Origin of the sequence: Actinomadura sp. NPDC048955 (assembly GCF_040649435.1) — a bacterium.
Lineage (GTDB): Bacteria > Actinomycetota > Actinomycetes > Streptosporangiales > Streptosporangiaceae > Spirillospora > Spirillospora luteofluorescens.
On sequence record NZ_JBEZJI010000019.1, the window covers coordinates 1 to 57,671 of the forward strand.

At 72.8% G+C, this 57,671-nt stretch carries 39 protein-coding genes (1 of these 39 running past the window's edge); 17 read left to right on the plus strand and 22 right to left on the minus strand.

Features of this window, described 5'->3' with window-relative positions:
- From AB0C84_RS19665 to AB0C84_RS19675, 3 genes are all read left to right on the plus strand, one after another.
- Nucleotides 1–465 (plus strand): inositol monophosphatase family protein (locus AB0C84_RS19665; protein WP_361068022.1); only part of this gene is annotated, 465 nt, incomplete at its 5' end.
- Complete coding sequence (locus tag AB0C84_RS19670; RefSeq protein WP_361068025.1) at nt 462–1,280, plus strand: Cof-type HAD-IIB family hydrolase; 819 nt, start codon at nt 462–464, stop codon at nt 1,278–1,280. The genes AB0C84_RS19665 and AB0C84_RS19670, both read left to right, overlap by 4 nt.
- A complete protein-coding gene (locus AB0C84_RS19675) occupies nt 1,277–1,999 on the plus strand; it encodes an MBL fold metallo-hydrolase (RefSeq protein ID WP_361068028.1) in 723 nt (240 codons plus the stop codon). The genes AB0C84_RS19670 and AB0C84_RS19675 overlap by 4 nt, the downstream gene beginning before the upstream one ends.
- Nucleotides 2,000–2,058: 59 nt before the next feature.
- On the opposite strand, the gene AB0C84_RS19680 is transcribed toward AB0C84_RS19675, so the two are convergent.
- Nucleotides 2,059–3,699: a carboxylesterase family protein gene (locus AB0C84_RS19680; protein WP_361068031.1), complete on the minus strand. Its 1,641-nt coding sequence runs from the start codon at nt 3,697–3,699 to the stop codon at nt 2,059–2,061.
- 185 nt (nt 3,700–3,884) lie between these two features.
- On the opposite strand from AB0C84_RS19680, the gene AB0C84_RS19685 reads away from it, so the two are divergent.
- Entirely contained in the window at nt 3,885–5,960 is a 2,076-nt protein-coding gene (locus tag AB0C84_RS19685; RefSeq protein WP_361068034.1) for a histidine kinase, read from the plus strand.
- 46 nt (nt 5,961–6,006) lie between these two features.
- Nucleotides 6,007–6,666, plus strand: a complete 660-nt coding sequence (locus AB0C84_RS19690) for a response regulator transcription factor (protein ID WP_361068037.1) — start codon at nt 6,007–6,009, stop codon at nt 6,664–6,666.
- Between the two features lie 28 nt (nt 6,667–6,694).
- Here AB0C84_RS19690 and AB0C84_RS19695 read toward each other — a convergent pair whose 3' ends face one another.
- On the minus strand, nt 6,695–7,660 hold the full coding sequence (locus AB0C84_RS19695; RefSeq protein ID WP_361068040.1) for a GntR family transcriptional regulator: 966 nt from the start codon (nt 7,658–7,660) through the stop codon (nt 6,695–6,697).
- Between the two features lie 209 nt (nt 7,661–7,869).
- Complete coding sequence (locus AB0C84_RS19700; RefSeq protein ID WP_361068043.1) at nt 7,870–9,354, minus strand: serine/threonine-protein kinase; 1,485 nt, start codon at nt 9,352–9,354, stop codon at nt 7,870–7,872.
- 347 nt (nt 9,355–9,701) lie between these two features.
- Here AB0C84_RS19700 and AB0C84_RS19705 point away from each other — a divergent pair, with 347 nt between their 5' ends.
- The 5 genes from AB0C84_RS19705 to AB0C84_RS19725 all read left to right on the plus strand — a co-directional run bounded on the left by AB0C84_RS19705 (nt 9,702) and on the right by AB0C84_RS19725 (nt 18,123).
- A complete protein-coding gene (locus AB0C84_RS19705; RefSeq protein WP_361068320.1) occupies nt 9,702–10,628 on the plus strand; it encodes a helix-turn-helix domain-containing protein in 927 nt (308 codons plus the stop codon).
- Nucleotides 10,629–10,708: 80 nt separating this feature from the next.
- Nucleotides 10,709–15,130, plus strand: coding sequence for an HAD-IC family P-type ATPase (locus AB0C84_RS19710; protein WP_361068046.1), 4,422 nt, complete (start codon nt 10,709–10,711; stop codon nt 15,128–15,130).
- Nucleotides 15,131–15,309: 179 nt separating this feature from the next.
- Nucleotides 15,310–16,209: an alpha/beta hydrolase gene (locus AB0C84_RS19715; RefSeq protein ID WP_361068049.1), complete on the plus strand. Its 900-nt coding sequence runs from the start codon at nt 15,310–15,312 to the stop codon at nt 16,207–16,209.
- 94 nt (nt 16,210–16,303) lie between these two features.
- The gene (locus tag AB0C84_RS19720; RefSeq protein ID WP_361068324.1) at nt 16,304–17,467 is read left to right on the plus strand and encodes a histidine kinase; all 1,164 of its coding nucleotides are present in this window, start codon (nt 16,304–16,306) and stop codon (nt 17,465–17,467) included.
- Nucleotides 17,464–18,123 carry a response regulator transcription factor gene (locus tag AB0C84_RS19725; RefSeq protein ID WP_361068052.1) on the plus strand — a complete coding sequence of 220 codons (660 nt, stop codon included), beginning with the start codon at nt 17,464–17,466 and terminating at the stop codon, nt 18,121–18,123. The genes AB0C84_RS19720 and AB0C84_RS19725 overlap by 4 nt, the downstream gene beginning before the upstream one ends.
- An 85-nt stretch (nt 18,124–18,208) precedes the next feature.
- On the opposite strand, the gene AB0C84_RS19730 is transcribed toward AB0C84_RS19725, so the two are convergent.
- Entirely contained in the window at nt 18,209–19,300 is a 1,092-nt protein-coding gene (locus AB0C84_RS19730; protein WP_361068055.1) for a hypothetical protein, read from the minus strand.
- 117 nt (nt 19,301–19,417) lie between these two features.
- Entirely contained in the window at nt 19,418–20,113 is a 696-nt protein-coding gene (locus AB0C84_RS19735; RefSeq protein ID WP_361068058.1) for an isochorismatase family cysteine hydrolase, read from the minus strand.
- A gap of 148 nt (nt 20,114–20,261) precedes the next feature.
- On the opposite strand from AB0C84_RS19735, the gene AB0C84_RS19740 reads away from it, so the two are divergent.
- Nucleotides 20,262–20,723, plus strand: a complete 462-nt coding sequence (locus AB0C84_RS19740; protein WP_361068061.1) for a hypothetical protein — start codon at nt 20,262–20,264, stop codon at nt 20,721–20,723.
- On the opposite strand, the gene AB0C84_RS19745 is transcribed toward AB0C84_RS19740, so the two are convergent.
- Complete coding sequence (locus AB0C84_RS19745) at nt 20,720–21,130, minus strand: VOC family protein (RefSeq protein WP_361068064.1); 411 nt, start codon at nt 21,128–21,130, stop codon at nt 20,720–20,722. The two genes, AB0C84_RS19740 and AB0C84_RS19745, sit on opposite strands and share 4 nt — an antisense overlap.
- Nucleotides 21,131–21,450: 320 nt before the next feature.
- On the opposite strand from AB0C84_RS19745, the gene AB0C84_RS19750 reads away from it, so the two are divergent.
- A complete protein-coding gene (locus tag AB0C84_RS19750; protein WP_361068067.1) occupies nt 21,451–22,311 on the plus strand; it encodes a DUF3592 domain-containing protein in 861 nt (286 codons plus the stop codon).
- Between the two features lie 34 nt (nt 22,312–22,345).
- Here AB0C84_RS19750 and AB0C84_RS19755 read toward each other — a convergent pair whose 3' ends face one another.
- The gene (locus tag AB0C84_RS19755) at nt 22,346–23,662 is read right to left on the minus strand and encodes a hypothetical protein (RefSeq protein WP_361068070.1); all 1,317 of its coding nucleotides are present in this window, start codon (nt 23,660–23,662) and stop codon (nt 22,346–22,348) included.
- Between the two features lie 84 nt (nt 23,663–23,746).
- Between AB0C84_RS19755 and AB0C84_RS19760 the strand changes: the two genes are divergently transcribed.
- Nucleotides 23,747–24,787: a DUF4407 domain-containing protein gene (locus AB0C84_RS19760; RefSeq protein WP_361068073.1), complete on the plus strand. Its 1,041-nt coding sequence runs from the start codon at nt 23,747–23,749 to the stop codon at nt 24,785–24,787.
- 2 nt (nt 24,788–24,789) lie between these two features.
- Nucleotides 24,790–27,207, plus strand: coding sequence for a hypothetical protein (locus AB0C84_RS19765; protein ID WP_361068076.1), 2,418 nt, complete (start codon nt 24,790–24,792; stop codon nt 27,205–27,207).
- A 19-nt stretch (nt 27,208–27,226) separates the two neighbouring features.
- Here the strand turns inward: AB0C84_RS19765 and AB0C84_RS19770 are convergent, their stop codons facing one another.
- Complete coding sequence (locus AB0C84_RS19770; RefSeq protein WP_361068079.1) at nt 27,227–27,601, minus strand: hypothetical protein; 375 nt, start codon at nt 27,599–27,601, stop codon at nt 27,227–27,229.
- Between the two features lie 464 nt (nt 27,602–28,065).
- Between AB0C84_RS19770 and AB0C84_RS19775 the strand changes: the two genes are divergently transcribed.
- Nucleotides 28,066–29,940, plus strand: coding sequence for a glycoside hydrolase family 15 protein (locus tag AB0C84_RS19775; RefSeq protein WP_361068082.1), 1,875 nt, complete (start codon nt 28,066–28,068; stop codon nt 29,938–29,940).
- Nucleotides 29,937–30,422 (plus strand): hypothetical protein, encoded by a 486-nt coding sequence (locus AB0C84_RS19780; RefSeq protein WP_179842066.1) that lies wholly within the window; start codon nt 29,937–29,939, stop codon nt 30,420–30,422. Before AB0C84_RS19775 ends, AB0C84_RS19780 begins: the two co-directional genes overlap by 4 nt.
- Before the next feature lie 8 nt (nt 30,423–30,430).
- Here the strand turns inward: AB0C84_RS19780 and AB0C84_RS19785 are convergent, their stop codons facing one another.
- From AB0C84_RS19785 to AB0C84_RS19795, 3 genes are all read right to left on the minus strand, one after another.
- Nucleotides 30,431–30,919, minus strand: a complete 489-nt coding sequence (locus AB0C84_RS19785; protein WP_361068086.1) for a hypothetical protein — start codon at nt 30,917–30,919, stop codon at nt 30,431–30,433.
- Nucleotides 30,900–31,412, minus strand: a complete 513-nt coding sequence (locus AB0C84_RS19790) for a hypothetical protein (RefSeq protein ID WP_361068089.1) — start codon at nt 31,410–31,412, stop codon at nt 30,900–30,902. Before AB0C84_RS19790 ends, AB0C84_RS19785 begins: the two co-directional genes overlap by 20 nt.
- A gap of 81 nt (nt 31,413–31,493) precedes the next feature.
- Nucleotides 31,494–32,702: a CapA family protein gene (locus tag AB0C84_RS19795; protein ID WP_361068092.1), complete on the minus strand. Its 1,209-nt coding sequence runs from the start codon at nt 32,700–32,702 to the stop codon at nt 31,494–31,496.
- A 311-nt stretch (nt 32,703–33,013) separates the two neighbouring features.
- Between AB0C84_RS19795 and AB0C84_RS19800 the strand changes: the two genes are divergently transcribed.
- Nucleotides 33,014–33,403: a YkvA family protein gene (locus tag AB0C84_RS19800; protein ID WP_361068095.1), complete on the plus strand. Its 390-nt coding sequence runs from the start codon at nt 33,014–33,016 to the stop codon at nt 33,401–33,403.
- Between the two features lie 60 nt (nt 33,404–33,463).
- On the opposite strand, the gene AB0C84_RS19805 is transcribed toward AB0C84_RS19800, so the two are convergent.
- The 11 genes from AB0C84_RS19805 to AB0C84_RS19855 form a co-directional block, all read right to left on the minus strand.
- A complete protein-coding gene (locus tag AB0C84_RS19805) occupies nt 33,464–34,090 on the minus strand; it encodes a response regulator transcription factor (RefSeq protein ID WP_179842071.1) in 627 nt (208 codons plus the stop codon).
- A 300-nt stretch (nt 34,091–34,390) separates the two neighbouring features.
- Nucleotides 34,391–35,743: an acyltransferase domain-containing protein gene (locus AB0C84_RS19810; RefSeq protein WP_361068099.1), complete on the minus strand. Its 1,353-nt coding sequence runs from the start codon at nt 35,741–35,743 to the stop codon at nt 34,391–34,393.
- 78 nt (nt 35,744–35,821) lie between these two features.
- Nucleotides 35,822–36,046, minus strand: coding sequence for an MbtH family protein (locus AB0C84_RS19815; RefSeq protein WP_361068102.1), 225 nt, complete (start codon nt 36,044–36,046; stop codon nt 35,822–35,824).
- A gap of 38 nt (nt 36,047–36,084) precedes the next feature.
- Nucleotides 36,085–37,935, minus strand: a complete 1,851-nt coding sequence (locus tag AB0C84_RS19820) for an ABC transporter ATP-binding protein (RefSeq protein WP_361068105.1) — start codon at nt 37,933–37,935, stop codon at nt 36,085–36,087.
- Complete coding sequence (locus tag AB0C84_RS19825) at nt 37,932–39,710, minus strand: ABC transporter ATP-binding protein (protein ID WP_361068108.1); 1,779 nt, start codon at nt 39,708–39,710, stop codon at nt 37,932–37,934. The genes AB0C84_RS19820 and AB0C84_RS19825 overlap by 4 nt, the downstream gene beginning before the upstream one ends.
- A 92-nt stretch (nt 39,711–39,802) precedes the next feature.
- Nucleotides 39,803–44,482 carry an amino acid adenylation domain-containing protein gene (locus tag AB0C84_RS19830; RefSeq protein ID WP_361068111.1) on the minus strand — a complete coding sequence of 1,560 codons (4,680 nt, stop codon included), beginning with the start codon at nt 44,480–44,482 and terminating at the stop codon, nt 39,803–39,805.
- On the minus strand, nt 44,479–50,340 hold the full coding sequence (locus AB0C84_RS19835) for an amino acid adenylation domain-containing protein (RefSeq protein WP_361068114.1): 5,862 nt from the start codon (nt 50,338–50,340) through the stop codon (nt 44,479–44,481). The genes AB0C84_RS19830 and AB0C84_RS19835 overlap by 4 nt, the downstream gene beginning before the upstream one ends.
- A 59-nt stretch (nt 50,341–50,399) precedes the next feature.
- The gene (gene sbnA / locus AB0C84_RS19840) at nt 50,400–51,380 is read right to left on the minus strand and encodes a 2,3-diaminopropionate biosynthesis protein SbnA (RefSeq protein ID WP_361068118.1); all 981 of its coding nucleotides are present in this window, start codon (nt 51,378–51,380) and stop codon (nt 50,400–50,402) included.
- Complete coding sequence (locus AB0C84_RS19845) at nt 51,377–53,998, minus strand: condensation domain-containing protein (RefSeq protein WP_361068121.1); 2,622 nt, start codon at nt 53,996–53,998, stop codon at nt 51,377–51,379. Before AB0C84_RS19845 ends, sbnA begins: the two co-directional genes overlap by 4 nt.
- Entirely contained in the window at nt 53,991–57,323 is a 3,333-nt protein-coding gene (locus AB0C84_RS19850) for an amino acid adenylation domain-containing protein (RefSeq protein WP_361068124.1), read from the minus strand. Before AB0C84_RS19850 ends, AB0C84_RS19845 begins: the two co-directional genes overlap by 8 nt.
- Nucleotides 57,316–57,671 carry the end of an amino acid adenylation domain-containing protein gene (locus tag AB0C84_RS19855; RefSeq protein ID WP_361068127.1) on the minus strand. The gene runs 4,339 nt beyond the window's last position, so 356 of the gene's 4,695 nt are visible here — the last part of the coding sequence; its start codon lies beyond the right edge, outside the window; its stop codon occupies nt 57,316–57,318. The genes AB0C84_RS19850 and AB0C84_RS19855 overlap by 8 nt, the downstream gene beginning before the upstream one ends.

Genomic DNA, 57,671 nt, shown 5'->3' on the forward strand with positions numbered 1-57,671 from the left:
CCGGTGCGCGACGACATGTTCACCGCGTCCCTGGGCGGCGCCACCTGCAACGGCGAGCCGATCCACAGCCGCGGAGCGACCCGCGACGAGAACGCGGTGCTCGTCACCGGCTACCCGAACGCGCGGGAGATGCATCGCCGCGGTGAGGAGTCGCTGCGGAGTTTCGGCTCGCTGGTGGACGCGTTCGCCACCGTGCGACGTCCGGGCAGCGCCGCCCTCACCCTCGCCCACGTCGCCGCCGGATGGGCGGACGTGGCCTACGGAACGTCCGTCAACGCGTGGGACGTCGCGGCGGCCGTGCTGCTGGTCAGGCAGGCCGGCGGCACCTACCTGCCGCTGAACGGGGAGCCCGGCGGCAGCGACTGGGAGGCCCCCGGGTACCTGGCGTGCGTGGGCAGCTTCGACCTCGGCGGCTCCGCCATCGCCGAGGTCGCGGGACTCGTGAACGCCGGGGAGCCGGCATGAGCCCCACCGGGCTGCGGACGGTCGACTGGATCGTCACCGACCTGGACGGAACGCTCGTCGGCCGCGACCTGAAGATCGTCGAGTCGAGCCTGGCCGCGCTGCGCCGCTTCGTCGCCTCCGGCGGCACCGTCGTCATCGCCACCGGGCGCAGCGAGGAGGCCGCGCTGCCGTACTACCGGACACTCGGCCTGACCACTCCCGCCATCCTGTACAACGGGGCCCGCGTGGTCGACCTCGGCACTGGCACCGTCCTGCACCGGCGCTGCCTCGACGTCGCCGCCTGGGCGAAGCTCACGCCGCTGTTCGCCGAGCTGCCCTCGGGCGTCTGGCCGGTCGCGTTCGCCCAGGGCCGCGCGCACACCACGGGTTCCTCAGCGGCGCTGCGGGAGTACGCCCGCCGCGACGGGATCGACCTCGGGCGCATCGCGTCGTGGGACGACCTGCCGTCCGACGACATCGTCAAGGTCATGCTCATCTGCGACCGTCCCGAGCTGATGGATCCCACGGAGGAGGCGGTGGCGGCGGTCGTGTCCGGCGTCACGCTCGTCAGGTCCGAGAGCACCTACCTGGAGGTGCTCCCCGCGGGCGCGACCAAGGGCACGGCGCTGCGCGAGCTGGCCGCGGCCCGGGGCGTGGCCCTGAGCGCCGTCGCGGCGATCGGCGACAACCCGAACGACCTGGACATGATCCAGGCCGCCGGTCTCGGCGCCGCCGTCGGGGACGGCGCCGAGATCGTCCGGGCCGCCGCCGACGTGGTGGTGGGCCCCTGCGACGAGGGCGCCGTCGCCGACCTCGTGGCCCGCGTCCTGCCGTGATCCTGACCGTCGTCGGCTGCGCCGGCTCCGTCCCGGGGCCGGAGGCCGCGTGCTCCTGCTACCTGCTGGAGCACGACGGCTTCCGGCTCCTGCTGGACGCCGGGACGGGGGCGCTCGGCCCCCTGCAGCGCTTCGCCGACCCGTGCGCGATCGACGCCGTCGTCATCAGCCACCGGCACCGCGACCACTGCTCGGACCTGGTGCCGCTCGCCTACCTGCGGGACCGCAGGGGCGCCACCGCCCGGCTGCCCGTGATCGCCCCGGCGGGGACCGGGGCGCACGTCGCGGCCCCGCCCGGCTACGGGCGGATCCTCGACTGGCGGGCCCCGCCCGCGGGGCCGTCCGTGCTCGGACCGCTGACGATCGAGACGGCTCCGGTGCGGCACTCGGTACCGGCGCAGGCCGTCCGGGTCACCGCCGGATCCGCGAGCCTCACCTACTCGGGCGACTCCGGTGAATGCGCCGAACTGCTGGAGCTGGCGCGCGGAACGGACGTCCTCCTGTGCGAGGCGGCGGCGGCCGTCGAGACCCCTGGCTCGGCCGCCGCCCACCTCACCCCGGCGCAGGCGGCGCGCCTGGCCGGGGAAGCCGGCGCCGCCCACCTCGTCCTCACGCACCTGCGCCCCTGGGCCGACCCCATGGCAGCCCTACGGGAGGCCCGCGCGTCCTATCGCGGGCCCGTGACCCTGGCGACTCCCGGCCTGAGACTGATCGCCTGACCGCCGGGCGAGGCGCCCCTCGGTGAGGGGCGCCCCGGCTTCCGGTGAGGGAGCGCGCGTCAGCGGGCGAGGTCCGTCCAGAATCGGAGGTGGTGCTCGGCGGCCAGGTCGACGGGGCGGATGCCGCCGCTGCCGGGCGCGAGGGACTGGACGTGAGGGGTGCGGCCCCCGGTCGCCCTGAACAGAGGCCACCGCGGGCCGCCGGCCGTCGCGGGCCGTCCCGTCGCGGCGAAGCTCGTCCAGTAACCGATCATCTGCCGGGCGAGGATCTGCTGCTCGGCGTCCAGCTTGGGCGGAATGCCGCCCAGGTCGAACAGGTACCACAGCTCGGACGCGTGCTGGGCGCCCATCGGCATCTTCGGGGGCCCCGGGGCCAGCGCCGGCGCGTTCGGGTCGGCGAACTCGTACTCGTACACCGGCACGCGCCGGGCCAGGTCGCGCGCCATGGTGTACTGCGCGTGCACCCACTTGCGGTCGGTGGCGATCGCCGACCAGGCCAGCGCCGCCGAGTCGTAGGACGAGCGTGGGTACTCGGCCCTGACCGCCTTCTCGTCCTCACCGAACGTCTCGGTCATCACCGTGTTGAAGGTCTGCTCGGTCATGGGCCCGCGCTGGCCTCCGCCGGCGTCCTCGTAGACCGCCGTCGACTGGGTGGCCTCGTCGTGGGTGTTCCCCGACAGCACCGGCATGTGGTGGAACCGTCCGGCACGCAGCGCGTCGGCCGGCCGGGTCGGCAGCACGTCGGTGCCGTAGGCCGGGAACATGTACTGCCCCAGCACCGGCATCAGCTTGTCCACGGGAAGCGCGCGCAGGCAGGCGACGACCGCCTGGTCGTCGCCGGTGCAGCCGACCTCGGAGGCGGTCCGCCGGCCGCGCGCCTCGACGGCCGTGCGCGGCTGGAGGATCTCCGCGGCCTTCTGCCCGCGGTAGTCGAAGTTGTCGGGCCAGCCGACCGAGCAGGAGCCGGTCTGCAGGATGACCTTGCTGAACAGGCCCCTCGCGCCCGGCGAGGTGAGGTGGGCGCAGCCGCTGACCGCGCCCGCGGACTGGCCGGCGAAGATGACGTTGCGGGGGTCGCCGCCGAACCCGGCGATGTTGCGGTTCACCCAGGACAGGGCGGCCTGCTGGTCCTTGAGCCCGTACGTTCCGGATCCCTCCAGGGCGGGGTGGCCGAAGAAGCCGAACACGCCGACCCGGTAGTTGACGGAGACGACGACGGCGTCGCCCTGGGCCGCCATGCGGTGGGCGTCGTAGTTGCTGCCGGCGCCCATGTAGTAGCCGCCGCCGTGCACCCACACGATCACCGGCCTGGGCTTGGCCGGGTCGCCTTTCGGCATGGTCACGTTCAGGTAGAGGCAGTCCTCGTTCTTGCTCCCGGTGGGAACCTCGCCGGGCCCCTGCGGGCAGGGCGAGCCCGGCCGGGTGGCGTCCCGCGCGCCCTTCCACCGGGCCGGCGGCCGCGGATCCCGCCAGCGCAGCGCGCCCACCGGCGGCGCGGCATAGGGGATGCCCTGGAAGGTCCGGACCTCCCCGTCGACCCTGCCGCGGACCGCCCCGTACTCGGTGCGCACGATCTGACCGTCGTTCCCGCCCCCGCCGCTGAGCCTCGCGGTCTGGGCGCCGGCACACGACGTCGCGGCGCCCACCGCCCCGATCAGCGCGACCAGCGCCGGTAGCGGGCGCCGCCTCCCGACCTTCATCTGTGATGTCCTTCCATGCTGTCGATCGCCCGGACGATCACCAGTCCAGCGGACGGCGCGGGGGCGCACCAGCGGCGAAGGCGGATGCGCGCTGCCTACGAAAGTGGATCCCGGCCTGCCATCCTTCGGTGATCGCGCGGTCGTGGGCGGACGCCGGGGCCGTGCCGGCCCCTACCGTGTGCGGCATGCGATTCGTCCCGGCACGTGCGACGCGGCCCGTCCGGGCCCGGCTGCTCGACCCGGCGATCCTGGTGTGCGTCGCCGCCCTCACCTGGGCGCCGCCGATCCCGGACGGGCCCGCCGGAGCGGGCCCGTGGGCCGGGGTCGCGGGCATGCTCGCGGTCGGGGCCGTGATCATCGCCGGGCGGCGGGCCGGCGCCGAGGCGCCGGCGGCGGCCGCGGCCGCCGCCGGTGTGACGGTGTGGGCGCTGTCGACGTCCGGCCGCTTCGCCTCTGCAGGCGAGCCCACCAACCTGCTGATGTCGCTGGCCCCCGCCTTCCTGACCTACGCCGGGCACCTCTACGGGCGGGACCGCCGGCGCGCCTGGACCATGGTGGTCCTGCTCGGGCTCGTCGCCGTGCACCCGTGGGCGACCTCGCAGAAGGTCGCCGCCGACGGGCTGCTGTACGTGTGCGCGCCGATGCTGTTCGGGTTCTACCGCGAGGCCAGGCAGATGCTCGTGCGGGCCCTGACCGCCCGCGCCCGCGACGCCGAGCGCGAACGGGACCTGTGCGCCGAGCAGGCCAGGGTCCGGGAGCGCACCCGCATGGCCGTGGAGCTGCACGACGTCGTCACGCACCGGGTGAGCCTGATGGTGCTGCACGCCGGGGCGCTGAGGATGACCGCGGCCGACCGTGCCGTGCGGGAGACGGCCGAGAAACTCCGCGCGACGGGATGCGAGGCGCTGGTCGAGCTCCGCGAGCTGATCGGCGTGCTGCGCGGTTCCGAGGCGCCCGCCCCCGAGCGGAGCATCCCCCCTCCCCCGGCCCCGGTGGCCGCCGGCGCCCTTTCTCCGGAGACGCCGCCGCGGATCGACCGGTCGGACCGGTGGTTCGCGGCCGCCGCGGGCGCCTGGACGCTGCTGATCAGCACCCTCGTGGCCTCGGTGCCTCCGACCGGAGCCGGCGAACCCGTCCTCCCCTGGCTGGAGATCGCCCTCCAGCTGCCCCTGGCGGCGGCTCTCGTCCTGCGCCGCCGCCGTCCCCACGCGGCCGCCGCGCCGACGCTGGCCGGGACGGCGGTCCTGCTCGTCCTCGCCGTGACCGGCGCCATGGACCTGCCGGTGACGGGCGGCTCCACCAGGCTGGTCCTCCCGGCGACCGCGCCCCTGGCGGCCTACTGCGTGGCCGCGTACTCCAGGCGTCCCGGCCTGGCCGCGGCCATGGTGGCGGCACTGCTGCTCGTCGCCGTCCGGCCGTGGGCGCCCCACGCGGCCGTCGTCTCGGTCGGGGCGGTGTTCATCGGGCTGCCCGCGCTGCTGGGGCTGTACGCCGGAGCGTGGCGGCGCCTCGTCGCGGCCCTGACCGAACGCGCCGAACGGGCGAAGCGCGAACGGTGGCTGCTGGAGGGCCGGGCCCGGGCCGAGGAACGGGCCAGGCTCGCCCGGGAGATGCACGCCATCGTGTCCGGCCGGGTGAACGACATGCTCGGCTGCGCCGAGCGGCTGGGCGGCGCCTCCCCCTCCGCGGAGATCGCGCAGGCCCACGCCGATCTGGTCGCGAACGGCCGGCGGGCCCTTGACGAGCTGCATCACCTGGTCGGCGCGTTCCAGTCCGGCGACGCCGCCGCGGAGACCGCGGACGGGCCCGGCGGTCCGGCGGGGCTCGCGGGGCTCGCCGCCGAGTCCGCGTCCGTCGGCGTCCCGGTCGAGCTCGTCGAGGAGGGCGACCCGGCGGCGGCGTCCCCGGCGATCATACGGACGGCGCACCGCATCGTCGGGGAGGCGCTCACCAACGTCCGCAAGCACGCGCACGGCGCGCACGTGCGCGTGGCGGTGCGCTACCTCCCCGACCAGGTGCGGGTCAGGGTGAGCAACGGAAGGCCGCCCGCCGGACCCTACCGCGGGGAGCGGGAACTCGCGGCCGGGGGCTCCGGCACCGGGCTCCTCGGCGTTCGGCAGCGGGTCGACCTGGTCGACGGGACGCTGGTGGCGCGGGCCACCGAGGACGGCGGATTCGTGATCGATGCGATACTGCCCGCATACGTGCCCACGTCATCGCACCCACAGCACCCCACCCCACAGCCCCAGGCGCCGCCGTGACGGCCCGCCGCACGCGACCGCGCCACGAACCGGGAGAGCCGAGCCCGTGAGCCCCGACCCGATCCGCGTCCTGATCGTCGACGACGAGCCGATGGTGTGCGCCCACCTGCGCACCATCCTCGGATCGGCCGACGACATCGAGGTGGTCGAGCCGGCGCATGACGGGGAGGCCGCCCTGCGGGCCGTCGAACGGCACCGGCCCCACGTCGTCCTGATGGACCTCCGGATGCCGGGCATGGACGGGATCACCGCGACCGAACGTCTCACCGCGCGCCCGGCGCACCCGGTGATCGTGGTGCTGACCACCTTCGACGCCGACGAGTTCGTGCTGCGCGCCCTGCGCGCCGGCGCCGCCGGGTTCCTGGTGAAGTCGACACCGCCGGAGGACCTGATCGGCCTCGTCCGGGTCGCCCGCGACGGGCACACCGTGCTGTCGCCGGAGGCGACCAGGCGGCTGCTCGCCGCGTCGTCGGCCGGAGAGCGCGACAGGGAGCGCGCCCGCCGCCTGGTCGCCGGGCTGACCGAACGCGAGACCGAGGTCCTGGCCTGCCTCGGCGAGGGGTTGTCGAACGCCCAGATCGGCAGGCGGCTGTCGCTCACCGAGGCCACGGTGAAGAGCTACGTCTCGCGCATGCTGGTCAAGCTCGGCTGCGAGAACCGCACCCAGGCGGGGCTCGCCGCCCACAACGCGGGCCTGGTCGGCTGAACGGCCGACCGTCCGGCGAGCGACCGCGTCATGACGGCGTTCGGGCACCTGACTCCACGAGGACGGCGAACCCGTCGAGATGGCGTGCGAGACCGTACTCGAACAGCCCCTCCAGGTCCGACGTCGTCTCCTCGTGGACGGCCGCGAGCAGGGGAAAGCGGCCGCTCCGCATGAGCTCGTCGGTCCGCTCGCGCCGGTCCAGCCGCCACCGCGTGAGCGTCACGCCGGTCTCCTGCTCCGCCTCGGCCTCGTTCGCCAGGGGCAGCGCGATGTTGATCACCAGCGCGTGCAGCGTGAGCGCCTCCCTGGTCCGCGTCGTCATCGACAGCCCGAGCCCGTCGAGCGCGCGCATCGTCCACTCGGTGTGCTCCAGCATGTGGGGGACGAGCAGCGGGCGGGTCAGCGAGATGGCGCTCGGCAGCCAGAGATGCCGCCGGCACAGGTCCCACTGGAGCCGCGCGATCAGTTCGAGCTTGGCGCGCCACCCCTCCGGCCCCGGGCTGGGCAGCTCGGTCGAGCCGAAGGCGGCGTCGGCCATCTGCGCCACCAGCTCGTCCTTGTTCGCCACGTACCGGTACAGCGACATCGGGGCGATGTCGAGTTCGGAGGCGAGCCTCCGCATGGACAGGGCGTGGAGCCCCTCGACGTCGGCGATGGCGATCGCGGCGCGAAGGACGTGCTCCAGGCCCGGCGCCTGCCTGCCGGGACGGGGCCGCGGCGCTCCCGCCGCCGCGCCCGGGTCGGCGGGCCGCCGTGGCACACCGCGCGCCCTCACCACCGAGCCGGCGCCGACCTTCGCCTCGACCAGCCCCTCCTCGCGCAAGGTCGCGATCACTCTGGTCGCGGTCGCGATGGCGACGTCCCACCGCTGGGCGATCTGGCGGATGGAGGGCACCCGGTCGCCGGGCCGCAGCCGGCCGTCCTGGATCTGGGCCCGGATGTCCGCGGCGATCCGCCGGTAGGGCGGATCCGGCCGCGGGGCCGATGACGCCATAGGACACCCCACTCCACCGGCGGGGCCGGATCCCCGCGCGATCAGACTAGTGCACTCACCACGACACTAGTGCACTTCCTCGATTCCACCCGCCTGATCGGGCCCTTATGCCACGACTCTCGATACGGTGTCCCCAAAGCGAGTAGACGGTGTACGCCCCGTCCGGCGGGCCGACGTCGGGGACCGAATCGGTGTGAGCCCGCGCCTGGTCAGGCGTTGCCGCCCCATCGCGTGCCCGCGTACCGGGCGAGCGTCATCTCGATCTCCTTGCGGGAGCCCTTGAGCCGGTGGACGGGCACCACCGTGATCCAACCGGTCTGCCTGTCCAGGTAGCACAGCGGATTCCGCGGTCCCCGGACCGCCGGCAGGGGCGCACCCGGCATCGGGGACACGCACACCGCCCACCCGGCCGGCTTGGCGCGGCGCACCGCGACCCGGCCGATCTCGTGCCATCCGTAGTGGACGCGGCGGCCGCTGTACCCGAGTTCGAGCCCATCGGTGCCGACCCGCAGTTCGCACGGTCTCCAGAGCGCGTCCAGATGCGGGATCACCCATTTCACCGGGACGCGCACGAGCCAGAAGGCGGTCACGGCCAGAATCGCGATGATCAGGGCGAGGAACGCCCCGGCCGAGCCCGCCGACCCTATCGCCGTGTCCACCGCCAGCAGGCCGACGGCGATCCCCGTGAGAAGTCGGAGAACGTGGCCGATGAGCCCGAGGACCACGGGCGCGACACTGGCCTCGAACCGCACCGACGGAGGAGGGCCGAGCTGCCGGGTCCGCAGACCCCGGTTCTCGAAGGGGCCTGTCACATCGTGCGCCGACACGTCGGTGGTGGTGGAACCGGTGACGTGATACCGCGTCAGCATGTCCTGCACGGGATGGGGAAGCCAGGCACCGCTGTCACCAACCGAGGACAGCACGTCGACCAGTTCTGCCGGGCTCGGCCGTGCGGCGGGATCCCTGGCGAGGCAGTCCGCGACGACGCCTTTCAACGCGTCGGGCAGCGCGTCCAGGACCGGGGACTTGTGCACCACCCGATAGGTCAGCGCCTCCACCGGCCCCTCCCCGAACGGCCGGACGCCCAGGGCGTAGGCGAGGACGGCTCCGAGGGCGAACACGTCGCACGCCGGCGTGATCGAACCCTCGGAGATCAGCTCTGGCGCCATGAAACCGGGGGTTCCGGCCCGGGACGTGACCCCGGAGGCGTCGACCGCCCGGGCGATGCCGAAATCGATGACGCGCGGTCCGTCCGCGGCGAGCAGGACGTTCGATGGTTTGAGGTCACGGTGGACGACTCCGGCGCGGTGGACGGCCTCCAGCGCCTCCGCCAGCCCGGCCCCCAGTGCCAGAGCCGAGGCCGGCGGGAAGGGTCCGAGCTCGGCGACCGCGGTGGCGAGCGAAGGCCCCGGCACGTACGCCGTGACCAGCCATGGAACGTCGGCCTCGGGATCCGCGTCGACGACGGGGGCGGTGTGGAATCCGCCCACCTGGCGTGCGGCCTCCACCTCGCGTTTGAAACGGCGGCGGAATTCGGCGTCGGCGGCGAACCCGGGGTGGACCAGCTTCACGGCGACCGGCCGGCCGCCGGGGGACGTTCCGAGGAACACCTGCCCCATTCCGCCGGCACCGAGTCGGGCCGACAACGTGTAACGGCCGATCGCGCGAGGGTCGCCGGGCCGTAGAGCGTCCACCGCACTCCTAGGGTCGGGTCCGCGGATCCTAGAGTCGGGAATACCGCGGAGCGGCCGCTCATGATCTCTCCAGGTTGCCCTGATCACGTCCGCATGTCCTTGACCGTGCTTCCACGATCCTTTGACACCTTTTCCATTGACCTCTGACGAGACGGGCGCCTGTTCTAGGTCGTCGCAAGGCCGGTGCCTCTGGAGGGCCTCTCCGCACGGGAGGGAACGGTGTAGCGTTGATCGTCCAAGTGCCCTCATGGCCGTCACGAGTGGACCTGGGGAAGCAAGTGATCGAAACGGTGTACAGAACCGAGGACTTCCCCCCGGCGGAGAGATTCGACCACTGGCGGGAATGGATGGGGCGTACGCACGCTCCCGTGGATCTGAGCAGCGAATATGCCGCGGACTATCACGCTCACCAGCGCACCTTGCAGCTCGGCGCGATGACCGTGTGGCCGTCGACGCTCCAGCCGCTGCTGTCCCGCCGGACGGCGAAACTCGTCAGATTCTCCGATCCCGGAACGTACAACCTCACGCTCGTCCTCGAAGGGACGGCAAGGGCCAGATGGGACGATCGGGAAGCCGAATACCGTCCCTACGACCTGCACGGCCAGAATTCCTGGCGACCCTGCACGGTCCAGGTCGGACGGAATGATCAGATCGTCAGGTGCGTGGGGGTCGAGATCCCCAGGGACCTCGTCGCGCTCCCGCGCGGGAGCGCCGACCGCGCGATCAGCCGGCCCCTGTCGGCACGGGAGGGCGTCGGCGCGCTGCTGGCCGGGTTCCTCACCCGGCTCAGCGCCGACACCTCCGGCTACCGCGCCACCGACGGCCCCCGGCTCGGCGCCGTCCTGAGCGATCTCGTCTCGGCGCTGTTCGCCCACGCCCTCGACTCCGACCGGGAACTCTCCCCCGAGGCCCGCCGGCGGACCCTGATCCTGAGCGTCCGCTCCTTCATCGGCCGGAACCTGCACGACCCCGATCTGACCCCGTCGCTCGTCGCAGCCGCGCACAACATCTCCACCAGCCATCTGTACCGCCTCTTCCAGGACGAGAACGTGACCGTCGGGGCCCTGATCCGCCGGGAACGTCTGGAACGCGCCCGCCGGGATCTGGCCGATCCGGCCCAGCACGGGGTGCCCGTCCACGAGATCGCCGCCCGCTGGGGCTTCACTCACCATTCGGCCTTCACCCGGGCCTTCCGCGCCGCCCACGGCACCTCCCCCAGCGACTACCGGCAGGCGCGGCGGCACCCGGCGCCGAGCACCGCCGCGCTCCGCTGACCAGGTCATGTGAGCGGTCGACTTCCGCAAACAGGGTTTGATGCGCGCTTAGGCCTCGCTTGAGGGGTTAGGGCAGCGTCATGGTCCTTGAACTCCTGCGGCGCGGCCTGACGGCGGCCGGCGGTCTCCCAGGTGGTGGAACCGCCGTCCGCGCCGCGGACTACGCGGGGGCTCTGGGCGTCCGGGCGGCGGCCGTGCCGATCCGGCAGGCGAGACGTGCTCTCGGTGAGGTCGGAAGCATCGCGGGGCGGGCTCTCCGTCCGTCGCGGACCGTCCACCGGTACCCGGACCGGCTGCACATCGAGCTGCGTCATCTGCACAAGGCGGGCCGGCGGTCCGAAGCGCAGGCCTTGGAGCACGCCGTCGAAGGGCTTCCCGCCGTGCACTGGGCGCGCGTCAACGCGGCCTTGGGACGGTTGATCGTCCACGTGTCCGAGGAGGTCTCCCCGGAGGACGTCCTGGAAGTCGTCGAGGCACTGGACGCGGTCCTGGAGGGCGAGGAGCCCGGTGCGGGCCTCTTCGCGGCGCCGCCGACGGCGCTGGCCCTCGGCGCCGACCTGGTCGGGCTCACGATCACCGGGGCGCAGTGGATGCTCGGGCGGGCTCCGCTGCCGTCCGAGGTGGCGGGGCTGGTGGCGTTCGCGGACACGGTGCCCGTCCTTCGCGGCGTTCTGGCCGCCGCGGTGCCGGGCGCGCCGGTGGAGCGGTGGCTGCCGCTGACCCAGGCCGCCGTGCAGGCCCTCGCGCCCGGCGGGACGGGGCTGGTCGTCGACACTGCGCAGCGGCTCTGGCAGCGCCGCGAGGCCGCCGCCACCCACCGGTTGTGGCGGATCGCCGAAGCGGACCTGACCGGCGCGCCCGAGCGGGCCGGATGCACGGGCGTCTCCGGCGGGCGTTCCCACGACCTGCGCGACGGGCCGCCGGAGCGGCACGCGGGCCGGATGCTCGCCGTCGGCCTCGGAGGGCTCGCCCTCGGCGGGCTCCTGACCGGCAGCGCGCGCCGTGCGCTGGACGTCGGGGTCGCCGCGGCGCCGAAGGCGCCCCACGCCGCCCGCGAGGTCTTCGCGGCCGAGCTCGCCGCCCGGCTGGCCGGACGGGGAGTGCTGGCCCTGCACCCGGCGGCGCTGCGCCACCTGGACCGGATCGACACGGTGCTGCTGGACGCCGACGCCCTGAAGGCCGGTGACCTGGTGGTGGACGAGGTCGCCGTGCTCGCGGGCACGTCGGAGGCCGAGGTGGCCGAGCACGTCCACGCGCTGCTGGACCCCGGGGCGCCGGACGAGGTCAGGAAGGAGGGCGGGTGGTCCCTCGGCCCCGTCGAACGCGTGCTGCCCGGCCGGAGGGTCCCGGCCGAGGGCCGGGGCCTGCGCGGTTCGGGCCCGCTGCTGGCCCTGGCCGAGGGCGGGCGGCCGCGCGCCCTGATCCGCATGCGCCGCTCGCTGCGGGAGGAGACGAACGCCCTGGTGACCGCCGCGCGGGAGGCCGGCGCGAAGATCGTGCTGGCCGGCTCCGGCGTCGATCTGCCGCTCCCCCCGGACGCCGCCGCCCCCGGCGGCCCGGACCTGGTCGCCTCCGTCCGCGCGCTGCAGGAGGACGGCGCGGGCGTCCTGCTGATCTCGCGCGATCCGGCGGCGCTCGCCGCGGCCGACGTCGGCGTGGCGGCCTGGGCGGACGGCGCGCCGCCGTGGGGGGCGCACCTGCTGGTCCTGCGGGATCCGGCGGCGGCCGCGCACGTCGTCGAGGCCGTCGCCGCCGCGCGCCGCGTCAGCGAGCGGGGCGTCACGCTCGCGTGGTCGGGCACGGGGGTGGCCGCGCTGCTCGCGCTCACCGCGCCTCCGGGGAAGGCCGCGGACCGCGCCCTGTCCGCCGTCAACGGGGCGGCGGCCCTGGGGATGGCCTACGGCGCCTGGACGGCCCGCGAGGTGATGCGGCACGTTCCCGCGCCGCCGCTGCCGTCCACGCCGTGGCATGCCATGCCCGTGGAGGCGGCGCTGGAGCGGCTCGGCAGCCGTGCCGAGGGCCTGTCCGATGCCGAGGCGCGCGACCGCGGCGGGCGCGGCGCGGACCGCGCCCGCCCCGGCGAGGACCGCCGGCCGCTGCTGCGGGCCGTGGTCCAGGAGCTGGCCAACCCCCTGACGGCGGTGCTCGCCGCCGGCGCGGCCGGTGCGGCGGCGGTCGGCTCGCCGGTCGACGCCGCGCTCGTCGCCGCGACCATCGGCGTGTCCGGGCTGGCCGGCGGCCGGCAGCGGGTCTCCGCCAACGAGATCATCGCGAGGATCTCGGCCAGGTCCGGCGAGCCGGTCGCCGTTCTGCGGGACGGCGAGCAGACCCGGGTGCCGGCGGAGCGGCTCGTCCGCGGCGACGTCGTGGTGCTCGTCGCGGGCGACGCGGTCCCCGCCGACTGCCGGATCGTCACCGCGAACGGCCTGGAGGCCGACGAGTCCTCGCTCACCGGCGAGTCCCTCCCGGTGGCCAAGGACACCGCGCCGACCCTGGCCCGGCACGTCGCCGAACGCTCCTGCATGCTCTACGAGGGCACCTCGATCGCCGCCGGGGAATGCACCGCCGTGGTCGTCGCGGTCGGCGACGCCACCGAGAGCGGCCGGGCCATGGCCGCCGCGGTGGCCTCCGGCTCGGCCTCCAGCGGCGTCGAGGCCCGCCTCAAGCAGATCACCGAGGCCACGACGCCGATGGCGGTCGGCGCGGCCGTCGGCGTCGTCACCTCGGGCCTGCTGCGCGGCGGGCCGCTGCGCCGCGCGCTGTCCGAGGGCGTCAACCTCGCCGTCGCGTCCGTCCCCGAAGGGCTTCCACTGCTGGTCAGCGCCGCCCAGGTGGCCGCGATCCGGCGGCTCGCCGAACGGGGGATCTACGTCCGCGACCCGCGCACGATCGAGACGCTCGGACGGGTCGACGTGCTGTGCTTCGACAAGACCGGCACCCTGACCGAGGGCCGCATCACGCTCGCCCGCATCGCCGATCACCGCCGCGACGCGGAGGCCGCGCGACTCGACGCCGCGCTGCGCGGCGTCCTGGCCGCCGCCCTGCGCGCCACCCCGGTGCCCAGCAACGGGCGGCACAGCCACGTCACCGACGCCGCCGTGGAGGAAGGCGCCGCGCAGGCGGGCGTGGACCGCGACTCCGGCGGGCCGTGGAAGCAGATCGACAGCCTGCCGTTCGAGCCGTCGCGCGCCTTCCACGCGACCCTCGGCTCGTTCGGCGGCGAGCGCACGGTGTTCGTCAAGGGCGCCCCGGAGGTCGTGCTCCCGCTGTGCGCCCGCACCCCGGACGGCGCGCTGGACCGCACCACCCGGCGGCGGCTGCGGGGGCGCGTCGAGCGGCTCGCGTCCAGCGGCCACCGCGTCCTCGCCGTCGCCGAGCACCGCACGCCGGACGGCGGTGACACGATCACCGAGGGCGAGGTGACCGGCATGACCTTCCTCGGGCTGCTGGGCCTCGCCGACCCCGTCCGCGCCACCGCCGCGCGCGCGGTCGCCGACCTCCGCGCCGCCGGCGTCCAGATCATCATGCTCACCGGCGACCATCCGGCGACCGCCGCCGCGATCGCCGGCCAGGTCGCCGGCGGCGGCGCCGAGCACCGCGTCATCACCGCGGACGAGATCGACCGGCTCGACGACGACGCCCTGTCGCAGGCCCTGATCGGCGTGGACGTCGTGGCCCGGTGCACTCCCGTCCACAAGGTCCGCGTCGTGCGCGCCCTGCGCGGACGCGGGCGCGTCGTCGCCATGACGGGCGACGGCGCCAACGACGCCGCCGGCATCCGCCTCGCCGACGTGGGCATCGCGCTCGGCGAGCGCGGCACGGCCGCGGCGCAGGCGTCGGCCGACCTGATCGTCGCCGACGACCGGCTGGAGACGATCGTCTCCGCGCTCGTGGAGGGGCGCGCCATGTGGGCTTCGGTCCGCGAGGCCCTCGCCATCCTGGTCGGCGGCAACCTCGGTGAGATCGCCTTCACCCTGCTCGGCTCGCTGATGACCGGCCGCGCCCCGCTGTCGGCCCGCCAGATGCTGCTGATGAACATGCTCACCGACCTGGCCCCCGCCCTCGCCATCGCCGTCCGCGTCCCCACCCGGGACGCCACCGAGCTGCTGCTGGCGGAAGGCCCGGAGACCTCGCTCGGCTCCGCCCTCACCCACGACATCGCGCACCGCGCGGCGGTGACCACGCTCGGCGCCCTCTCCGGCTGGCTGGCCGGGCGCTTCACCGGCCCGGCCGTCCGCGCCCGCACCATCGGCCTGGTCGCGCTCATCGGCACCCAGCTCGCCCAGACGCTCAAGGCGGGCCGCGACGACCGCGCCGTCCTCCTCAGCACGCTCGGCTCGGCGGCGCTCCTGGCCGTCATCGTCCAGACGCCCGGCGTCAGCGGCTTCTTCGGCTGCGTCCCCCTCGATCCGCTCGCCTGGGCCACCGCCGCGGCGGCCGTCGCCGCGGCGATGGTGGCGGGCCGCTTCCTCCCGGACGGCGACGGACGGTCCGCTCCGTAGCGAGGTCCGCTGTCCCCCATCCGAGCTACCGGCGAATGTCCACCGGATGGTGACGATTCGTGCGGTGCCGGTTCCCTAGCGTTGCGGTGCGGCCGCACCGTTCGGCCGTACCGCTCGGCCGCCCGTTCCGCCACACCGCCGGGTGACCCGCGGCGGTGCCCCCTCCCTGGAGAAGAATCATGATTCGCAAGATCAAGACGGCCGCCGTCGCCGCGGCGTGCTGCACCGTCGTCGGTGCGGGGCTCGCCGGCTGCGAGGGCGACTCACTGGCGGGCGGGAGCCCGTCCTCCTCCGGCACGCCGAAGGCCGAAGCCGACCCGATCAAGGGAACCGAGAAGATCGAGGTCGGCGGCACGTCGGTGAACGTGTCCTGTGCGGGCGACGCGGCGAAGGGCAGGCCGGTCATCGTCCTGATGCACGGAGGAGGTGACGGGCTCGACAAGTTGGCCGCCACCCAGAAGCAGCTGAGCAAGGACGACCGGGTCTGCTCCTACGACAGGCTCGGTGCGGGCAAGAGCGACCCGCCGGACGGTCCGCAGGACTTCTCCAGCAGCGGCAAGGTCCTGACCGGCGTGCTCGACCGGATCGCCGGTGACGGCCCGGTCGTCCTGGCCGGGCACTCGCTGGGCGGGCTGATCGCCGCCCGGTACGCGCCGGACCACCGGGACAGGGTGAAGGGGCTGGTCCTGATGGACGCCACACCGCCGACGATGATCGAGGACATCACCGAGGCGATCCCCGAGTCCGCCAAGGGGCCGGCCGGCCAGGTGCGCGCGCAGAACCTCGCGATCTTCCAGGGCCAGAACCCGGAGAAGCTCGTCATCACCGACGGGAAGGTCGGCTCCGCGGGCAGCATCCCGGTGGAGGTGATCAAGCATGGGAAGCCGTACCTCGCGGCCATTCCCACCTACGGGCCGCGACTGGAGCAGGCCTGGTCCGCCGGGCAGCGCGCGTGGCTCGCCCTGTCCAGCCGCAGCACGCTGACCACCGCCCCCCGGAGCGGGCACTACATCTACCTCGAACAGCCCGAGGTCGCCGTCAAGGCCATCCAGCGCGTCACCTCGCAGGCCGCCGGATAGGCGACGGGCGGTGACCGGCCGGCCGTCCTCGCACCAAGGAGTCGTCATGCGACGGTCGACCCGGCGCCCCCGCCGCGACCGCTACCCTCGCCGAGTGATCGATCTGCGGCGGCTCCCTGCCGCGTGGCGGCGTCAGGACGTGACGGTCCGCGATCTCCCGTTCGCCCTGCTGCTCGCCGTCATGTCGTTCCTGCCGGTCCTGCGCGGCCACGAGACGCACGTCGGCGAACTTCCGCCCCGTCCCTTCGACACGCCGGCCATCGTGGCGCTCGCCCTGCTCTGCCTCCCGCTCGCCGTGCGCCGGCGGTGGCCGGCCGCGTGCCTGGCCCTGGTGTCCCTCGGTTTCGCCGTCGCGCAACTCCGCGGCTACCAGATGGTCGCGGGGACCGCGCTGCCCGCCGCGCTGGTGAGCTCGGGCGCCCATCTGGAACGCCACCGGCGCCTCGCGGTGATCGTCCTGTCCGCCGCGTACGCGGCGCTGGCGATCGCGCTCCACCTGCTCGGCGGGGCCGAGCGGCCGGACGGATACGTGGTGGTCTACCTGGCGCTGGCCGCCGCGTGGGGCATCGGGTCGTGGCTGCGCTCCGGTCGCGCCGCCGAGGCCGAGCGCCGCGTCAGGGTCGCCGAGGCGACCCGCGCCGCCGAACGCACCCGCATCGCCCGCGAGCTCCACGATGTCGTCGCCCACCACGTGACGGCGATGGTCGTGCAGGCCGAGGCGGCGCGCTACCTGACCGCCTCCCCCGACCGCCTCGACGCGACCCTGAACGCGGTCACCGGCACCGGGCGGCGCGCCATCACCGACCTGCGGCACCTGCTCGACCTGCTCAACCCCGAGCACGGCGCCCCGGGGAACGACGTCAGGACGCCGTCCGCCGGCGACCTCGGCACGCTCGTGGAACACACGCGCCAGGCCGGGCAGCCGGTGGAGTTCACCGAGGAGGGCGAACCGTCGGAGTCCGCCGGAAGCGCCGAGTTCGTGGCCTACCGGGTCGTGCAGGAGGCCCTGACCAACGCTCTCAGGTACGCCCACGGCAACCGCACCGTCACCCGGGTCCGGTACGGCGAGAAAGAGATCACCGTGCAGGTCGGCACCGACGGCCCCGAGAGACGGACCGCGTCGCCGGGCGGCGGCGGGCGAGGCCTGGCCGGGCTGCGCGAACGGGTCGACGCCCTCGGCGGCGAGTTCAGCGCGCACCCGCAGGCCGGCGGCGGCTTCGTCGTGCGGGCCCGCATCCCCACCGGGAGCCCGTCGTGAGCGCCCCGGTCCGGGTGCTGGTCTGCGACGACCAGGCGCTGATCCGGACCGGGTTCGCGACGATCATCGACGCGCAGCCCGACCTGGAGGTGGTGGGCGAGTGCGGGGACGGGCGGACCGCGGTCGGCCTCGCCCGCAGCCTGAACCCCGACATGGTGGTGATGGACGTGCGGATGCCGGTGCTCGACGGCATCGAGGCGACCCGCCTCCTGGCCGGCCCCGGGGTCGGGGACCCCGTCAAGGTGCTCGTGGTGACGACGTTCAACCTGGACGAGTACGTGTACGAGGCGCTGCGCGCGGGAGCGAGCGGGTTCCTGCTCAAGGACGCCCCACCGGCGCAGCTGCTGCACGGGATCCGCACCGTCGCGGGCGGTGCCGCACTGCTGGCGCCCGAGGTGACCCGGCAGCTCGTCGGCCGGTACGCCGCGCGGATCCGTCCCGCCCCGGGCACGGCCGACGACGTCGCGCTGGCCCCGCGCGAGATGGAGGTGCTGAACCTCATCGCCAACGGCCTGTCCAACAACGAGATCGCCGCGACGCTGGTTCTCAGCCCGGAGACCGTCAAGACCTACGTGTCGCGCATCCTCACCAAACTCGGCCTGCGCGACCGCGTGCAGGCCGTCGTCTACGCCTACCGCAACGGCCTGGTCACCTGAACTCCGCGGATGAGGAACGCGGTCCCGGGGCCTCAGCCCCGGGACCGGTCGGGTCGGGCAGGGCCCGGCCATGGCCGACCGGGCCTTAATCGCTCGACAGCCGCAGGTAGCGAATCGCCCGCTCAGGAGTGAGAGAGGTGGGCAGGTCCAGTAGCTGCCGCTGCCAGATGCCCACGTTCTCGCGCCAGGTGCGATAGAAGGACAGGCAGCTCATCGGAGAGATCTCCCCATGGCGCTTCTTCGCCTCGTCGAGGAGTCTCAGAATCCGGTCGCGATCGGGAACGGGCTCTCCCTTTCCGCGAGCGGATCCGTGCAGACGGTCCACCACCTCTTCGATGAATCGCGAGCGCTTCTTGATCGCGTCCATCCAGAAGTAGAGCGTGGACACATCCGTCTCGTAGTGGAGCGCCCGGAACAGGCCTTCGGCGATGATCTCACCGAACTCCTCCGGCGCGGCGCTCCGGTCGAACGGTTCGTACGCCAACTGCCACAGCCTGCCCGCGATGCACGCCGAGCGAGCGGCGACCGCGTCGTACATGAAGAACCAGTCCTCATTGTAGATCGCGGGGAAGAACGTGCCCACGCGAGTGGTGTCGACGAGGAGCGCGTTGCCTCCCATAAAGGTCGACTGCACTCCCCCGGAGACCCGGTTGGCATGACATACAATTGAATTATCCGGAAAATCGGTGATCTGAAATCCGACCACCGGATACCGCTCGGTCAGACCGGCGGCCCTCGCGATCAGGGAGGGCTCCATGCCCCGGATGTCGTCGTCGAGGAAGAAGACCGTCCGCCAGCCGCACAGCCGGGCCAGCAGCAGGCCGATGTTCCGCTTCACCGCGATGTCGGAGTGCTTTTCCATCGCTCGCCGCTCGAAGTCGAGCAACGGGTGACCGTACCCTGGCGGGACCACCAGGGTCAGTGTGTCGGCGTGCAGGGCACGGCCGATCTTTTCAATCTCCCGCCGCTGCGAATCCGAGCTGCACAACAGGACGATCTTGCACTCCAGTGCTTTCGCCAGGGCGATCGCCGGACCCACCCGATGCGGGTAGATCGTGGGAACGACAATGGCGTCCACCTTTCCAGGTTTCGCTCTGCTCATCACATTCGACATGTCTGCCAGCAGGTCGATGTGCGAACCTATGTGGGACGCCTGGTCAAATTGATTCTCAGCCATCTTTCCTCCGTTTGTCCTCGTCCGCGACCTGGTCGCGAAACGGTCCAAGATCAAGATTGATCTGGACACTGGGTACTGTCCGCAGAGGAGCCGTCAGGGCAACGCGGGACTACGGCATCAACGCGCCGAGGGCCCCGGCGGCGTTTCGATCATCCCGAGCACCTCGGCCGTCGGACGGACGTCGCCGAAGGACCGGTAGACGGTGTGCAGGGTGGCGTTGTGCTCCCGGTCGTCGCGCGCCGCGTTCGCGTCGGCGACCAGGATGACCCGGAGCCCGAGGGTGCTCGCGTCGCGCGCGGAGGACTCGCAGCACACGTTGGTGACGGTGCCGGTGATCAGGACGGTGTCGACCCCGCGCCGTTCCAACAGGTCCGGAAGGAGGCAGCGCCCTGGGAAGAAGGCGCTGGCCGCCGACTTCTCCACCAGCAGGTCGTCGGCATGGACCATGAAGTCATGCCACAGGCGTTCGGCCATGGGCCCGGTGCCGCCGGAGGTGCGGTACATCTCGGCCGCTTCGGGGCCGAAGAACTCGTCGGCCACCGCCGTACGTTCGCCCACCGCGGGCAGGACCCAGGCGACCGTGCCGCCTGCACCCCGCAGAGCGTCGGCGAGACGGGCGATGTGGGGCACGATCCCCCGGCAGTAGGGATTGCCGGACACGAAGAACGGGACCATGTCGATCACTACCAGCGCCGTGCGGGCGGGAACGAGCCGCGTGAACGCGAAGCGGCGCCCCCGGCGGCGCTCATGACGGGCGTACTCCCGGGCCTCGATCCGCCACCTGTGCCGCTGCGCCTCGGCCTCTGACGGCACGATTCCTCCACGGTCTCCAGCACCCGACCCGTTAGCGGGACGAAAGGACGGCCCCCGGGCCCGGACAGGCTCACGGTACCGATCGTGTGCCAGATGGGCGCGACGAACTCCGCATGCGTCGGCGGAGCAGGCCTCCTAGGCTGCGGGCGTGAACTACAGCGAGCTTGAGACGGACGTCCTCCGACTGATCATCGAAGCCGGCGAGGACGACGTCCGCGCCTTCGGCGAGGAGACGGTCACCCGCCTGGTGCGACCGGAGCTGCTGCGCGGCGCGGCCGAGGACGAACTCAGCCAGGACGCCCGGGCGGCGCTCGCCAACGCCTGCGCCAACGTCCTGACGATCAGCGCCGACGGGCTGCGGGACGAACTCGCGACGATCTATGACGGCATCCTGGTCGATGACGATCTGGACGACGGAGTCCTCACCGCCATCAGGGCGCTGTCGCACTGGCAGAGCTACCTGGAGCAGAACCGGCGCGGCGAACTCTACGAACTCGCCATCCGCTCCATCGAGGACGTCGACCACGAGGTCTCCGCCGATCTCGACGACTTCCTCGCCGCACCGGAGATGGCCGCCGAGTACGAGCGGATCCGCCGGCTACTGGCCTAGCCGGGCGCGGGACGATCGGCGAAGACGCCGTGGAGCATGCCCGTGGCCTGCCCGACCTCGATGAGGTAGCCGTCCGGGTCGCGCATGTAGCAGCGGATCTCCGCCTTGCGGTCCAGAGGCTCGGTCAGGAACTCCGCGCCGTGAGCGGTCGCCGCCGCGTGGAACGCTTCGATGTCGGCCACCCTGACGTTGAGGAACGTCGACACCGGATCGCCGGGCTCGGGCGGTCTGAGGACGACGCCGGGCTTGTCCGGCGTGGGGCCGCCACCGGGGTTCATGATGATCCAGGTGTTGGCCACCTGCACGATGGCCGGGTTCTCCGGGAGGACCACCTCGCCGCCGAGGACGTTCGCGTAGAAGTCCCTGGAGACGGCCACGTCCCGGACCGTCAGGAAGTGCGTGAGCACGAGTCCCTGACTCGGCGCAGGAAGGCTGCCCTGATCCGGCATTTCAGATTCCCCCTCGTCGCGGTGCCCCCGGGCGGGCGTGGCGCTTCTTCCTCCAGGACACCCGGCCCGGTCAACGCCCGTGCGGTAGGGAAATTCTCCATTCCCACGATCACAGTACGCGCCGCCTCGCGCTATCGATTGGTCGCCGAACCCGTCAAGGTCTGGCCAAGCGAACCTCGACGCCCGCCGTCGCGAATGTGGTAGATCATGCAGCGCGGTCGACCGTCGGTCACCGTGGACGCCCGGTGCCGTCCAGAGCCGCTCGCGGAGGAAGCCATATGGGCCTGCACGGATATCTGGCGCTGTGGTGCGCGGTGTGGGGGACGATGGCGCTGCTCGGCTACGGGCGATCGCTGGCCGGGATGACCCGGGCCCAGCGGACGGTCCGGGTCACCGGGCGGATCGAGCGGGTGGGAGAGCCCCGGCACGGCGGCTCCGGGAAGAGCGGAATCCCGGTGGACGTCTCCTACCGTCCCCCGTCCGGCGGGCAGGACGTCGTCGTGGCGAACGACGGTGACCGGGATGAGACGATCACCGCCGCGTGGACGGGCCGGGAGGTCGCCGTCCTCTACCCGCGCGGCAGGCCGGACGCCTTCCGCCTGACCGGCTACTGCCAGGAGGGCGACCGCGGACCGGGCTGGCCGGCCTTCGCGCTCTTCCTCGTCTATGCCGGTGTGGTGGTCGCCGCCGCGATCGACCGGGGCTGGCCCTGGGCGCTGGTCGGCTTCTGCGGGCCGTGGGCCGTCTACGGCGCCTACCACCTGCCCGGGAACGTGCGCGACACGCGCCGCCGCCGCGAGACGCTGGCCTCCATGGTCGCCGTCCGGGGCCGGGTCATCGCGGTGCTCGAGGACGTCACCACCGACGGGGAGGGCAGCACCGTGACCGTCAGCACACCGGTCGTGGCGTTCACGACGCGGGAGGGAACGGACGTCACCGCCTACTGCCCTCCGGGGGTGCCGGACGCGGCCGGCGCCTGCGGCCGGGAGGTCACGGTCCACTACACGCCGGCCGACCCGGCCGTCTTCAGCCTGGACCGCGTGGCCGAACACCGCTCCCTGAGAACGGACATCCCGGTCAACGTCGTGGCCCTCCTCGTCATCGCGTCGGCGGCGGTCGCGGGAGCGGTCATGCTGTGACGTCCAGGTCTCCGGCGAAGGTCGCCCGGGCGGCTCAGCAGGCCAGCGGCACCGGGATGCCTCCGGTCGGCGGCGACGTCAGCCCGAGCTGCGCGGCCAGCGCGTCCGCGTCGACGGTGTCGAGGGGTTTCAGGGCGGTGCCGCCGATGCGCGCCCACGCCGCGCCGCCGGGCGCGGCGGGCTGGTCGCGGACCGCGGCCAGCGCGACGTCGGGCCGCACCTCCAGTTCGCCTAGCAAGCTGCGCCAGTCGTGGCGCCGCGGGCAGCGGACGACGTCCCCGTCGGGGGCCGGCGGGTGGGGCGGACGGTCCCCGATCACCAGCAGGACGGTCCGCCCGGGCCCCGGGCCTGCGCCGATCCGCCTCAGCACCTCCGCGAGCACGTCCTCGACCTGGGCGGCGCGCGGATACCCGAGGTCGGCGGCGCCGAACCGGCTGAGCGAGCGCAGCGCCTTCCCGGTGTCCGACCGCCAGTCGGTCACGACCACGCCGTCGGCGGCCCCGCGCCGGTGCGCGCCGTAGCCGATGAGCCCGACCCGGAGCCGGTCGCCGAGGCCCCGGTCGGCGGCGAGCGCCACGCGCTCGGCGCAGTCGAGCCGCGCCGCCACCCGGGCGGCGGGCCCCGCGACCTCGACGGCGCAGACGAGATGCACCGGCCTGCCGGCGTCCAGGCGGGTCGGCACCGCGGCGGTCAGCTCGGCCGCGGTGCGCGGGTCCGGGACGAGGCCGGCGGGCGAGGTGAAGCGCACGGCCCCGGGACCGTCGAGCTCCGCCCGGACCCGGTGCGTCCCCGCGGGCAGCACCGCGGAGGCTGCCGACAGCAGGCCCGGTTCCGCGTCCCGCGTCACGACCGCGAAGACCAGGCGGTTCTCCTCCTCGCTGCGCACGCTCAGCTCCGCGGCGGCGCCGCGCCGGGCGCCCTCCGGGAACAGCGGCTCGGACGACAGCCTGACCCGCCCGTCCGCCGGATCGGCGCGCGCGACGAGCAGCCCGTAGGCGTGCGGGATCGGCAGGGCGGCGGCGACGTCCGCGATCAACGCGGCGGCGTCCTCCCCGTCGAGGACGTAGGAGCGCGCGTCCGGGCGGGCCGCGGTGATCCGCCGCACCAGCTCCGCGGCCGCCGGCTCCTCACCGGCCGGCACCGCGATCCGGACCGCCGCCCCGGACACGTCGCGCTCGGCGGCGAACTCCGAGCGGCGCACGCGGGCGGCGCCCCGTCCGTCCCGCTCGATCCGGAACGCGGCGGCTCCCGCGGCCGCAGGCTCGACGACGGTGACGTGGCCGCCCGGCGGCAGCATCGCGAGATCGCCGGAGAGGTCCCGGCGCAGCGCGTCCCCGGCCTGGCTCGACAATCGCGCTCCTTCCCCGTCCGCGGAGGGCTGATCTCGCCTATTCTGACGGCATCACCGGGCGGGCGGCGACCAGGACGGGCGACGATGCGGAGATTCCTGATCCTGCTGTCCGGCGCCCGGCCCGACGTCCTCGACCAGGCTCCGGGCGAGCGGCCGCGATGGGTCGGCCTCGGGGCGCTGATCCTCTCCCAGGGAGTCCTCGCCGCTCTGTCGATGGGCGTCGCGCTGGTGGAGCTGCTCGGCACCGATCCGGTCCCGGCCGTGCCGATTTCGGCCGCCTGGGGCGCGGGCACCATGGCCCTGACCCGGTGGGCGGTCATGTCCCTGCCAGTCGGCGGGTTCAACCGGATCTGGCTCGCGGCGCCCCGCTTGGCCCTCGCCTTGCTGCTCGGTCTCGCCGTCAGCACGCCGCTCGTGCTGCGCGCCTTCCAGGACGAGGTGGACGCGGAGGTCGTCGTGATCAAGTCCGAGCGGATCGCGGAATTCCGGGCGGAGCAGGAGCGGGGCTCCCTTCACCGGCGGATCGACGAACTGGAAGCGACGGTCCGCAAGTACCAGTCCGAGGTTCGGTCCGGCTCCGATCCGCTCGCGCGAAGTCATCTCGCGAGGGCCCAGGCGCAGCTGGAGGCGGCCCAGAAGGAGCAGCAGCAGCGGTACGACGAGTTCGAGCGGAAGACCAACGCCGCCGACGGCCTGCTGATAAGGCTTGAGGCACTGAACAGGCTGCCCCAGGAGAACGCGACCGTCTCCTCCGCGCTACTCCTGCCCGTCCTCGTGCTGATGACGTTCGAGTGCCTGCCGCTGCTGGCGCGGTTGACCATGCGCCCGGGGGTTTACGAACGCCTGCTGGAGATCGGACGGCAGCACGAGATGCGGCTCGCCGAGGAGACGCTGGTGCTGGAGTCGAGGCTGATCTCGGAGTCCACGAGCCTGGAGGAGATCTGGGACCGTCTTGAGGCGTCCGACGTCCCGGCCCCCGGTCGTCGGCCGTCCGTCCCCGCACCGGGACCCGCACGCGGCGACGACGACGAGGACGCCGAGGACCGCGCGCTGCGCCGCATGCGTGACCTGCGGCCCGCCCCGACCGCCGGGGAGGCGGTCGCCGACCGGGGCCGGGAAGACTGAGCATGGCGACCGCCACGCTCTTCCCATGGGACGACCTCGCCGGGGACTGCCGCGACGACCCCCGGATCCGGTTCTACGTCGACCGCGAGTCGCCCCGCACCGCGCGCGTGCGGCAGCTCGTCGACTGGACGCGGGTCCTCGACGAGAGCAGCCGCGACCGGGCGTTCCGCGACGCGACCGCGCTGCCGAGCTACGCCGAGTTCGCCGCGCTCGCCAACGCGGCCACCCGCGCCACCACGCGTTTCGAACGGCTCGCCGCCGGGTCCGGCTGGGCGTCGCTGCGCGCGTTCCTGGGGACGAGGGCAGTGCGGCTTCTCATCCTCGCGCTGCTGGTCCTGGTCTCCTCCTGGTACGACCTCGCCGTGTTCGCGTCCCAGCTCGCGGTCATCGCGCTCGCCCCGGCGGCCGGCCTGCTCCTGCGTTGCCGGCGGAGGGGCGAAGCCCTGTTCTGGCCTTGGTTCGGCACCTCCTGCGGCCTGGGAGTCGTGCTCATCGGCTGGCAGGCGAGTCTCGGCGCCACGCCCTCACCCGCGTCCGTGCTCGTCCTGCTCTGGTGCAACGGCGTCATCGCCGTGCTGGGCGCCGGCCATTCCGTGCGGCCGCTGGTCCGCACGCTGAAGATGTATCTGCTCGTCCCGTCCGCGCCGGGGCTGGAGAGCAGGGCGGAGCGGGCGCGGCGGCGGTGGCTGGACGACGCCCGCGAGCGCGCGGTCATGCCCGAGCTCGTCCAGACGATCAACCGGTTGCTGCAGCCCTCCCAGGGCAAGCGGCTGCTCGTCCAGGACACGACGCGGCTCCGCGCGATCCACGACGCCGAGCTGCTGGTGCCGACCCGCGCGAGCCGCCGCGTCACCGAGGCGCTGCGCCGGTCGGACGGCGCGAGCCTCGCCGTGGCGGGGCCCCGCGGGTCCGGGAAGTCCACGCTCCTGCGCTCGCTGTGCTCGTCCGACTCGCGCTTCGCCGTGCTCGTGCCGGCGCCCACGCACTATGTGCCGAAGGAGTTCCTCATCGAGCTCTTCCAGCGCCTGTGCGTCACCTACATCACCGACCAGGGGTTCACCGCCGACCGCGGGGCCCGCCTCCGGCGCCGCGACGGGCTGTCGCGCTATCTGCGCGGCATCGCGCCGCTGGTCCTGCGCTGCGCGCTCGCCGCCGGGCTCGCCGCCCTCCTGGTCTGGTCGTTCGCCGGGGAGCTGTCGCACCACCTCGGCGCCTGGTCCAAGGGAACGAGCGACGGGATGGACGGCCTCGCCGGATGGTCGCGGTCCCAGTGGGACGCCCACCGCCGCAACCTCCAGCTCGCGCTCGCGTTCCTCCTCCTGCTCGCCGTCCCGCGCCGCGGCTGGCGCCGGCTGACCTGGCGCGCCGAGCCGCCGCTGGTCCGGGAGGCCAGGCGGCACCGCCAGGAGCTCCAGGCGGAGCAGACGGCCACGCTGCAGGCGGCGGGGACCCTCCCGTTCTTCCAGTCGGCGTTCACCCGCGGGGTGGCGTTCCGGAAGCTGCCCTGGACGATGCCGCAGCTGGTCGGCCACCTCTCCCGGTTCCTGGAGGCGGTGACCGCGGCCGAGCGGGACCGCGGCCGGACCGTCCTGGTCTGCATCGACGAGGTCGACCGGATCGGCTCGGCGGCGGAGGCCACCCGCTTTCTCGGCGAGGTCAAGGCGATCTTCGGGTCGGTGAACTGCTACTTCGTCGTCGCCGTGGCCGACGAGGTGGGCGCCGCGTTCGCCCGCCGCGCGATCATCGGCCGCTCGCTGGCGGAGACGGCCTTCGACGAGATCATCACGCTGGAGCCGCTGTCGTTCGCGTCGGCGCGGCGGCTGCTGCAGCGCCGCGTCCCCGGTTTCACCGACCCGTTCGTCCGGCTCGCCCTCGCGCTGTCGGGCGGCCTTCCCCGCGAGCTGCTCCGCGTCACGCGCCGCCTCGTCGAGCTCAACGCCGAGCACGAGTACGAGCTGCTGCTGCCCGGCCTCACCGACCGCCTCGTCCGCGAAGAGGTCCTGGAGGCCCTGGAGGCGACGCGCGGCCGGCTCGCCCAGACGCAGGCAGGCCCTGACTGGGCCCCGGTGCTGGACCGGCTGCGCCAGCTCAGCTGGTCGTTTCGGCCCGACGCCGACATCAGCGAGCTGCCCCGTGCCCTCAAGGAGCTCGCCGACCTCGCGCCCCCGCCTCCGTCCGGCACCGAGGAGTCCGAGATCTGGACGGCGCTCAACGACCTCGCCGCGCTCGCCGCGCTCGGCATGACCACCTGCGACGCGTTCGCCGACGCCTGCTTCGACGCGTTCGGCACGGACGCCCCCGCATCCGCTTCGCCCGGCCCCTACACGGAGCTGGCGGCGGCCCGCCGGGAACTGGCCCTCTCCGCGTCGAGCTGCCGGGCCGCCATCGACCGCATCCGCTTCACCCTCGACCTCGCCTGACGAGGCCGGTCGGCGTTCGTCAGTAGCCGCCGCCGCTCTTGCGGACCGCACTGCCGGACGGCGACATCACGTACCAGACGGCCCCGAACTGGTTGAGGCCCTCCCCCTTGGCACTGCCGCTGGCCGTGCCGTCGGGCGCGTAGTAGTACAGCGGATGTCCGGCGTAGGTGACCTGGGTCGTGCCGTCGGTCCTCTTCGAGGTCCCCAGCAGCGACGCGTTCGCCCCCGAGCCCGCCTGGGGCTTCGCGCCGGCGGGGACCGGCGGCCACACCGCGGCGCACGCGCCGTAGCAGGAGGACTTGCCGCCGGTGTCCTTCTGGAAGTCGTAGACCGTGCGGCCCGCACCGTCGACGAGGATCTGCCCCAGTGAGCCCACACCCGCCGTCTTGATCATCGCACCCGTGGTGGCGCCGCCGGCGGGCGGCGGGGAGCTCGCCGGGGGCGGGGAACTCGCCGGGGGCGAGGTGCTCGGCGACGCCGACTGGCCGCTCGATCCGCCCGATCCGCCGCATCCTGCGACCACCGCGGTCGCGAGACCGGCCACCGCCACCGCCACCGCCGCCCATGCCCGCCGATGCCGACGCGATGGGCGAGACGGGCGGGTCGGGCCAGTCGGAATCACCTGGTACATCCGCGATATTCCTTCCTGGAAAAGCGCCGTACCGGTCGGTCCGATACCGCCTCCTCGGGCACCGGATACCCCACCGCGCCGGCATGCGAACGGTCTCTTCGCAGCCCTGAACCGCCCTTTTCTCTTCCATGAGGTCATCGGGCCGGAGCACGGAGCGGGGGAATCCTTGGGGACGTATGGGAACGGACAGGACTGAACAGGCGGAAACTGGGTGAGACCATGGCCCCATGAGAGTCAGCGGTCCCCCCGTTGACGTCCCGTCCGATCCCGGGCGCGCCACGGCCTTCCGGATCGACGGCTACGCCCGGCTGCGCGACTACGCGGTGATCGGAGACGGGCGGAGTGCCGCGCTGGTCGCCGCCGACGGGTCCGTGGACTGGCTGGGAACGCCGGATCTTGACTCCCCCTCGGTGTTCGCGGCCATCCTGGACCCCGTCCGAGGCGGCCGCTTCCTGCTGGAGCCAGAGGAGCCCTTTACGGTCGCGCGCCGGTACCTCCCTGGCACGAACGTGCTGGAGACCACGTTCACCACCGCCCGCGGCCGTCTGCGGGTGACCGATGCACTGACCCTGGAGGCCGATGGGGCCCTCGGACCGATGCGGGAACTGCAGCGGCGCCTCGACTGCGTGGCCGGGACGGTGCCGCTGCGCTGGAGCGTTCAGCCGCGGTTCGGTTACGGCGCCCACCGCCCGCGCATCGGCAGGCGCGCCGGCATACCGGTCGCGGTGTCCGGCGCGGACGCGCTCGCCGTCTGCGCCTGGGACGCGGGTGAACCGGAATGCACCGACCGGGCTGTCAACGGCCGCGTCGAGCTGGGGCAAGGAGGGCGGGCCCTGCTGGCGATTCCGTTCGCCCACCAGGAACCGCTCGTCCTACCGAGCCGTTCCGAGTGCGATGCCCGCGCGGAGCGGACCATCGCGGCTTGGCGCGGCTGGGCCCGGGAACGCTCCAGTGAGGGCCGGTGGCAGGACGCCGTGCTGCGCAGCGCGCTGGCGCTCAAGCTCCTGATCTACGCGCCGTCGGGGGCGATCGCCGCCGCGGTGACCACCTCACTGCCGGAGCATGTCGGCGGCGAACGGAACTGGGACTACCGCTTCTCCTGGGTCCGCGACTCGGCGTTCACCCTCGACGCGTTCCTGAAGCTCGGATGCCCCGCCGAGGCGGATGCCTACTTCTGGTGGCTCATGCACGCCTCCCAGCTCACCCATCCGCGGCTGCGGGTGCTGTACCGGCTGAACGGCGGCGGCCACGCCCCGGAACGGTCGCTCCCCCTCGACGGATACCGCGGTTCCAGGCCGGTCCGGATCGGCAACGCGGCGGGCGCGCAGACCCAGCTGGACACCTATGGCGAGCTGGTGCAGACCGGCTGGCTGTACGCGGGTGCCGCCGGGCGGCTGGACGCGGACGTCGCCCGGCGCCTGGCGGAACTGGCCGACTTCGTCTGCGCCGCCTGGCGGGAGCCGGACTCGGGGATCTGGGAGGTGCGCAGCGCTCCCCTGCACTTCACGCAATCGAAGATGATGTGCTGGGTCGCGCTCGACCGGGCCATCGACCTCTGCGAGCGCGGCCTGATCCCGAGCCGCGGCTCGGCCCGCCTGCGGCCGGCCCGCTGGCGGTCGGCCCGCGCGCAGGTGCGCGACTTCGTCGAGACGCGCTGCTTCTCCTCAGTTCACCAGTGCTACACGCGGTCGGCCGACAGTTCGGAACTGGACGCCGCCGTGCTGCTCGGTCTTCTGCACGGCTACGCGCGTCCCGGCGATCCCCGCATGCGCGCCACGGTCGACGCGGTGGCACGGGAACTGCGGCACGGCCCGTTCGTCGACAGGTACTCAGGTGAGGACGGACTGAGCGGCACCGAAGGCGCGTTCCTGGCCTGTTCCTTCTGGCTGGCCGAGTGCCTCGCCCGCACCGGGCGCCTCGACGAGGCGACGGCACTGATGGACGACCTGGTCGGGCTGGCCAACGACGTCGGCCTGTACGGCGAGGAGATCGACCCGGCCACCGGCGCCTTCCTGGGGAACCTGCCGCAGGGGCTGAGCCACCTGGCGCTGATCAGCGCCGCGCGCGCCATCGACTCGATCGCCGAGGCGGCGGACGGGTGAGCGCGTGGGGGACCGCTGCGGGCGCCTTCGTCGGCACGCTGGCGCTGACCACCGCCCTCCGCACCGCCAGCGAGCTCAGGCTCACCCGCATGGACCTGCCGTTCCTGCTCGGGACCGCCGTGACCGCCGACCGGGCCCGTGCCAAGGCGCTCGGCTACCTCGTGCACTTCGCCAACGGAGAGCTGTTCGCGTTCGTCTACTACGCCGTCTTCCTCGCCATCGGCCACGCCGGCTGGTGGCTCGGGGCGCTCTTCGGTCTGGTGCACGGACTGTTCGCCGGCACCGCGCTGGTGAACGTCCTGCTGCCGTTGGTCCACCCCCGGATGGGAAGCCCGCTGACGAGCGCCCCTCGGGTGGCCCTCCTGGAACCGCCGGGCTTCCTGATGCTCAACTACGGGCCCAGCACGCCGTTGGTCACCGTCCTCGCCCACGTCGGCTTCGGGGCCATAGTCGGAGGGTTCACCACGCTCGGTTCCGGGTGAGCGGCGACCTACCGCCTCCTGGCGGCCGGACGGGCCCGTCCCCGGCCCGCCTCACCGGCCAAGAAGCCCGCGAGGACGACGACCCCGGCCGCTTCGAGGGCCAGCGCGAGCCAGACGGTGGTCCGGTAGCCGTACTCGTGGAAGCCGAACAGCGACCACTGCTCGCTGATGATCAGGCCGATGATCGTGCCGAGGAGGAACACGATGCCGCCGAGCGCGACGAACGCGTGCGGGGCCCGCCCGACGAGCGGGAGGGACCGGATGAAGGGCAGGGCCTCGAGCGGCACCGCCAGCGCCAGTCCGAGCACGACCGCGCCGGCGAAGTTCGCGGCGAAGAGGCCGCCGATGATCGGTATGACGCTGTAGTGGTCGGCGGAGAACTCGTACAGGTGCACGGCGCCGACCCCGAACAGCAGAAGAGCGGCCAGGTAGCGCAGCAGAACCGAGGTGAGCGGGGCCGCGGCGCTCGCGCCGAGGTCAGAACCGGAAGCCGCCATGGGCACTCCCCGTGGTCTGGATCTGCCCCTGGGGGCTGACGGCGAACCACAGGGCCCCGAACTGGGTGATGCCCTGGCCGTAGGTGTCGCCGCGTCCGGTGTCGGCTTGGTAGTAGTACAGCGGGTGACCCGCGTAGACGATCTGACTCGGCCCGTCGGTACGGGCGAGCGTGGTCACCATGCCCGCCTGGGCCCCGTCCGCCACCGTCGGCCGCCCCTGGGTGGTGACCGGAGGCCAGATGCTCGCGCACGCGCCGAAACAGGTGGAGGCGTTCGGCGGGTCGGCGAAGAACAGGTACAGCGTGCGCCCCTTGCCGTTCACCAGGACCCGGCCGAGATTCGGCAGGTCGGCCGTGGAGAGCTGCAGGCGGCCGGGGTGCTGCGAGTTCGTCGCGAACGTGCAGCCCGCGGCCAGCAGGCCCGCCACCGCGAGCGCGGCCCGCCACCGCGAGGACGAGATCGCCCGCGATCGAAGCGCGTCAGGAGCCGTCACCCCGCTGCCTCCTTTCCAGGTCCGCCCTACCCCGGGAAAACAGCGGGCGAACGGGCTTTCCCGCCCGTTGACCCGGTCGCCTCAATTCCTTTCGGGGCTTTGAAGCTTCATCGAAGTGACCTGGTCCGAAGCGTCGGGAATGTCAAATCCGAGGCTGCGTACGACTCGTGTCGTGTCGTCGATGGCCGCCTGGTCCGTCGCATCTCCCCGGACCAGGGTGCGGAGCCTGATCGGCGGGCCGGGCGAGACGAGGGTCGGGACGAAGGAGGGCTGTTCTCTCCACCGTTGTTCACGTGAGTCCCAGGTGAAGGTGAACAGGGCGACGAGCCCCCGATGGGTGGCCGGGGTGTTCGCGGTCGGATTGGCGACCTGATTTCCCATCCCGTACACGACCCACTTGCCGTTGATTCGCTCGAATGGCTGGACGACGTGCACGTGGTCGCCGAGGATCAGGTTCACGTCGCTGGAACGCAGCAGCTTCGCGGCCAGGTGCCGCTGCTCGGGTGTGGCCTCGTGCTGGTATTCCTCGCCCCAGTGGAGGCTGACCATCACGGCGTCGGCGCCCGATTTCTTGGCATTGGCCGCGTCCGCGAGGATCCTGCCCGCGTCCAGCCCGTCGTTCACGAGCCAGGGTCTTCCCGCGGGCTTCGCTATGCCGTTGGTGCCGTATGTGTACGAAAGATGGGCGATTTTGAGGCCTTTGACGTCCAGGAGGTTGATCTTCTTCGCCTCCTCCGCGCTGCGGGCGGTGCCGGCATGCCTGATACCTGCGCCGTCCAGAGCGGCGAGCGTGCGGCGCACGCCCGGTTCCCCCTGATCGATGGCGTGGTTGGAGGCGGTGGAGCAGGTGTCATAGCCGAGCCCGCGGATCGCGTTCACGATCGCGGGCGGTGAGTTGAAGGACGGGTAGCCGAGGAAGGGCCCCGACCGCGAGGCCAGCGGCGTCTCGATGTGGCAGATTCCCAGATCCGCCCCACTGACCACGGGATTGAGCCGCGCGAGCATCGGCGTGAAGTCGTACCCGTCCCGCCCTTCGGTGCGCGCATCCGAGGCCGCCTGATCCATCACGACCCGGTGCAGGAGGAAATCCCCTGTGGCCGCGACGGTAAATTGAACCGGTTTATGGCGAACTGCCTTGGTTGCCCGTTGCAGAGTCGCGGAACGGCGGTGGACCCCGTCGCAGGCCGACAGCGCACCGAGCCCCAACGCCGCGATCAGCAGGGTGCATGCCGCGAGGCGGCTCCCACCCGGCTGCCGTCCGTTCGATGACCTGGGTGTGGATGGCGACATTCGCATAGCCGCTATATCCACACCCCATGCCGCCCGAAACGGACATTTACCAAGGAGTGGATCATCGCTAGCAACACATTTATCGAGCTATGTCCAGCCAATGATCTGGAAGGCACGGGTTCGCGACAAGATCCTGCGCACCGTGACGGACCCCGTCACGGCGGACGGGCCCTGTGCCAGTGGTGTCGCCGTCACCAGGCACAGGAGCAGGGAGGCGCGCGACTCGGCCAGGGAGGGCATTCACGCCCCTGAAGCCGAGTGAAACCGCCCGGGACGGCAATACCGGAGGACACGTCCCCCCGGAGGTGCGCATGGTGTGGCTCGGACTTCTCCTCGTCGTCGCGGGTGCCGTCCCGGCACTCACCATGGACGGTGACCTGGGCGGTGTCGACCTCACCGTCGCGGGCGCCGCCCTCATGGCCGTCGGCGCGGTCCTGCTGGTGGCGGGCATCCTCCGGCTGCGCAGGCGCCGCCGCGTCGGGCCGCCCGGCGCGGCCGCGCAGGCCTACTACCGGACCTCCACCGGCAAGATCGTCGCGATGGTGATCGCGGTCGTCTACATCGTCTCTCCGGTCGATCTGATCCCCGACGTCTTCCTGCCGTTCGGGATCGTCGACGACGCCACCGCACTCACATGGCTGCTCTTCGCGTTCGGCCAGGAGTACACGCGGCGGTCCCGCGCGGAACGCCGCGCCCCCTGACGCTCATTTGGCGGCCGCGTTCCTGAACGGCGTTCGAGAACGCGGCCGGACCGCATTCGCTCACCGCGGTGATGTCTGCGGAACGTCAAGGCCGGAGATCAGCTGAACCGCGGCTCTGGTCAGCTCCGCCTTGTTTCCGAGTTTGAGCTTTCCGCGAATGCGTTTCACATAGGTGTCCACGGTGTGCCGGCTGATTCCCAGATGCCGGGCGATCTGGCTGTGCGTGTATCCGCCGGCGATGCAGTCGAGGACCTGCTGTTCGCGGAGCGACAACTGATCGGTGGCCGCGGGAGCCTCCAGGAACGAGGACACCTCGGTCGGAATCACCATTCTTCCCGCCGCCGCCGTTCGGACGGCGTCCAGGAGGATGTTGACCGGAGCATCGGGATATAAGACACCGCGGGCTCCGGCGCGCAGGCATCTCACCGCCTCGTTCTTCCTCTCGGGCCCGCGGGCCCAGCTCAGGATGAGGACGGAGGTCTTGCGGGACAGTTCCGCGATCTGCCGTCCGCATGCGGCGCCCTCGGACGGGCAGAACCCCAGAAGGACGACGTCGAGTGCGCTCGACGGTATGCCCTGGGCATTCGCCTGGGAGATCTCAATGGTTATCTCTGGTGTTCTATTGAACACGTATTGCAGCCCATGCAGGACGACAGGTCGCGGATCAATGATGCCGAGACGGATCATTCCACCCCCAACAGATGCGGACTACATACACTTCTCGCATGCCGGACGGGCCTTCGTCCGGACCACGCCAGAGAAAGGCAAGTTACCGTAAAGGAACATGTGCGGAAGGTGTTCCCTGCAGGGGTTTCAGTTTGTTCTGCCCTCAATGATCTATGAGGTCCGCCGGTAATTCAAGGCTCCTGATCAATAAATGAGACGGTTCTTCCTGATCACCAAATAACTGCAGGTAGATCAACGTCCGGAACGAATCACGGCAGTCCGTTCCATGGATGCGCGGCCGGCCGTGCGGCGGCGGACGCGTTACGGGGCCTGCGGCAGCCGCTCCCGCGGCCGGTCGGGGAGCAGGGCCCGCCAATTCACGTCCATGCCCTCCACCCACAGGCGGCCCACCGCCGTGAGCACGCCGGCCACGTCCGAATCGCGGGCCTCGATGGTGGGAAGAGTGCTCAGAACCGTGCCGTCCGGTCGCCGGCCGGGGTGTTGCCGTACCAGGGTGCTGAGCGTCCGGCCCGCACCGACCTCCAGCAGTATCGGCGCGGGCAGGCGCCACAGCTCGGCCAGCTCGTCGTCGAAGCGGACGGTCCGCGACATATGCTGCGCCCAGTAATGGGGGCTGGTCGCCTGCGCCTCGGTCAGCCACGTTCCGGTGACATTCGACAGCAGCGGAATGGCGGGCGGGGACAGCGGGGGCCCGGCGGCCAGTTCACGCATCGCCTCCTCGAACGGCTCGAGCATCGCCGAGTGGAAGGCGTGCCGGGTCGGCAGGCGCAGGCTCGCCACGCCCGCGGCCGCGAGCCGCCGCTCGAGGCGCTCGACCGCCGCGATCCGGCCGCCGACCACCGAGAGCCGCGGCCCGTCGGCCGCCGACAGCGACAACTCGTCGTCGAGGTGCTCGGCGAGCCGGTCGGCGCCGAGCAGCACCGCGACCATCGCGCCCTCGGGCGCGGTCTCGATCAGCTTCGCCCGGCGGGCGACCAGTTCCAGTGCGTCCTCCGGTGCCAGCACCCCCGCCACGCACGCCGCGACGTACTCCCCCAGGCTGTAGCCGGCCAGCGCGGTGGGACGGATTCCCAGACCCGCCAGGTACTCGGCCAGCGCGTACTCCACCGCGAAGACCAGCGGCTGGGCTATCGCGGTCCGGTCCAGATCGGCGGACCGCTCGTGCCGGCCGAGCAGCCGGGCCAGGTCGAGCTTGCCGTCCGGGCCGCCCGACGGTGGCGCGGACTCGAAGTCCTCCGGGTAGAGGATCTCGCGCAGGTCCCGGCCCAGCCGGTCCATGAGGGCCTCGGCGCAGTAGTCGAGCGCACGGCGGAAAAGCGGCTCGCTCCGGTAGAGGCCGGCCGCCATCCCGGCGTAGTGGTCACCGACGCCGGGGAAGAGGAAGGCGACCGGACGCTCGGCCGCCGTCGCCCGCCCGATGAGCGTCTCGCGGGCGGCCGGGGCCTGGAGCCGCCGCGCGGCGTCGGCGCCGTCGCGCGCCACCAGCGCCAGGCGGTGCGGCAGCTGCGGGCGGTCATGGGCCAGAGAGCCGGCGACCGCGGCCAGCGGGAGGCTCGGTCTGTCGGTCAGGAATCGAGCCAGCCCGCGCGCGGCCGCGGCAAGTTCGTCGCTGGAGGAGGCGGACAGAACGACGAGCTCGTATGGCCTGGTCACACTGTTCCTCTCTGTGTGAGGGCCCCCGGGGACGGCCCCTCCGGGCGGCCCCCGGGGCCTACGGTGCTGCGAGCGGGGTCAGGAACCGCCGGCGACGGTCTCGGAGTCCATCTGCCTGCGCAGGCTCAGTGGCCGCATGTCCGTCCACGCCTGGTCGATGTGGGCCAGGCACTCCGGCTTGGTCCCCTTCGTGCCCTCGGCGCGCCATCCCGCCGGGATCTCGCGGTCCTCCGGCCAGATCGAGTACTGCTCCTCGTGGTTGATCACGACCCGGTAGATCCGTTCGTCGTCGTCCTCGAACATTTCTCTCCTCTCGCGTTCTTCCAGAGATTCCGTGCCGCTCAGTCGTGCTCCACCCGTCCGGCGTGCGCATCCCCCGGAACGGATTCGTCGGCCGCCCACAGGTGCCGCATCTCCGCGCAGTCCTCCAGCAGCTCCTCCAAGGTGCCGACGGCGACCGTCTCGCCCTCGACGAGCACCACGATCTGGTCGGCTCGCCGGAGAATGGACCGCCGGTGCGAAACGGCCAGGATCGTGGCGCCGTCATCGTCCAGAAGCCGGTCCCACAACCGGAGCTCGGTGGTGACGTCCAGCGCGTTGGACAGGTCGTCGAAGACCATCAGGTCGGTGCGGCGCACCGCCATCCGGGCGGCGGCGATCCGCTGCATCTGGCCGCCGGAGAGGCGCAGGCCCCGCGGCCCGATCACGGTGTCGAGGCCCTTGTCCAGACCGGCGATGTCGTCTTCGAGCACGGCGAGGCGCACCGCCTCGGCCACCTCCGCCGGAGAGGAGGAGGCGCCGAGCAGGATGTTCTCCCGTATCGTGCCGCTGAACAGCCGGGGGACCTGCGGCACGAAGCTCGACCGCGGCGGGATCAGGAACGTCCCGGGATCGTCGACGGGCGCGCCGTTCCACAGGACGGTGCCGCGCTCGGCGGGGAGCAGCCCGAGGAGCACCTGCAGAAGGGTGCTCTTGCCGGAGCCGATCCTGCCGGTCACGACCGTGACCGTGCCGGCGGGCAGGTGGAGGTCGATGTCGCGGATGCCGCGCGAGGTCCCCGGATAGCGGGCGGTGAGGCCGTGCACCTGCAGCAGGCGCAGCGGCGCGGGACGGTCTCCGGGCGGCGCCGGCCGCGGCGGCTCGCTCCGCAAGTAGGTCTCCGTGCGGGCGATCACCGCTGATTCGTCGCCGGCGAGTTCGGCCACCCGGCGCATGGAGAGTTCGGCCTTCTGGTACCGCGCGAAGAACATGCCCAGCGCGGTCACCGCCTCGGTGATGAACTGGATGTAGAAGACGAAGAGCGCCAGGTCGCCCACGGTGAAGTCGCCGCCGCGCATGCTCGCCGCGGCCAGCAGCAGCACGAATCCGGTGCCGAGGGCGGCCGTGCCGTTGAACAGGGACGTCTGCACGGTGGTCAGGAGCACCTCGCGGATCGCGAACCGCAGCCTGACGGCGTTGGCGTCCCGCAGCCGCGCGACGAACCGCTCCTCGGCGCGCCCGACCTTGATCGCCTGAACGCCGCCGACCGCCTCCCCGACGACGCTGCTCACCTCCGAGGCCGCCCGGCGGCCGGCATGCTGGTACTCGCGCAGCGGCCTGGCCAGCGCCCGGCTCGCCAGCACCATGACCACCACCGGGACGACGAGCCCGAGGGTCACGACGGCGTCGATGCCGAGCATGATGACCAACGCGCCCACGGCGATGATCAACCGGGCGAGGTTGGACGCCGACCAGATCGCGAAGACGCCGACCTCGTCGGTGTCCTCGCCGAACCGGCTGACGGCGTCGCCGCCGGTGCGGTCCAGCGCCCGTCCCGCGGGTCTGCGCAGGATCGCGCCGAGCGCGTTGACCTGCAGCGCCGCTCGGATCCGGTAGGTGAAGTGCGGTTCGACCCGGCTGAGGATCACGCCGTACCAGACGGCCACCTTGGCGGCCTCCGCGGCCGCCACGAGGGCGATGAGCGACCATGCCGACATGCCGGCCCGCCCGGTGCCGCTGAGGGTGTCGAAGACGAGCTGGAGCAGCAGTCCGGTGGCCAGGAGCGCGCCCCGCAGCAGGACCCACAGTCCGATCAGGCAGAGGTAGGTGAGGACCGATCGGGACAGCAGCGGTACCAGCCGCGACCGCCGGACGGGACGTCCTTGAGGCGCCGTGGCCGGAGGGTCCGACCGGCGTGTCCGCGGGGCCCTCATGCCAGTGCCTCGTTGGCGGCGAGCAGGCGGGAGAACTCCGAGGACGGGTCGGCGACCAGCCGGTCCCGGGGGCCGTGCTCGACGACGCGGCCCTCGCGGAGCAGGAGCACCTCGTCGACGGAGCCGAGGGTCTCGAGGCGATGCGCCACGATGATCGCGGTGCGTTCGGCGAGCAGGCGCTCCATGGCCGTGTCGAAGGCCCGCCGGCTCGCCGGGTCCAGCCTGGACGCGGCCTCGTCCAGGAGCACCAGGCCCGGGTCCTGGATCAGGACGCGGGCGAAGGTCAGCAACTGCCCCTGCCCGGCCGACAGCCCGGTGTCGCCCGGGCCGAGGAGGGTGTCCAGGCCCGCGGGCAGGCTCTCCAGCCACTGGCGCAGTCCCACCTCCGCGAGCGCCTCGCGCACTCGGGCGTCATCGACCGTCGTGTCGAAGAGCGTGACGTTGTCGCGGACCGTGGCGGCGAACAACTGGACCTCTTGCGTGACCAGACCGACCTGGCCGCGCAGTGAGGCCACCGAGATCTCCCGCAGGTCGCGGCCGTCGAGCCGGACCGCCCCCTCGGTGGGGTCGGCGAACCGGAACAGCAGGCGTATGAGGGTGCTCTTTCCGCTGCCCGTGCGGCCGATGACGGCCAGCCGGGCCTTCGGCCGAAGGCGGAAGGAGACGTCGCGGAGCGCGGCTTCTTCGGGCTGGTAGCTGAACGAGACCCGGTCGAGTTCCACGGCGGGCGCCCCGGCCGGCAGCGGGGCGCCGCCGGTGTCGACCGCGCTGCGCTCGCCGAGCAGGCCGTGGATGCGCCGCAGCGCCCCGAGCGCGGCTTCGAGATCATGGAACTGCGAGGTGATCACCAGCATCGGGGTCTGCACCATGACCGCGTAGACGACCAGGGTGTAGGCCGCGCCGAGCGTCATCTGGTCGGCCGTGTAGAGCCACGCGCCGGCCGCGAGGGCCATGACGAACCCCGCCGACGCCAGCGACTGCGCGGCCGCCGGCCAGCGCACGCCCAGCAGCGCCGCGCGGCGGCTGGCCCGGAACAACGTCGCGGCGTGCGTCCAGAAGCCGTGCACGGTGTGTTCTTCGGCTCCGTTGGCCCGCAGGTCGGGAAGGCCGTTCAGGCGTTCTTCGAAGAATCCGAGCAATTTCGCGTTGGCCTCCCGCTGGGCCGCCATCGCCGGCACGGCGGTGCCGACCAGCCGCCGCAGCAGGACGAAGGAGATGGTGATGAAAGGGGCGTACACCAGGCCGATCCGCCAATCCTGGACGAACAGCGCGATGCCGATCCCGACCACCAGCAGCAGGTTGGAGAACACGAGCAGGAACATCTGCGAGAAATAGTTGGCCAGCTTGCTCACGTCTCCGTCGATCCGGTCGATCAACTCGCCGGGAGCGTGCCGCTCATAGAACGACATGTCCAGCCGGAGGCAGTGCGCGGTGAGGTCGGCGCGCAGCTCGTTCGTCGCGCTCCAGGCCACCCGGGCGCCCCGGTACTCGGCGACGATCCAGATCACCTGCGCCACCACCGCGACCGCCAGGTAGGTCGCGCCGAGCCCCAGCAGGGTCGACAGCGGGGCACCGGAGCGAACGCCGTCGATGAACCTGCCCAGCAACTGCGGGTTGGCCACCTGGAGAGCCGTGGAGACCAGTGTCGTCACCGCGAGCACGGCGGCGACGGTGCGGTGCGGCCCCAGATAGGTGCGAAGTGTCCTCGCGGCGCTCGGTACCACGGTGTCCTCCGCGTTCCCGGTGCTCGAAGGCTCGACATTCGCATGCGCCATACCACATTCCTTCACGGTGGATTTTCCAGCGTTCGGGGCGATCACCCCATGGCCATGATGTCGGTCAACGCCCTTCGCTCAACGTTCTTTGGTCAACGTTCTTCGGTCAATGCCGTCAACAGCGTGTCCAGTCCGCCTTGGTCGAGTCCCGATTCGGGGAAATCGGAGGGGGTGTAGCCGCCGGCTCCCGGCCCGGTGCAGTGCGCGATCAGTCCGCGGAGGCTCGCGAGGGTCTCCTCGGCGAGCCGCTCGATCGTCCGGGCGCCGTAATGCGCCGCGCTGTAGGAGAAGGTGATGTCCAGATGTCCGTCGATGGTGATCGCGTCGACGTCGAGCAGGTGCGGGCGCGCGTTCTCCGGGTGGAAGGCGGGCGGCAGCGGTTCCGGTGCCCGCCGCAGCCGCAGCGCCGGTCCGTCATGGCCGCCCGGTTCCGTGTTCTCGCCGGCGATGGCGGTGTCGAACTGCCCCAGGTAGTTGAAGCCGACGCGTGGCGCCGGCCGCGCCGCGAGGGTCGGTGCGTGCGCCGAGTGCAGGTAGCGCAGCAGACCGTAGCTCAACCCGTGATGCGGAACCGCGCGCAACTGCTCCTTGACCGCTTTGAGCGCCGCTTCGGGATCGTCGCCCGGGGGCAAAGTGAGCCTCACCGGTGCGATGGAGGTGAACCAGCCCAGCGTGCGGGACAGGTCCGCTCCGTCGACCAGGTGCTGTTCCCTGCCGTGTCCCTCCAGCCACAGCGACGCGTGATCCGACAGGGTCGATCGGGTCAGCGCCATGGTCAGCGCGGTGAGCAGCACGTCGTCGATGTGGGTCCGGTAGGCCCGCGGAACCTCGCGCAGCAGCAGCCGGGTGTCCTCCGCGTCCAGGCCGACCGTCGTCCGCTCGGTGTCCGCCTCGCGGGCGTGCTCCGGCGGATGCGGCAGGTCGGGCTCCGGACCGGCCGGGTCCACCGAGGTCTGGGAGAGCCAGAAATCCAGGTCGGCCTCTGTCTCGGGGGCGTGCGCCAGCTCGCCCAGGGCCCGTGACCAGGCGGAGATCGGCGTGGTCGCGGGTGCGAGGCGCACCGGCGCCCCGGTGGCGGCCTGCCGGAAGCCCGCGTGGAGATCGTCCAGCAGGATGCGCCAGGACACCCCGTCGGTGATCAGGTGGTGGGCCAGCAGCGCCAGCCGGCGCCGGTCAGGCCGGCCGCCGTCGACCACCAGCACCCGCAGCAGGGGCGGGCTGCCCAGGTCGAACTCGGCGGCCGCCGCCAGCGCCTCGTCCAGCGCCGCGTCCCAGTCGTCGCGGCCTGCCACGTCGACCAGGGTGACCGCCGCGTCGGTCGCGGCGCGGTCCACGGCCCGCACCTCGGCGCGCCATCGGCCGTCCGCGCCGCTTCGCCCGAAGCGCAGGCGGAGCGCCTCGTTCCGGTCGACGAGGGCGGCGACCACGTCCCGCAGGTGCTCGGCGATCCGGGCGCAGTCGGCGTCGGCGTCCAGCGCGAACAGCCACCCCTGGTTCCAGTGGCCCGGGCGGGCGAGGTCCTGCTCGAAGAAGCGGTGCTGGACGGGTGTGAGCGGCAGGTCGCCGGTGTCGGCGGCCGTTCCCTTCCGGGCGCGCCGCACGCCGACGGGGCGGGTCATGGACTCGGCCACGGCGGCGAGTTCGCGGACGGTCTGCTTGTCGAAGAACTGCCGAGGCGTGATCCGCAGCCCCTCCTGGGCGGCCCGGGAGACCACCATGATGCTGAGGATCGAGTCGCCGCCGAGTTCGAAGAAGTTGTCCAGCGCGCCGACCCGGTCCACGCCGAGCACGTCCGCCCAGATCGCGCTGAGGGTCTTCTCGGCCGGGTCGCGCGGCGGGACGAACTCCTGCGCCAGCTCGGGACGGACACCGTCCGGAGCCGGCAGAAGCGCCCGGTCCACCTTGCCGTTCGCGGTCACGGGGAGGGTGTCGAGCCAGACGAACACGGCCGGGACCATGTAGTCGGGCAGCCGCGCGGCGAGGTGCTCGCGCAGCTCTGAGACGGGGACCCGTTCGGCGTCCCGCGCCGGGAGCACGTAGGCCACGAGCCGCCGTGAGGAGGTGTTCTCCTGCTCCTGGGCCGTCACCACCACGTCGCGCACCGCGGGATGGCCGGAGAGCACCGCCTCGATCTCCCCCAGCTCGATGCGGAACCCGCGGACCTTGACCTGGAAGTCGGCCCTGGCCACGAACTCCAGGGACCCGTCTGGCAGCCAGCGCACCAGGTCTCCCGTCCGGTACAGCCGGTCGCCGGTGCCGAACGGGTCCGGGACGAACCGTTCCGCGGTCATGCCGGGTCGCGCCAGGTACCCGCGTGCCACGCCCGAGCCTCCGACGTACAGTTCGCCCGGGACGCCCACGGGCACCGGGCGCAGTTCCCGGTCGAGCACGTGGCCCCGGGTTCCGGTCAGCGGCCGCCCGATGGGCACCCGGGCGACGTCGGAGCGGTCCGGCACCGGCCAGATCACGCACGACACCGACGTCTCGGTGGGGCCGTAGACGTTGGCGGCCTCGGCGTGGCAGACCTCGCGGAACGCGTTGACCAGGCCGGCCGGCAGCGCCTCACCGGCGATCAGGACGAGCCTCAGGTGGTGGCCGAGCCGGCGTGCGGGGTCGACGAGTACGGTGTTGAGCAAGGACGGCACGTAGGACACGACGGTCACTTCGTGTTCGTCCATCACCTGGGCGAGGCGCTCGGGGTCCTTGGCGTCGGTGTCCGGCACCACCAGGGCGGCGCCGGTCAGGAACGGCCAGAAGACCTCCCAGACCGAGGCGTCGAATCCGACCGAGGTGCGCTGCGCGATCCGGTCGTCCGGCCCGATCGGGAACGTGCGCTGCATCCATCCCAGATGGTTGAGGACGCCGCGGTGGGTGGCCATCACGCCCTTCGGACGGCCGGTCGAGCCCGAGGTGCAGATGATGTACAGCAGGTTGTCGGAGGAGACACCCGGATCCGGCGGGGTGGACGGCGCGCGGTCGATCTCCGCCGCCTCGGTGTCCAGGTTCAGCACCCGCGCCGCGCCGTCCGGCGGCAGCCGGTCGGCGGCGCCGCCCCCCGTCAGGACGAGCCGCACGCCGGTGTCGGCGATCAGGGAGGCGATGCGGGCCTGCGGGTACTCCGGGTCCAGGGGCACGTAGCAGCCGCCCGCCTTCACCACGGCCAGCAGCGCGACCAGCAGCTCGACCGAGCGTTCCAGGCATACGGCGACCGGCACGTCCGGGCCCACGCCCGCGGCGCGGAGGTGATGCGCGAGCCGGTTGACGCGGGCGTCGAACTGCCGGTAGGTCAGCCGCTGCCCTACGCAGATCACCGCGATGGCGTCGGGCCGCGTGCGGGCCTGTTCGTCGAGGAGTTCGGGGACGGTGGGGCCGAGAAGCTCGGGTTCGCCTCCATCGGCCCAGTCGCCCAGCAGCCGGTCTTCTTCCGCAGGGGTGAGCAGCCGCAGGCCCCCGACCGGCCGGTCCGGGTCGGCGGCGAGGCCGTCCGCGATCTCGGTGAGGAGCGTGCGGAGATGCCCGAGCATGCGTTCCGCCGCCGGATCGGACAGGCGCCGCCGGTCGTGGTGGAGGCGCACTTCCAGGTCATCGGTCCCCGCCACGACGAGCGTCACGGGGTAGTGGGGCCGTTCGTGAGCGCGGACGCCGGTGACGCTGAGGGGGTCGTCGGCGCCGAGCCACCCGGTGCGCACCGGATAGTTCTCGAACGCGACGATGCTGTCGAACAGCGCGGTCCCCCCGGGGACGTCGCTCCAGCGCTGCACCTGGGCGAGCGGGCTGTAGTCGTACCGCCGGCCGGCGGCGAGGTCCTTCTGCAGGGTGGCCAGCCACTCCAGGAGCGGTGTCGACTCGTCGACGCGGACCCGGATCGGCAAGGTGGCGCTGAGCAGGCCCACCATCCGCTCGACGTCCGCCACCTGTGGCGGACGGGTGGACACCACCGAGCCGAACACCACGTCCCGCTGCCCGCTGTACCGGCTGAGCAGCAGCGCCCACGCGCCGTGGACGACCGTGCCGAGGGTGAGGTGCCGGCGCCTGGCCAGATCTTCCAGCCGGGACCGCAGCCCGTCCGGCATGACGTCGTCGATCTCGCCGAATCCGGGCTCGCCCTGCGCCCCCGGATGGCCGACGGACAGCGGCGTGGGCTCGTGGAACCCGGCCAGATGATCCCGCCAGTGCCGCTCCGCCGCGGCGAGGTCCTGCCGGTGCAGCCAGGCCACGTACTCCCAGTACGGCGGGGCCGGCGCGGCCTCCTCAGCGTCTTCGCCGTGCGCTCGCCGGTACCGGCCGAACGCGTCGTCGACGACCAGATGGACCGACCAGCCGTCGAGCAGCAGGTGGTGGAAGGTCAGGACGAGCCACCAGTCCTCGTCCGTGAGCCGCACCAGCACCAGGCGCATCAACGGGGCGCGGGCGAGTTCGAACGGCCGGGAGCGGTCGTCGTCCAGCAGCGTGCGCAGCTCTCGCTCCCGCTCCTCGGGAGGCGTCGCGCGCCAGTCCAGCTCCGTCCAGGGCACGGCGACGGAGGTCCGTACGGCCTGCAGGGGCTCGTCGGTCCCCTCCCAGACGAAGGCCGTGCGCAGCGCCGGATGCCGGTCGGCCACCCACTGCCAGGAGTCGCGCAGGCGGGACGCGTCCAGCGGGCCGCGCAGCGTGAGCACGATCTGGTTGACGTAGAACCCGGCGTCCGGGTCACCCACGCTGTGCAGCAGCATCCCCTGCTGCATCGCCGTGAGCGGGAAGACCTTTTCCACTGCACCGTTGTCGGTCATCATGATCCTTCGCTGAGCCGGTCCTGCTCGCGCATGACGGCGAGGATGTAGTCGAAGGTGTCCCCGTCGACCCGGGTGACGGGGAACCGGTCGTCGCCGGGGGCGCCGGGGCCGCCCGGACGGTCCGGTCCGGACCATCGGGCGAGCCGGGCCAGGTCGGCGATGGTCTGCTTCTCGAAGAACTGCTGCGGCGTGATGTGCAGCCCCTCGCGGGCGACGCGGGAGACGACCATGATGCTGAGGATCGAGTCGCCGCCCAGCTCGAAGAAGTTGTCGAACACGCCGACGCGGTCCACCGCCAGGACGCGGGTCCAGGCCTCGGCCAGGACCTTCTCGGCGCGGTCGCGAGGCGGCACGAAGCGGCCGTCCACCTGCTCCCGCGTGACCCCGGCCTCCGGCAGTGCCGTGCGGTCCACTTTTCCGCTGGCCGTGAGGGGCAGGGACGCCAGCCATTTGAAGGCCGACGGGACCATGTACTCCGGCAGCCGGGCGGCCAGGAACTCCCGCAGGCCGGCGACGGGGACCGCGGGTCCGTCGCCCGCCGGGACCAGATGCGCGACGAGGCGCGTCGTGCCGGCGCCGTCCCGCCGGGTCGTGACGACCGCGTCGCGGACGGCGGGGTGCTCGGCCAGCACGGCCTCGATCTCGCCGAGTTCGATGCGCAGGCCCCGCACCTTGACCTGGAAGTCGGCCCGGCCGAGGAACTCCAGTTCCCCGTCCGGCAGCCGGCGGACCCGGTCACCGGTGCGGTACAGGCGCTCACCGTCGCCGGTGAAGGGGTCGGGGACGAACCGTTCGGCGGTCGTTCCCGGCCGGTTCAGGTAGCCGCGACCGACCTGGACGCCGCCGAGGCACAGCTCCCCTGGCACCCCCACCGGGACCCGCTGGCCGTCGCCGTCGAGCACCTCGGTTCGCGTGTTGCTGACCGGCCGGCCGATCGGGACCGTCCGGTCGGCGGGGCCGCAGGGATGCCAGGTGACGTCGATCGTCGCCTCGGTCGGCCCGTACAGGTTGTGCAGGTCGGCGCCGGGCAGGACTTCGGCGAAGCGCCGCGCCAGCTCCGCCGGGAGGGCCTCACCGGAACAGATCACCCGCCGCAGGGCGGCGGGGCGGCCGAGATCCCGCACCCGGTCCAGGAAAGGGTTGAGCATGCTCGGCACGAAGTGCACGGTCTGCACACCCGCACCGGTGATGAGTTCGAGGAGGCGGTCCGGGTCGCGGTGCCGTCCCGGCTCGGCGACGATCAGGCCCGCCCCGGCCGTGAGCGGCCAGAACAGCTCCCACACCGACACGTCGAACGTGAACGGCGTCTTGTGCAGGACGCGGTCCCGCGGGCCGAGCGGGAAGGTCTCCTGCATCCAGTGCAGCCGGTTCACCAGGCTCCGGTGGCTGATACCGACGCCTTTCGGACGGCCCGTCGAGCCGGACGTGTAGATGACGTAGGCGAGTTCGTCCCCGGCCTCGGCGCCGTCGTCCACGAACGCCGGCGAGCCGGCCTCCGGGGCCGTGTCGAGGTCCGCCTCGTCCCAGCACACCAACCTCGCGCCGGCGCCGGCCAGGTCGCCGGCGAGGGCGTCGGAGGTCAGGACGACGGCGGCGCCCGAGTCCGTGAGGACGAATCGCCGGCGGGACACCGGATGATCGGGATCCACGGGGAGGTACGCACCGCCGGCCGCGAGGACGGCGTGCACCGCGATCACCAGTTCCACGCCGCGGTGCAGGCACACTCCGACCACGCTCTCCGGCCCGACGCCGGCGCGGCGCAGCCGCGCGGCCAGCCGGTCGACCGCGGAGGCGAACTCGCGATAGGTGATCCGGCGCTCGCCGAACCCGACCGCGAGCGCCTCCGGCGAACGCGCCGCCTGCTCGGCCACCAGGCTCGGCACGCGGACGCGCCGGTGAGCGCGGCCGGTGCGGTTCCATTCCGCGATCCGGGCGTGCTCCCCGGCGGTGAGCATGGGGAGCGTCGCCACCGGGCGGTCCGGCTCGGCCACCGCGGCGGCCAGCAGCGTCAGCAGGTGGCCGGTGAGCCGCTCGACGGTGTCCGCCGTGAACAGGTCCGCGTCGTACTCGAACACGCCGCGCAGCCGGTCGGCGTCCTCGACCAGGTAGAGCGCCAGGTCGAACTTCGACGTTCCGGCGTCCGGCGGGAAGAGCTCCTCGGCCCGCCCGGCGGTCCCCTCCAGCGGCGCCGCGTCCTGGAGGGTCAGCATCACCTGGAAGAGGGGGTTGTGCGCCATGCTCCGCCGCGGCGCCAGCTCCTCGACGAGCCGTTCGAACGGCATCTCCTGGTGGGCGTAGGCGCGCAGGCAGGTGCGGCGGACCCGGTCCAGCAGCCGGCGGAACGACGGCCGGCCGGCGACGTCGGTGCGCAGCACCAGGGTGTTGGCGAAGAACCCCGCCAGTTCCTCGACATCGGGGGACGGCCGGCCGGCGACCGGAGCGCCGACCACGACGTCCGACTGGCCGGACCAGCGGGACAGGACGGCGGTGAAGCCGGCGAGCAGCGTCATGAACAGCGTCGCGCCCTCGGCCGCGCCCAGACTCCGCAACCCGGCGAGCACCGCCGGAGGGATGTCCACGTCGTGGCGGGCTCCGCGATGGGCCTGGACGCGCGGTCGCGGTCGATCGGTCGGCAGTTCCAGGAGTTGCGGCGCTCCGGCGAGTTCGCCCGTCCAGAAGCCCATCAGTTCCGCCTGCCGCTCGCCGGTCAGCAGCTCGCGCTGCCAGGCGGCGAAGTCGGCGAACCGCACCGGCAGCGGCGCCGGGGGCTCGGAGGCGAGGAGGCGGAGCAGATCACGCAGCAGCACGCCGCCCGACCAGCCGTCGGTGATGAGGTGGTGCAGGGTGAGACCGAGCACGTGATCTGTCTCGGACAGGCGGATCAGGCAGGCCCGCCACAGCGGTGCCGTGTCCAGGTCGAACAGGCGCCGTGCCTCGGCGTCCAGCAGGCGGCGTGCCCTGGCGAGCGGATCCCCCGGGCCCGCGGCCCGCGGTTCGGTTCCGTCGAGCTCGATCTCCTTGAGCTCGACGTCGACGGACTCGTGCACCTTCTGGAACGGCCTGCCGTCCACCGCCGTGATCGAGGTGCGCAGGACTTCGTGGCGCTCGGCCAGCTCGGTCAGCGCGGTGCGCAGCCCGGCCGTGTCCAGCGCGCCCCGCAGCCGCACGGCCACGGGGACGTTGTAGGTGGCTTGACCGGGTTGCAGCTGTTCAAGGACCCAGAGACGTTCCTGGGAGAAGGACGTCTGGAGCGGCCCGCCGTCGCGCGGCCTCCGGCGCAGCTCGGGGAGCGCGGCGGTGGCCTCGTGGCGTGCGAGCGCCTCGCGAACGGCGCTCGCGGCGCCTGCGACGGTCGCCTCCTCGAACAGTTCGGCGATCCCCAGGTCGACGCCGAAGACGTCCCGTATCCGGGTGAGCAGCCGTACCGCGAGGATCGAGTTGCCGCTCAGCGCGAAGAAGTTGTCGAACACGCCGAAGCGGTCGGTCCGCAGTACCTCGGCCCAGAGCCCGGCCACCGCGCGCTCGATGTCGTCCCGAGGAGGGACGGAGTCCTCCGGCGGCTGCCCGTCCACCGTCTCGGGAACCGGCAGCGCCTGCCGGTCGATCTTCCCGTTGGCCGTCACGGGGAGCGCGTCCAGCAGCACGATCGCCGCCGGCACCATGTAGTCGGGCAACCGGGAGGCCGCGAACCGCCGCAGTTCCGCAGGGCTGGGCCGCTCCGCCGCCGCGGGCACCAGATAGCCGACCAGCCGCCGCGAGTCGGGACCGTGGTCCTCCCGCACCGTCACGACCGCTTCGCGCACGCCGGGATGCCGGGTCAGCGCGGCCTCGATCTCGCCGGGTTCGACGCGGAACCCGCGTATCTTCACCTGGAAGTCGGCCCGGCCGACGAAGTCCAGGGTGCCGTTGCGGGCCCACCGCACGAGGTCTCCCGTCCGGTACAGCCGGCCGCCCCCGCGCTGGAACGGGTCCGGCACGAACCGCTCCGCGGTCAGTCCCGGCCGTCCGGCGTAGCCTCGTCCGACCCCGGTGCCGCCGAGGTAGAGCTCGCCGACGACCCCGGCGGGCACCGGCTGCATCTCGCCGTCGACCACGTGGGCCCGCATCCCCGGCACCGGCCGGCCGATGGTGGCGATCGGGCCGGCCGTGCCGTCCGGCGGCGCGTCGATCACGGCGTGGCACTGGTCGTCGCTGCATTCGGTGAGGCCATAGGTGTTGAGCAGGGGGACGCCGGGATGCAGGGCGAGCCACCGGTGGACGAGGTCGCCGGGCAGCGCGTCACCCGTGGGCACCAGCCAGCGCAGTCCCTCCAGCCGCGACGCGGCGCCGCCGGCGAGCATCATGCTGATCGCCGCGGGCACGGCCTGGAGCACGCTCACCCCGCCGGCGCTCACCTCTTCGGCGAGCCGTTCGGGGTCTTCCAGGGCCTCGTCGGGCACCACGTGCACCCGCCCGCCGATCGTCAGGGGCGCTAGGCACTGCCACACCACCACGTCGAAGGTGGCCGGCCCGTTCTGGGCGAGCACGTCCCCCGGTCCCATGCCCAGGTCGCGGATCTTGGCGGTCATGTGCGTGACCAGGCCGCGGTGGAGGACGCCCGCTCCCTTCGGCGCGCCGGTGGTGCCGGAGGTGAACATGACGTAGGCCAGGGCGTCGGGGAGGCAGCGGGCCGGAGGATCGTCGGCGGGCCGGTCGAGGTGGGCCTCCGGGCCGATGTCGACGCAGACGGGGCGCCGGCCGTCCGGAGCCTCGGCCGTCGCGCCGGTGAGGGCCGCGCGGCCCGCCGCGTCGCCCAGCACCACGCCGCAGCCGCTCTGGGCGATGATGTAGCGCAGCCGGTCGGCCGGCTGGTCCGGGCTGAGCGGGACGAACGCCCCGCCGGCCTTGAGCGTGGCGAGCATCCCCGTGATGAAGTCGGGGCCTCGCCTGGCCATGAGACCGACGGTCATCTCGGCGCCGGGCCCCGGCCCGCGCGACCGTTGCTCGCGCAGCCGATGCGCCAGCCGGTTGGCGCGCGCGTTGAGTTCCGCGTAGCTGAGCCGTTCGGAGCCGCTGCTGACGGCGACGGCCTCCGGGGTGCGGGCCGCCTGGGCTTCGAACAGCGCCGGCAGGCAGTCCTCCGGACGGTCGACGGTCACCGGGCCCGGTCCGCCGTCGGCCCAGCCGGCCAGCAGCCTCTGCTCGGACGCGGTCAGCAACGGCAGGACGGTCACCGGCCGGTCCGGTTCGGCGGCGGCCCCCGCCAGCAAAGTGCTCAGGCTGCCGGCCAGCCGCTGGGCCGTGTCCCTGTCGAAGACGGTTGCGTTGTAGTCCAGTGCGCCGCTGAGCGCGTTCTCGTGCTCCGCGAATCGCAGAGCCAGATCCAGTGCCGTCCCCGCGGGGCCCCTGAACGGCGTCGCCGGGGTGTCCGATTCGTCGTCCAGCGTCAGCGACACCTGGAACACCGGATGGTGGGCGGAGTCCGGCGGCAGCTCCAATGCCTCCACCAGGGAGTCGAAGGGGAGATCGGCGTGCGCGTTCGCCCGTTCCCACGTCCGCCGTAGCCGCCCCACCATCTGGCGGAACGACGGGCGGCCCGAGAGGTCCGCGCGTATCGGCATGGGCGAACCCACCACGACGTCCGTGAGTCCGGACCATCGCGCCATGACGACGGAGAAGGCCGCCAGCAGCGGGACGAGGAGCGTCGTCTCCTCAGCGTTGGCCAGGTTCCTCAAGGAGGCCAGGGTCTCCCCCGGCACCTCGACGGGCAGCCGCCCGGTTCGATGGGACGCCGCGTCGCGGGGCCGGTCGGCCGGGAGCGTCAGGACCTCGGGCGCGCCGGAGAGCTCCTCGCGCCAGAAAGCGACGAGCGGGACCATCTCGACCTCCTTGCTGCGTTGGACCGGCGGGCGGCCGGGCGGCCGGCCGGGCACCGGCCTCACGAGCGGCTCAGCGGGCGCCGCGGGGGCGACCAGTCGAATCTCGGTTCGGCGGGGGCGTCCGCGTAGAGCAGGTCGAGATACCGCTCGCCGCGGTCCGGCAGGAGGGTCAGCACCCGCACCGGGCGAGGCAGCCGCGGCAGGATCTGCCGCAGCCCGGCCACGACGGCCCCGGACGAGCCCCCGGCGAGGATCCCCTCGGAGTGCAGCAGCTCGTGGCAGCCCTGGACGGCCTGCTCGTCGTCGACGAGGACCACGTCGTCGATCTCGTCCCGGCACAGGATCTCGGGGACGCGGCCCGCCCCGATGCCGGGCACCCGGCGCGGGGCCGGCGGATGACCGAAGATCACCGAGCCGACGGCGTCCACGGCGACGGCCCGCAGCCGCGGGTACTCGGCGCGCAGCGCCCGGGTGACGCCATGGATCGTCCCCGTGGTGCTCACCGCCATGACCACGCAGTCCAGCGGCCCGTCGACGTCGGCGAGGATCTCCTGCCCGGTGGACTCCGCGTGCGCCTTCCAGTTCAGCCGGTTCGCGTACTGGTTGATCCACACGGACCCCGGCACGGTGCTGACGATCTCCCGGACCCGGCGCAGCCGCTGCTCCAGGTAGCCGCCGCTGCCGTCGCCCTCGCTCACCATGTCGACGCGCGCGCCGTACCGGTGCAGCAGGTGGAGGTTCGTGGCGGTGATGTGCGGGTCGACGACCACCGTCAGCGCCAGGCGGTGGATCCGGCACACCATCGCCAGCGCGATGCCGAAGTTGCCCGAGGTGCTCTCGACCAGGTGCGAGTCGGGGGCGATGGCGCCGCTCCGCAGGCCCTCCTCGATGATGTGCCGGGCCGGGCGGTCCTTGACGCTGCCGCCGGGGTTGAGCATCTCCAGCTTGGCGAGGACCTCGACGCCGGGCTCGTCGAACAGCCGGCGCAGCGCGACGATCGGCGTGCGCCCGATGCAGCCGAGCACTGATTCGTGGATCACCGGCCCGCTCCCGCGTCGCCGGGCGCGGCATCGTCCAGGCATGCCTCCAGCCGCCGGGCCACCTCGGGGACGGCCGGTCCGTAGACGAACTCCAGATGGGAGCCGGCGTCGATGTCCTCGACCTTCAGGCCGCCGATCGGGAAGCGGGCCCACTCCACCGCCAGGTCGCGGTCGGCGCGGTCCTTCTGCGTCAGCAGCGTCACCGTCCCTGGATAGGACGGGCGGTAGGCGGAGACGGCCCGCGCGTTCAGCTCCAGACGGCGGCAGAACGACGCGAACTCGGCCGGCTCGACTTCGGGCGGCAGGTCACCGGCGCGTTTTCCGGCCTCCAGCACCCGGTGCAGCTGAGCCTGCCGGTCCAGACCGCGCAGGTCGTCCTCCGGCGGGGAGAACAGCAGCCAGCCCGCGAGGATGAAAGCGAGGTCGGGGTCGGGCGGAGCGTCGGTGAGCGGTGCCGTGTCCAGCAGGACCACCGTGCCCACCCGGTCGCCCGCGGCGTGCAGGCTGTTGGCGACCGCCAGCGCGAACCTGCCCGCCCCCGAGAACCCGCACAGGTGGTACGGCCCCTCCGGGTGCACCCGGCGCACTTCCTCGGCGTAGCGGTCCGCCATCTGCTCCATGGTCAGCACGCCCGGGTCGGCGCCGCCGTGGAAGAAGCCGTCGTTCTGGACGCCGTAGAGCGCCCGGCCGGTGCCCAGCGCCCCGGCCAGCTCGAAGTAGTGGTACAGCTCTCCGAGCACCGCGTGCAGGAAGAACAGCGGTGGACGCGGCCCGCCCGGCTGCAACTCCACCACGAACTGGGGGTCGGCCGAGGTCGTCTCGCTGGACCGGATCCAGTCGGCCAGGGCCTCCACCGTGCGCGTCGCGTACAGGTCGTGCAGGGTCACCGACCGGCCGGTGAGCTTGCTCAGCCGGTCGACCACCAGCATCCCCGGCATGGAGCTGCCGCCGAGGTCGAAGAACTCGTCGTGCGCGCCGATCGGCGTGACGCCGAGCACCTCCGACCAGACCTGTGCGACGTAACGCTCCCAGCGGTCGCGCGGCTCGACGAAGCCGGGGGAGGTCGACCAGCCGGACGGGGCGGACTCCGCGTCCGAGCCGCCGGCCTCCGGTGCGGGCACCGGTGCGGTTCCCGGTCGCGGGTCCGGCAGCTGGGTGATGGGCAGATCGGGATCGGCGGTGACGGCGGCGAGGACCTCGACCAGGTATCCGGCGAGGCCCTCGATGGTCGCCGCGTCGAAGATGTCGGTGGCGTATTCGAAGGTTCCGGCCAGCCGTCCTCGGTGTTCGTTCAGGTAGAGCGACAGGTCGAACTTCGCGCCGGCGCCGCTGGGAACGGTCACCGGCTCGGCGAACGTCCCCGGAAGGTCGAGGTGGCCCTGCGGCACGTTCCCGAACCCGAAATTGACCTGGAAGAGGGGGTTGTAGGCGGTGTCGCGCGTCGGCGCCAGATGTTCGACGAGCTTCTCGAAGGGCAGGTCCTGGTGCTCGAACGCGCGCAGGGACCGCTGGCGCACACGGTGGAGGAGCTGCCGGAACGACGGCCGGTCGGACACGTCCGCGCGCACCACCACGCTGTTGACGAAGAAGCCGATCAGGCCCTCGAGGTCGGGGTGGCGGCGCCCGGCGACGGGCGTTCCCACGACGAGATCGGTCTGCCCCGACCATCGCGACAGCGCGGCGACGAACGCGGCCAGCAACGCCATGAACAGCGTGACGTCGGTGCTACCGCTCAAGTCCCGGGCCGCGCGCAGCAGGTCGCCGGGCACCTCGAACTCGTGGCGGGCGCCGCGGCCGCTCCGCGCCTGCGGCCTCGGCCGGTCGGTGGGCAGAGCCAGCAGGTCCGGCGCGCCGGCGAGCTCCTCCTTCCAGAAGGCCGCCAGTTCGGAAACCAGGTCGTCGGTCAGGCGCTCGCGCTGCCAGACCGCGAAGTCGCCGTACTGGAGGGGCAGCGGCGGCAGCACCGGGTCCGGCGGAGCCGGTTCGTCTCGCGACGCGGTGTAGAGCCGCCCCAGTTCGGAGAGGAACACGCCGACCGACCACGCGTCGGTGATCGTGTGGTGCATGGCGACGCCGAACAGGTGGTCCCGCGGGCCCATCCGCACCAGCCGCGCCCGCCAGAGGGGCGCGGCGGTGAGATCGAAGCCGCGCTCGACGTCGCCGGCCAGGATCCGCTCGGCCGCGGCGCGCGGGTCCGGTGCGTCCGACAGGTCGGTCACCTCCCAGGGCACGGCGACCGAGTCGTGGACGATCTGGACCGTCCGGTCGCCGGTCCAGGCCAGCGAGGTCCGGAGGATCTCGTGTCTGGCGGTCAGGCCGGCCAGCCCGGCGCGCAACCGGCCGGCGTCGAGGTCGCCGCGCAGCCGCCCGGCGGTCGAGACGACATAGGCCGCCGAGTCCGGCCGGAGCCGGTCCAGCAGCCACAGCCGCTCCTGGGCGAAGGACGCGGGCAGCGGGGCACCGGTGCGGGGCGCCGGCCGCAGGTCCGCGGGGCTCGTCCCCGCGGCGCCGTCCCCCGCCGGGGCGCGCATCCGGCGCAGGACGAGTTCGCGTGCCTGCGGGCTGAGGGCGGCCAGGCGCTCGGCGAGGCCGGACGGACCGGACGTTGCTTCATTCATGTGACTTCTCGCCTTCCGCTAGCCGGGCGGCGACCTCTTCGTCGGACAGGCCGGCCACCTCGTCCATCAGCGCGTCCAGGTCGGCCGCTTCGCTGAGCAGGCGCTCGACCGTGGCCGCGCATCCGGCGATGGTGGGGGCGGCGAACAACTCAGGGAGGGTGTAGTCGGCCGGGAAGGCTTCGCGGATCCGCCCCACGGTGCGGACGGCCATGAGGGAATCGCCGCCGAGGGCGAAGAAGTTGTCGTGGACCCCGATCCGGGAAACACCCAGGACCTCGCTCCACACCTCCGCCAGCACTCGCTCCACCGACGACCGCGGCTCCACGAACCGCTCCCCCAAACGCGGCCGCTCCCCCTCAGGAACCGGCAACGCCCCCCGATCCACCTTCCCGTTCACCGTCAACGGCAACGAACCCAGCCACACGAACACCGCCGGCACCATGTACTCCGGCAACCGCCCACCAACGAACCCCCGCAACTCCTCGACACCCACCTCACCCCCCACCCCCGAAGCCACCACATACGCCACCAGACGAACCACCCCACCCCCACCATCAGAACGCGCCACCACCACCGCATCCCGCACCCCCCGATGCCCCACCAAAACCGACTCCACCTCCCCCAACTCCACCCGAAAACCACGCACCTTCACCTGAAAATCAACCCGCCCCACAAACTCCAAACCACCACCATCAACCGACCACCGCACCAAATCCCCCGTCCGATACAAACAACCCCCCGAACCCCCGAACACATCAGGCACAAACCGCTCCGCCGTCAAACCCGGCCGCCCCAAATACCCACGCGCCAAACCAGCACCACCCACAAACAACTCACCCACCACACCCGGCGGGCATGTCTCCAGTTCTCGATTGAGCACGTGCACCCGCGTGTTGGCGATCGGAAGGCCGATGGGCACTGCGCCTCGCCGCTCGGCGAATCCCCGGGGAAGGGCCTGGTAGGTCGCGTAGATCGCCGATTCGGTCATCCCGTAGATGTTCGCGATCCTGCCGTTGCGGAACCGCCGGTCCCACTCGACGGCGAAGGAATGCGGCAATGGCTCGCCGCCATTGAAGACCCGGCGCAGCCGCGGCAGCGGATCATCGGTGCCGCGCTTCGCCGCGGCGGCCATGAACAGATCGAGCTGGCGCGGCACGAACTGGCAGTAGGTGATGTCGTGCCGGTCCAGCGCGTCGTACAGCGCGTCCGGGTCGCGGACCGTCTCGTCGCCGACGACGGCCAGCGCGGCTCCGTTGCAGAGCGGCCACACCACCTCGCAGACGGAGTCGGTGAAGCTGACGGGGGTCTTGAAGGCGACGACGTCGCCTGGACCGCAGCCGAGTTCCTCCTCCAGCCACCGCATCGTGTTCAGCACCGCCCGGTGACTGACCATGACACCCTTCGGCGTCCCGGTGGAGCCCGAGGTGTAGATCACGTAGGCGAGGTTGTCGGGGAGGGCCCGCGCCGGCAGCGGGCGCTCGGGCCCGCTCGCGCCCGCGCCGCCGTCCACCGGAAGCGTGTCCAGGCAGACGGTCCGGACCGCCTCCCCGCGGTCGGCCGGGAGCCGGTCGAGGAGATCGCTGCGGGTGAGCACGGTGCGGCAGCCGCTGTCCTCGATCATCCAGGCGATGCGGGCCGCCGGATACCCGGGATCGATCGGGACGTAGGCGGCCCCGGACTTCAGCACCGCCAGGGCCGCCGTCACGAAGGGCACGGACCGCTCCAGCAGGACCGCCACCCGTTCCTCGCCTCGGGGGCCCTGCTCCACGAGCGTGCGCGCCAGCCGGTCGGCGCGCCGGTCCAGCTCCCGGTAGCTCAGCCGAGCGTCGCCGTCGACGACGGCCGTCGCGCCGGGCGTCCGCCTGACCTGCTCCTCGATGAGCTCCGCGACGGTGTGCGGGGGCGAGAACCGGCGTCCGGTGGCGTTGACCTGGTCGCGCCGACGGTGGGCAGCCGTTTCCGTGGGAAAGACCGGGACGGTGCTGACGGGCCGGTCCGCGCCTGCGGACAGGCCGGTCAGTGCCGTGAGCACGGACTCGGCGAGGAGCGCGGCAGTCCCGCCGTCGACCAGCGCCAGGTCGTGCACGGCCCGTATCTCCAGCCGCTCGCCGGGCACCGCGAACATCGTGATCGGGTAATGGGTGGTCTCGAACCCGCTCAGGCCGCTGTACCGGTATCCGGGGTCGAGCTGCCCGGTCTCGTCCAGCCTCGGATAGTTCTGGACGACCAGCACGGACTGGAACAGCTCCTGCCCGGCGGGCAACTCGCTGCACCGCTGCACCTGGGACAGCGGGGTGTGCTCGTACTCCAGGGCGGCGGACTGCCGCGCGTGGAGCCCGCGCAGCCACGTCCCCACCCGGTCGCCGGGCCCCGACGCCACACGGACCGGGACGGTGTTGGTGAGGAGCCCCACCATGTCCTGCACTCCGGGAAGGTCGCCGCTTCGTCCGGAGACGACCTGGCCGAAGACGACGTCGCCGACCCCGGTGTACCGCATCAGCGTCAGCGCCCATGCCGCCTGCACCATGACGCCGATCGGCACCCGGTACGTCCTGGCGGCCGCACCGACGCGTTCGGTCTCCTCCGGCGAGAGCGCCGCTGTGTGCTCGGCCACCCCCGTCCGGCCGCCGGAGCCGCCGGGCCCCGCGACCGGCAAGGGCGTCGGCTTCGTGAAACCGCGCAGCGCTTCCCGCCAGTGGCGCCGGGCGTCGTCCTGGTCGCGCAGGCGCGTCCATTCGACGAAGTCCCGGTACGGGGCACGGTCGGGTGGCGGCATCACCTCTCCGGCGCGGGACGCCGCCCCGTGGCGCACCAGGTCCCGCATCACCATCGCCGTGCTCCAGCCGTCGAGCAGGATGGCGTGGTACGTCCAGACGAACTGGTAGTCGTCCTCGCCGAGCCGGAGGAGCGCGTAACGGGCCAGGGGCGCGTGGGAGAGCTGGAACGGCTCGTTGCGGTCCCGGTCGAGGAAGGCGGTGAGGCGCTGCCGCATGGCGTCAGGTGGCAGGCCGCGCCAGTCCTGCGTGTCGAACCGGACCGGCACTCTTCTGTAGACCACCTGGACCGGCTCGTCCGCGCCTTCCCACAGGAAGGCCGACCGCAGTGCCGGATGCCAGGCCACCGTCTGCTCCCAGCTCTCCCGGAAGGCGACCGGATCGAGTCCGGACAGCAGAGCCGTGGTCTGGCTGAGATAGACCGCGGAGTCCGCCTCGCGCAGCGTGTGGAACAGCAGTCCCTGCTGGAGCGGGGACAGCGGATGGATGTCCTCGATGACCTCGGCCGCCGCCGGCCGTTGCCGCTGCGCCGGTCCCGCCGTGTCACTCATCTGGTCGCGCCTCCGTCACATCGGCCATGGTCTTCGGCGCCAGGGCCAGCGCCTTGTCGAGCAACGTGTGGAATCGCGTCCCGCCCGGGCGCCCGCAGTGGTCGATCAGTTCGCCCAGCCGGGCGACCATGTCGCCGGTCAGCCGGTCGATGGTCGCCCGGTCGTGGTGGGCACGGCTGTAGCCGACGCGTAGGCGGAGCCGGCCGCCGACCACGGCGGCGGTGACGTCCAGCAGGTGCGTACGCCGGTTGCCCGGATGCTGCGGCGGGGGCATCGGCTCGGGAGCGGCGGCCAGGTGCAGCCGGTCGTCGGACGACCGTGTCTCCGAGGTCTCGGCGTTCGCATCGA

Bases quoted from the DNA above. Each gene is read 5' to 3' on its own strand.
- AB0C84_RS19835 (WP_361068114.1), bottom strand. From the start codon at position 50,340: ATGGTCCCGCTCGTCGCTTTCTGGCGCGAGGAGCTCTCCGGCGCGCCC.
- AB0C84_RS19775 (WP_361068082.1), top strand. From the start codon at position 28,066: ATGAGAGTCAGCGGTCCCCCCGTTGACGTCCCGTCCGATCCCGGGCGC.
- AB0C84_RS19850 (WP_361068124.1), bottom strand. From the start codon at position 57,323: ATGAGTGACACGGCGGGACCGGCGCAGCGGCAACGGCCGGCGGCGGCC.
- AB0C84_RS19770 (WP_361068079.1), bottom strand. From the start codon at position 27,601: ATGATCAAGACGGCGGGTGTGGGCTCACTGGGGCAGATCCTCGTCGAC.
- AB0C84_RS19805 (WP_179842071.1), bottom strand. From the start codon at position 34,090: ATGATCCGTCTCGGCATCATTGATCCGCGACCTGTCGTCCTGCATGGG.
- AB0C84_RS19705 (WP_361068320.1), top strand. From the start codon at position 9,702: ATGGGGCGTACGCACGCTCCCGTGGATCTGAGCAGCGAATATGCCGCG.
- AB0C84_RS19795 (WP_361068092.1), bottom strand. From the start codon at position 32,702: ATGTCGCCATCCACACCCAGGTCATCGAACGGACGGCAGCCGGGTGGG.
- AB0C84_RS19730 (WP_361068055.1), bottom strand. From the start codon at position 19,300: ATGGCTGAGAATCAATTTGACCAGGCGTCCCACATAGGTTCGCACATC.
- AB0C84_RS19815 (WP_361068102.1), bottom strand. From the start codon at position 36,046: ATGTTCGAGGACGACGACGAACGGATCTACCGGGTCGTGATCAACCAC.
- AB0C84_RS19830 (WP_361068111.1), bottom strand. From the start codon at position 44,482: ATGATGACCGACAACGGTGCAGTGGAAAAGGTCTTCCCGCTCACGGCG.
- AB0C84_RS19695 (WP_361068040.1), bottom strand. From the start codon at position 7,660: ATGGCGTCATCGGCCCCGCGGCCGGATCCGCCCTACCGGCGGATCGCC.
- AB0C84_RS19845 (WP_361068121.1), bottom strand. From the start codon at position 53,998: ATGAATGAAGCAACGTCCGGTCCGTCCGGCCTCGCCGAGCGCCTGGCC.
- AB0C84_RS19670 (WP_361068025.1), top strand. From the start codon at position 462: ATGAGCCCCACCGGGCTGCGGACGGTCGACTGGATCGTCACCGACCTG.
- AB0C84_RS19825 (WP_361068108.1), bottom strand. From the start codon at position 39,710: ATGGCGCATGCGAATGTCGAGCCTTCGAGCACCGGGAACGCGGAGGAC.
- AB0C84_RS19710 (WP_361068046.1), top strand. From the start codon at position 10,709: ATGGTCCTTGAACTCCTGCGGCGCGGCCTGACGGCGGCCGGCGGTCTC.
- AB0C84_RS19820 (WP_361068105.1), bottom strand. From the start codon at position 37,935: ATGAGGGCCCCGCGGACACGCCGGTCGGACCCTCCGGCCACGGCGCCT.
- AB0C84_RS19765 (WP_361068076.1), top strand. From the start codon at position 24,790: ATGGCGACCGCCACGCTCTTCCCATGGGACGACCTCGCCGGGGACTGC.
- AB0C84_RS19750 (WP_361068067.1), top strand. From the start codon at position 21,451: ATGGGCCTGCACGGATATCTGGCGCTGTGGTGCGCGGTGTGGGGGACG.
- AB0C84_RS19800 (WP_361068095.1), top strand. From the start codon at position 33,014: ATGGTGTGGCTCGGACTTCTCCTCGTCGTCGCGGGTGCCGTCCCGGCA.
- AB0C84_RS19760 (WP_361068073.1), top strand. From the start codon at position 23,747: ATGCGGAGATTCCTGATCCTGCTGTCCGGCGCCCGGCCCGACGTCCTC.
- AB0C84_RS19680 (WP_361068031.1), bottom strand. From the start codon at position 3,699: ATGAAGGTCGGGAGGCGGCGCCCGCTACCGGCGCTGGTCGCGCTGATC.
- AB0C84_RS19685 (WP_361068034.1), top strand. From the start codon at position 3,885: ATGCGATTCGTCCCGGCACGTGCGACGCGGCCCGTCCGGGCCCGGCTG.
- AB0C84_RS19715 (WP_361068049.1), top strand. From the start codon at position 15,310: ATGATTCGCAAGATCAAGACGGCCGCCGTCGCCGCGGCGTGCTGCACC.
- AB0C84_RS19785 (WP_361068086.1), bottom strand. From the start codon at position 30,919: ATGGCGGCTTCCGGTTCTGACCTCGGCGCGAGCGCCGCGGCCCCGCTC.